47 protein-coding genes and 1 pseudogene are annotated in these 53,731 nt (G+C 73.1%); 19 read left to right on the forward strand and 29 right to left on the reverse strand.

Annotated features, from left to right (window positions below):
• Positions 1-1,862: WXG100-like domain-containing protein (locus ACWEMJ_RS20445; RefSeq protein WP_452138534.1), on the reverse strand; the 1,862-nt coding region annotated here is incomplete at its 3' end.
• Between the two features lie 248 nt (positions 1,863-2,110).
• Between ACWEMJ_RS20445 and ACWEMJ_RS20450 the strand changes: the two genes are divergently transcribed.
• Positions 2,111-3,352, forward strand: a complete 1,242-nt coding sequence (locus ACWEMJ_RS20450) for an SUKH-4 family immunity protein (RefSeq protein WP_452138488.1) — start codon at positions 2,111-2,113, stop codon at positions 3,350-3,352.
• Positions 3,353-3,384: 32 nt separating this feature from the next.
• Here the strand turns inward: ACWEMJ_RS20450 and ACWEMJ_RS20455 are convergent, their stop codons facing one another.
• Complete coding sequence (locus tag ACWEMJ_RS20455; protein ID WP_452138489.1) at positions 3,385-4,776, reverse strand: helix-turn-helix domain-containing protein; 1,392 nt, start codon at positions 4,774-4,776, stop codon at positions 3,385-3,387.
• A 256-nt stretch (positions 4,777-5,032) separates the two neighbouring features.
• Here ACWEMJ_RS20455 and ACWEMJ_RS20460 point away from each other — a divergent pair, with 256 nt between their 5' ends.
• Positions 5,033-8,218: a M28 family peptidase gene (locus ACWEMJ_RS20460; protein WP_452138490.1), complete on the forward strand. Its 3,186-nt coding sequence runs from the start codon at positions 5,033-5,035 to the stop codon at positions 8,216-8,218.
• Between the two features lie 84 nt (positions 8,219-8,302).
• Here ACWEMJ_RS20460 and ACWEMJ_RS20465 read toward each other — a convergent pair whose 3' ends face one another.
• Positions 8,303-9,133 carry a hypothetical protein gene (locus ACWEMJ_RS20465; RefSeq protein WP_452138491.1) on the reverse strand — a complete coding sequence of 277 codons (831 nt, stop codon included), beginning with the start codon at positions 9,131-9,133 and terminating at the stop codon, positions 8,303-8,305.
• Between the two features lie 145 nt (positions 9,134-9,278).
• Between ACWEMJ_RS20465 and lepB the strand changes: the two genes are divergently transcribed.
• The 3 genes from lepB (at position 9,279) to ACWEMJ_RS20480 (ending at position 11,439) form a co-directional block, all read left to right on the forward strand.
• Positions 9,279-10,049, forward strand: coding sequence for a signal peptidase I (lepB, locus tag ACWEMJ_RS20470; protein WP_452138492.1), 771 nt, complete (start codon positions 9,279-9,281; stop codon positions 10,047-10,049).
• A 52-nt stretch (positions 10,050-10,101) separates the two neighbouring features.
• Entirely contained in the window at positions 10,102-10,431 is a 330-nt protein-coding gene (locus ACWEMJ_RS20475; RefSeq protein WP_452138493.1) for a cupin domain-containing protein, read from the forward strand.
• 84 nt (positions 10,432-10,515) lie between these two features.
• Complete coding sequence (locus ACWEMJ_RS20480; RefSeq protein ID WP_452138494.1) at positions 10,516-11,439, forward strand: DUF389 domain-containing protein; 924 nt, start codon at positions 10,516-10,518, stop codon at positions 11,437-11,439.
• An 18-nt stretch (positions 11,440-11,457) separates the two neighbouring features.
• On the opposite strand, the gene ACWEMJ_RS20485 is transcribed toward ACWEMJ_RS20480, so the two are convergent.
• From ACWEMJ_RS20485 to ACWEMJ_RS20515, 7 genes are all read right to left on the reverse strand, one after another.
• Entirely contained in the window at positions 11,458-13,068 is a 1,611-nt protein-coding gene (locus ACWEMJ_RS20485) for an MFS transporter (RefSeq protein WP_452138495.1), read from the reverse strand.
• A gap of 100 nt (positions 13,069-13,168) precedes the next feature.
• Positions 13,169-13,861 (reverse strand): hypothetical protein, encoded by a 693-nt coding sequence (locus ACWEMJ_RS20490; RefSeq protein WP_452138496.1) that lies wholly within the window; start codon positions 13,859-13,861, stop codon positions 13,169-13,171.
• Between the two features lie 93 nt (positions 13,862-13,954).
• Positions 13,955-14,449 (reverse strand): GNAT family N-acetyltransferase, encoded by a 495-nt coding sequence (locus tag ACWEMJ_RS20495; RefSeq protein WP_452138497.1) that lies wholly within the window; start codon positions 14,447-14,449, stop codon positions 13,955-13,957.
• Positions 14,450-14,458: 9 nt separating this feature from the next.
• Positions 14,459-14,863 carry a hypothetical protein gene (locus tag ACWEMJ_RS20500; protein ID WP_452138498.1) on the reverse strand — a complete coding sequence of 135 codons (405 nt, stop codon included), beginning with the start codon at positions 14,861-14,863 and terminating at the stop codon, positions 14,459-14,461.
• 23 nt (positions 14,864-14,886) lie between these two features.
• Complete coding sequence (locus tag ACWEMJ_RS20505) at positions 14,887-15,471, reverse strand: hypothetical protein (RefSeq protein ID WP_452138499.1); 585 nt, start codon at positions 15,469-15,471, stop codon at positions 14,887-14,889.
• Positions 15,472-15,572: 101 nt separating this feature from the next.
• The gene (locus ACWEMJ_RS20510; protein WP_452138500.1) at positions 15,573-15,806 is read right to left on the reverse strand and encodes a hypothetical protein; all 234 of its coding nucleotides are present in this window, start codon (positions 15,804-15,806) and stop codon (positions 15,573-15,575) included.
• 22 nt (positions 15,807-15,828) lie between these two features.
• Positions 15,829-16,305, reverse strand: coding sequence for a hypothetical protein (locus tag ACWEMJ_RS20515; protein ID WP_452138501.1), 477 nt, complete (start codon positions 16,303-16,305; stop codon positions 15,829-15,831).
• 129 nt (positions 16,306-16,434) lie between these two features.
• Here ACWEMJ_RS20515 and ACWEMJ_RS20520 point away from each other — a divergent pair, with 129 nt between their 5' ends.
• The 5 genes from ACWEMJ_RS20520 (at position 16,435) to ACWEMJ_RS20540 (ending at position 20,303) form a co-directional block, all read left to right on the forward strand.
• Positions 16,435-16,737 carry a hypothetical protein gene (locus ACWEMJ_RS20520; protein ID WP_452138502.1) on the forward strand — a complete coding sequence of 101 codons (303 nt, stop codon included), beginning with the start codon at positions 16,435-16,437 and terminating at the stop codon, positions 16,735-16,737.
• A 309-nt stretch (positions 16,738-17,046) separates the two neighbouring features.
• Positions 17,047-17,571, forward strand: coding sequence for a toxin-antitoxin system HicB family antitoxin (locus tag ACWEMJ_RS20525; protein ID WP_452138503.1), 525 nt, complete (start codon positions 17,047-17,049; stop codon positions 17,569-17,571).
• A gap of 50 nt (positions 17,572-17,621) precedes the next feature.
• Complete coding sequence (locus ACWEMJ_RS20530; protein WP_452138504.1) at positions 17,622-18,467, forward strand: DUF4097 family beta strand repeat-containing protein; 846 nt, start codon at positions 17,622-17,624, stop codon at positions 18,465-18,467.
• Between the two features lie 67 nt (positions 18,468-18,534).
• Complete coding sequence (locus tag ACWEMJ_RS20535) at positions 18,535-19,524, forward strand: ATP-binding cassette domain-containing protein (protein ID WP_452138505.1); 990 nt, start codon at positions 18,535-18,537, stop codon at positions 19,522-19,524.
• Positions 19,521-20,303, forward strand: coding sequence for an ABC transporter permease (locus ACWEMJ_RS20540; protein ID WP_452138506.1), 783 nt, complete (start codon positions 19,521-19,523; stop codon positions 20,301-20,303). The genes ACWEMJ_RS20535 and ACWEMJ_RS20540 overlap by 4 nt, the downstream gene beginning before the upstream one ends.
• Before the next feature lie 44 nt (positions 20,304-20,347).
• Here ACWEMJ_RS20540 and ACWEMJ_RS20545 read toward each other — a convergent pair whose 3' ends face one another.
• Positions 20,348-22,006, reverse strand: coding sequence for an alkaline phosphatase D family protein (locus ACWEMJ_RS20545; RefSeq protein WP_452138507.1), 1,659 nt, complete (start codon positions 22,004-22,006; stop codon positions 20,348-20,350).
• Between the two features lie 143 nt (positions 22,007-22,149).
• Here ACWEMJ_RS20545 and ACWEMJ_RS20550 point away from each other — a divergent pair, with 143 nt between their 5' ends.
• Together ACWEMJ_RS20550 and ACWEMJ_RS20555 are read left to right on the forward strand one after the other, a co-directional pair.
• Complete coding sequence (locus ACWEMJ_RS20550) at positions 22,150-22,521, forward strand: hypothetical protein (RefSeq protein ID WP_452138508.1); 372 nt, start codon at positions 22,150-22,152, stop codon at positions 22,519-22,521.
• 123 nt (positions 22,522-22,644) lie between these two features.
• Positions 22,645-22,992, forward strand: coding sequence for a DUF1330 domain-containing protein (locus tag ACWEMJ_RS20555; protein WP_452138509.1), 348 nt, complete (start codon positions 22,645-22,647; stop codon positions 22,990-22,992).
• A 143-nt stretch (positions 22,993-23,135) separates the two neighbouring features.
• Here the strand turns inward: ACWEMJ_RS20555 and ACWEMJ_RS20560 are convergent, their stop codons facing one another.
• The 5 genes from ACWEMJ_RS20560 to ACWEMJ_RS20580 all read right to left on the reverse strand — a co-directional run bounded on the left by ACWEMJ_RS20560 (position 23,136) and on the right by ACWEMJ_RS20580 (position 28,932).
• A complete protein-coding gene (locus tag ACWEMJ_RS20560) occupies positions 23,136-23,711 on the reverse strand; it encodes a hypothetical protein (protein WP_452138510.1) in 576 nt (191 codons plus the stop codon).
• A gap of 205 nt (positions 23,712-23,916) precedes the next feature.
• On the reverse strand, positions 23,917-25,344 hold the full coding sequence (locus tag ACWEMJ_RS20565) for a hypothetical protein (RefSeq protein ID WP_452138511.1): 1,428 nt from the start codon (positions 25,342-25,344) through the stop codon (positions 23,917-23,919).
• 144 nt (positions 25,345-25,488) lie between these two features.
• Positions 25,489-26,766 carry a transglycosylase family protein gene (locus tag ACWEMJ_RS20570; RefSeq protein WP_452138512.1) on the reverse strand — a complete coding sequence of 426 codons (1,278 nt, stop codon included), beginning with the start codon at positions 26,764-26,766 and terminating at the stop codon, positions 25,489-25,491.
• Positions 26,767-27,620: 854 nt separating this feature from the next.
• Positions 27,621-28,262, reverse strand: a complete 642-nt coding sequence (locus tag ACWEMJ_RS20575) for an HNH endonuclease family protein (RefSeq protein ID WP_452138513.1) — start codon at positions 28,260-28,262, stop codon at positions 27,621-27,623.
• Positions 28,263-28,437: 175 nt separating this feature from the next.
• On the reverse strand, positions 28,438-28,932 hold the full coding sequence (locus ACWEMJ_RS20580; protein ID WP_452138514.1) for an Lrp/AsnC family transcriptional regulator: 495 nt from the start codon (positions 28,930-28,932) through the stop codon (positions 28,438-28,440).
• A gap of 105 nt (positions 28,933-29,037) precedes the next feature.
• Here ACWEMJ_RS20580 and ACWEMJ_RS20585 point away from each other — a divergent pair, with 105 nt between their 5' ends.
• The 3 genes from ACWEMJ_RS20585 to ACWEMJ_RS20595 all read left to right on the forward strand — a co-directional run bounded on the left by ACWEMJ_RS20585 (position 29,038) and on the right by ACWEMJ_RS20595 (position 31,440).
• Entirely contained in the window at positions 29,038-30,384 is a 1,347-nt protein-coding gene (locus ACWEMJ_RS20585; RefSeq protein WP_452138515.1) for an APC family permease, read from the forward strand.
• 151 nt (positions 30,385-30,535) lie between these two features.
• Complete coding sequence (locus ACWEMJ_RS20590) at positions 30,536-31,057, forward strand: hypothetical protein (RefSeq protein WP_452138516.1); 522 nt, start codon at positions 30,536-30,538, stop codon at positions 31,055-31,057.
• Complete coding sequence (locus tag ACWEMJ_RS20595; protein WP_452138517.1) at positions 31,054-31,440, forward strand: hypothetical protein; 387 nt, start codon at positions 31,054-31,056, stop codon at positions 31,438-31,440. Before ACWEMJ_RS20590 ends, ACWEMJ_RS20595 begins: the two co-directional genes overlap by 4 nt.
• A 94-nt stretch (positions 31,441-31,534) precedes the next feature.
• Here ACWEMJ_RS20595 and ACWEMJ_RS20600 read toward each other — a convergent pair whose 3' ends face one another.
• The gene (locus ACWEMJ_RS20600) at positions 31,535-33,001 is read right to left on the reverse strand and encodes a glycoside hydrolase family 6 protein (protein WP_452138518.1); all 1,467 of its coding nucleotides are present in this window, start codon (positions 32,999-33,001) and stop codon (positions 31,535-31,537) included.
• Positions 33,002-33,309: 308 nt separating this feature from the next.
• Here ACWEMJ_RS20600 and ACWEMJ_RS20605 point away from each other — a divergent pair, with 308 nt between their 5' ends.
• Positions 33,310-33,966, forward strand: coding sequence for a hypothetical protein (locus ACWEMJ_RS20605; RefSeq protein ID WP_452138519.1), 657 nt, complete (start codon positions 33,310-33,312; stop codon positions 33,964-33,966).
• 1,011 nt (positions 33,967-34,977) lie between these two features.
• Here the strand turns inward: ACWEMJ_RS20605 and ACWEMJ_RS20610 are convergent.
• The 4 genes from ACWEMJ_RS20610 to ACWEMJ_RS20625 form a co-directional block, all read right to left on the reverse strand.
• The gene (locus tag ACWEMJ_RS20610; RefSeq protein ID WP_452138520.1) at positions 34,978-35,484 is read right to left on the reverse strand and encodes a hypothetical protein; all 507 of its coding nucleotides are present in this window, start codon (positions 35,482-35,484) and stop codon (positions 34,978-34,980) included.
• Positions 35,485-35,647: 163 nt separating this feature from the next.
• The gene (locus ACWEMJ_RS20615; RefSeq protein WP_452138521.1) at positions 35,648-35,974 is read right to left on the reverse strand and encodes a hypothetical protein; all 327 of its coding nucleotides are present in this window, start codon (positions 35,972-35,974) and stop codon (positions 35,648-35,650) included.
• A 116-nt stretch (positions 35,975-36,090) separates the two neighbouring features.
• On the reverse strand, positions 36,091-36,870 hold the full coding sequence (locus ACWEMJ_RS20620) for a hypothetical protein (RefSeq protein WP_452138522.1): 780 nt from the start codon (positions 36,868-36,870) through the stop codon (positions 36,091-36,093).
• A gap of 103 nt (positions 36,871-36,973) precedes the next feature.
• Entirely contained in the window at positions 36,974-37,420 is a 447-nt protein-coding gene (locus ACWEMJ_RS20625) for a hypothetical protein (protein WP_452138523.1), read from the reverse strand.
• A 473-nt stretch (positions 37,421-37,893) separates the two neighbouring features.
• Between ACWEMJ_RS20625 and ACWEMJ_RS20630 the strand changes: the two genes are divergently transcribed.
• The gene (locus ACWEMJ_RS20630) at positions 37,894-38,334 is read left to right on the forward strand and encodes a hypothetical protein (protein WP_452138524.1); all 441 of its coding nucleotides are present in this window, start codon (positions 37,894-37,896) and stop codon (positions 38,332-38,334) included.
• An 80-nt stretch (positions 38,335-38,414) separates the two neighbouring features.
• On the opposite strand, the gene ACWEMJ_RS20635 is transcribed toward ACWEMJ_RS20630, so the two are convergent.
• From ACWEMJ_RS20635 to ACWEMJ_RS20650, 4 genes and pseudogenes are all read right to left on the reverse strand, one after another.
• Positions 38,415-39,194: a type 1 glutamine amidotransferase gene (locus ACWEMJ_RS20635; protein WP_452138525.1), complete on the reverse strand. Its 780-nt coding sequence runs from the start codon at positions 39,192-39,194 to the stop codon at positions 38,415-38,417.
• A gap of 20 nt (positions 39,195-39,214) precedes the next feature.
• Positions 39,215-40,390 (reverse strand): hypothetical protein, encoded by a 1,176-nt coding sequence (locus ACWEMJ_RS20640; RefSeq protein WP_452138526.1) that lies wholly within the window; start codon positions 40,388-40,390, stop codon positions 39,215-39,217.
• A 389-nt stretch (positions 40,391-40,779) separates the two neighbouring features.
• Positions 40,780-41,444: pseudogene (locus tag ACWEMJ_RS20645) on the reverse strand (IS256 family transposase); the annotation flags it as partial.
• A 53-nt stretch (positions 41,445-41,497) separates the two neighbouring features.
• On the reverse strand, positions 41,498-42,001 hold the full coding sequence (locus ACWEMJ_RS20650; RefSeq protein WP_452138527.1) for a hypothetical protein: 504 nt from the start codon (positions 41,999-42,001) through the stop codon (positions 41,498-41,500).
• Between the two features lie 345 nt (positions 42,002-42,346).
• Between ACWEMJ_RS20650 and ACWEMJ_RS20655 the strand changes: the two genes are divergently transcribed.
• A complete protein-coding gene (locus ACWEMJ_RS20655; protein ID WP_452138528.1) occupies positions 42,347-43,048 on the forward strand; it encodes a DUF6193 family natural product biosynthesis protein in 702 nt (233 codons plus the stop codon).
• Positions 43,049-43,082: 34 nt separating this feature from the next.
• Here ACWEMJ_RS20655 and ACWEMJ_RS20660 read toward each other — a convergent pair whose 3' ends face one another.
• The 4 genes from ACWEMJ_RS20660 to ACWEMJ_RS20675 form a co-directional block, all read right to left on the reverse strand.
• A complete protein-coding gene (locus ACWEMJ_RS20660) occupies positions 43,083-44,408 on the reverse strand; it encodes an SUKH-4 family immunity protein (protein ID WP_452138529.1) in 1,326 nt (441 codons plus the stop codon).
• A 58-nt stretch (positions 44,409-44,466) separates the two neighbouring features.
• Positions 44,467-46,272 (reverse strand): ATP-binding protein, encoded by a 1,806-nt coding sequence (locus ACWEMJ_RS20665; RefSeq protein ID WP_452138530.1) that lies wholly within the window; start codon positions 46,270-46,272, stop codon positions 44,467-44,469.
• Between the two features lie 44 nt (positions 46,273-46,316).
• Positions 46,317-48,437: an SUKH-4 family immunity protein gene (locus tag ACWEMJ_RS20670; RefSeq protein WP_452138531.1), complete on the reverse strand. Its 2,121-nt coding sequence runs from the start codon at positions 48,435-48,437 to the stop codon at positions 46,317-46,319.
• A 68-nt stretch (positions 48,438-48,505) separates the two neighbouring features.
• On the reverse strand, positions 48,506-50,386 hold the full coding sequence (locus tag ACWEMJ_RS20675; RefSeq protein ID WP_452138532.1) for a toxin glutamine deamidase domain-containing protein: 1,881 nt from the start codon (positions 50,384-50,386) through the stop codon (positions 48,506-48,508).
• A gap of 3,111 nt (positions 50,387-53,497) precedes the next feature.
• Here ACWEMJ_RS20675 and ACWEMJ_RS20680 point away from each other — a divergent pair.
• A partial coding sequence (locus ACWEMJ_RS20680; RefSeq protein WP_452138533.1) for a hypothetical protein occupies positions 53,498-53,731 on the forward strand: 234 nt, incomplete at its 3' end.

Genomic DNA, 53,731 nt, shown 5'->3' on the forward strand with positions numbered 1-53,731 from the left:
GTCCTGGGCGTCCCGGGCGTCGACTCCTCGCCCGACGTGGGCGGCCCGTCCGGGGCCGGGCCTCGACCTGGCGTGGCGTCGGCGTCGGCTTCCACCGTCGTCCGGAGGGGGGCCGTGCCGGGGGTGGGCCCGGCGTCCGGGCGCTCGCCACCCGTCGGACCGTTCACCGGCGAACCGTCGGCACCGTGCTCGGGCGTGGCGTCGGGCCGCACGGCACCCGCGTCGGCGCGGTGGACGGGCCCCGCCGACGCCCCGCTCGCGGGCGGATCGCCGGCCTCCCGCGCGCCGGGCCGGCCGGGCCCGGTGTCAGCCTGCACGTCACCCGCACCGGCGTGGTGGCCGGGCGCTGCCGACGACCCGTCGGCGGCCGGAGCGCGCCCAGGAGTTGTCGGGCCGTCGGCGGCGGCGGGGGTCGGGTGCGCACCCGATTCGGGCCCGGCAGTGCCCGCCGGTCGCGCCGGAGCCTCCGCGCCGGACGCGGCGGCGTGCGACGTCCCGGGAGTTGCCCCGGCCCCCGCCTCAGCACCCGGTGCCCGTCCAGGCGCACCCTCCGCACCCTGCGAGCCGGCTGCGGCAGGCCCACTCGCAGGCGACCCGCCATGCGACTGACCCGCCTCGGCCGCACCCTCCGCACTGTGCGCCCCCGCGACCGCAGGCCCACCCGCAGCCGGGGCCGCCGGACCCTCGCCGCCCGGTGCTCGTCCCGACGCCGCCGAGCTGTCCGCGCCGCCGGCCGCCTCCGGGCGTGCGCCGGGGCCCGCGCTGTGCGGTTGGCCGGCGGGGGTGGCGGGGGCATCCGGGGTGAGCCGGGTGCCGAACGGGTCCAGGGTGGCGGTGCTGGGCGCGCCGGCCGGGGCGGTCCGACCCGTGGCTTCCGGGCCGGCAGTCCCAGGAGTGCCGCTCGCCGGCCCGCCGCCCTGCTCCGAACGTCCGGCCGACCGGCTGCCGTCGGCCCCCCTGTCCCCGCCGCCAGTGCTACCGGTACCGCCGGAGCCGCCGTCACCGCGCGACGCACCGTCACCACCCGAGCCGCCCGTTTCACTATCACCGCGCGACGCACCGTCACCACCGGAGGTGCCAGTACCGCCGTCGCCACCGGATCCGCCGGAGCCGCCGTGCCCCGCCGCCGAGTCGAGGCGGTTGCGGACACGGCCGCCCGCGCTGGAGCCGAGGCCGTCGCGGAAGGACTCGGTGAAGGTCTCGCCGGAGTTCTTGACGGCGTCCACGAAGTCCTCGGCGCCGCTCTTGACGGTGCGGCCGAGGTCGTAGCCGTTCTGCGCGCCGAAGCCCTGGTTGACGGTCTGCGCGATCAGGTCGCTGATCATGCCCTGGATCGCCGAGACGGCCGGCTCCTTCAGGGTCTCCAGGATGGCGTCCATCAGGGCCTGGCGGAGTTCCTTGAGCAGTCGCCGGACAATCACCCGGGTGGCGGCGGTGGCCCCGACCGCGCCGAGCTCCGAGAGGCCGAGGGTGAACGGCGCGGCGGCCTGCGCGGCGATCAACTCGACGGCGAGTGCGATCAGTTGGGCGATGACGGCGATCTTGCAGGTGATCACGACGACGGCTGCCGCGTCGAACGCGGTGGCGATCAGCCGGGCGACGGTCGCGGCGTCGGCGAGGTAGCCGTCCGAGCCGCCGCCGGAGAACTTCTCCCAACTCCTGCCGAAGGCGTCGATGCTGTTGCCGGAGTTGGCGGAGAGCACGTTGGTGGCGGCGCTCGCGCCCCGGTAGTGGAGTTCGTCGACCTGGTCGGCGAAGTCCCGCCAGACCTGGGCGCATTCGCGCAGCTTGTCCTCGTCGGCCTTGGGCCAGTCGAAGCCCAGCATCTCCAGGACCCATTCGAGGCCGCTCGGAAGCATCATCGACACGACGTCGTTCCCCCAGTGTGACGTTCTGCGTGGCGTTCCGTCCGGTGCGGGACGTGACGACTGCCCCGGCGCCGCGAGCGGCAGTCCGGTCCACCCCTGGCAATGATTCGTCAGCTCGTTCGCACCCGTGCCGAGTTGACCATGGGATCATAGTCTCTTTCCAAAGGGATCGTAATATCATCCCTTCGCCCCCACCCCCATCCCCGCCCGCGCTACCCGATTCCGCCCGCCGAGGAGCTTTCGTGATCACCGAGGAGCACGCCCTCCGTACCGCCGATGCCTGGCTGAACTCCGGGGGCGGGCCTCGACGGGAGGTCAGGCACCGCGAGTTCGAGCTCGGTTGGGTGGTGTGGGCGGCGCCGGCCGCGCCGGAGCGCGACCCGGTGACCGGGGAACGACGGCCGCCGGCGGACCTCGGTGACGGCTGCGGGGTGGTGGACCGGGCGACCGGGAAGCTGTCGATGTGGTCGTCCGTCCCGGTGGACGAGGTGATCGAGGCGTACCGCGAACGCGCCCGGCCGGTGGTCGGTCCCGGGAACCGGCTCGTCGCGACGTATCTGGACCAGGACGGGCAGCGCAGGAGCGTCGAGCTGGCGTCGGCCCCGGGCCTGGCGCCCGTCGAACTGCGGCTGCCGGGCGAGCTGGCGCGCCTCGGCGTCCCGGCAGCGGCGGTGAACGCCGTGCACACCGCGCTGCGTCCGGCGACCCTCCCGGGCGGCTACCCCGCGCCGCTGCTGGAGCGCGAGTTCCCGGACGCGGTGCACACCTACGACCACCCCTACGGCATCGCGGCGGCCGAACGCGCCGAAGGCGTCGCGGCATTGACGGCGGCGCTGCGCCCGCGACCGCGACCCAACCGGCTTCCGGCGCCGGGCCCCTCCTCCGTCGCTCCCGCCGAACCGGTCCGCGACGTGGCGTTGGGGCGCCGGCTGGCGGAGGAACTCGGCGAGGTGGTGCGCTTCGACGCGGACGCCCCGGTCTCGGCCGGGCTGCCGGCGCCGGCCTGCGCCACGCTGGCCTGGGCGGGGCTGCCCGCGCGGGTGCCGCTGCTGTTCGCGGCGGACCGCCCGGACGCGCCGCCCGCCGGCGGGCTGTTCGCGGATCTGCGGACCGACTTCGCGGCGTCCGGTTCGACGCTGGACGCGCAGGTGCTGGAAGTTCTCGCGGGCTGGAACCGGATCGGCTCGGACGGGCTGTGCGTGATCGCGCTCCAGCGCGAGGGCCAGGAGCCGGGCTCGGTCTGGGCGGTGCATCCGCGCACCGGCAGCGGGCGCTTCGTCAACTCCTCGCTGTCCGCGTACCTGCGCTGCCTGCTGCTGGTGGCCGGGGCGCGGGCGGCGATGGTCGGCCTGGACCCGCAGGCGGCGGGGACGGCCCTGGCCGGGCTGCAGGAGGCGCTGGTGGCCGTGGACCCGGCGGTGTTCCGCGCCGAGTCCGCCTGGTGGGCGGTGCTGGTCGAGCAGATGTGGCACGGCCTGCTCTGACCCCCCGAGGGCCCGGCCCCGCGCCGGCCTGGTCAGACCAGCGCCCCCAGCCGGGCCGCCGTCTCGGTGGCGGTGGGGCCCCAGCGGGGGGCTCCGGTGGCGAGGCGGGTGCGCAGGCCGCGGAGCTCGTGGCGGACGAGGGCGGGGAGCGCGGCGGGCGGGGTGTCGAGGAGCGGCGCGAGGGTGGCGACGGCCGTGTGCGGGTCGTCCTGGCAGAGGTGGCAGTCGGCGAGGCGGACGGTCAGCATGGCGCGGGCGGCGGGGAGTTCGCCGGCGCCGAGCAGGCCGAGTGCGGTGTGGGCGGCGGCCAGGGCGGTGCGGGCGAGGGCGGGTTCGCCGAGGGCGACGGCGAGGTCGCGCAGGGCGGCGGAGGTACCGGCTTCGAGGCGCATGCGCAGCGCGGGCGGGGCGAGCCAGGAGACCAGCGCGGAGGCGTCCTCGGGCTGGTCGAGGTGGTCGCGGGCGCGGCCGAGGTGGCGGACGGTGGCGCGGACGTCGCCGGCCAGCGCGGTGGCGCGGGCTTCGCCGATGTGGGAGAGCGCGCCGGACCAGTGGTGTTCGGGTGCGGCGCGGCGGATCTCGCGGGCGTAGTCGCGGGCGGAGAACGGGTCGTCGTCGAGCAGGCCGAGGACGGCCATGTCGCTGAGCGCGGCGACCTGGGTGGCGGGGTCGCCGGCCAGCGCGGCCCAGCCGACGGCGCGGTCGAAGCAGGCCATGGCGGTGGCGGGGCGTCCGCCGTGCAGGCGCAGGCTGCCCGCGGCGTGGGCGTGTTCGGCGGCGAGCCGGGCGAGGACGCGGCGGTGCCGGGCGGGGGCGTCGGCGAGGCGGGCGACGACGGCGCGCAGCGTGGTCTCGATCACGGCGCCGGGCCCGCGTTCGCCCATGGCCCGTTCCGCGCTGTGGAGTTGGGCGCCGAGGACGGCGGCGAGGGCGTGCACGGTGTCGGTGTCCAGGGGTGCGGCGGGGTTGTCGCAGAACGCGGCGTGCAGGGCCAGGGCCTCGGCGGGGGGCGGGAGTTGGCAGCCGGCCGCGCCGTGCAGCGGGCACTGGAGGTCGTGGTGCGGGAGCCGGGTGGGGCAGTGGTCGGCGGTGGCGGCGGTGGCGGTGTCGCCGGGCGGCAGCGGGGGGCGCAGCAGGTGGGCGGGGAGGGCGGGGCGGTCGGCTTCGGCGGTTTCGGCGCGGCCGTAGCAGCGGGTGAGTTCGCCGCTGGTGGAGAGGAGTTCGTCGAGGCGGTGGACGAGTCGGGGGGTGGCGCGGCGGGCGCCGTGTTCGAGGCGGCTGACGGCGGTGTGGTCGTAGCCGACGGCGGCGCCGAGTTGGGCCTGGGTCCAGCCGGCGCGGCGGCGCCAGTGGCGCAGGAGTGCGCCGAATTCCTGCCAGCTTCCGCTGTCCGGTGCGCTGACCCGCTCGGTTGCGTCCAGCATGCGCCGCCACCTCCCCGAGGGCTTCGCTGCGTCCGCCCGGCGTGGGGGCGGTAGCGAGACGGTACCGAACGGACCGGGGCCGCGTACATGGCGTGGTCTGTACCAGTTGTCCGTCAACTCGGTTCGGGGTCGGGGTGTTTGACGGAACTTGCCAGCTCTTGGCGGGCCCTGTCCGCGCCGTTGACCGTGGCATGGCGAGGTGTGAGGGTTCCGGGCACCCCCACACCTGTGGCACCCCCACACATAGGAGCTCTGAATGAAACGCAGATTGCTGACCGCCGGCACCACCCTGGCCGTGCTGGGCGGCATGCTGGGCGGTTTCGTCGGGCAGGCTGTCGCCTCCCCGTCGCCCGCCCCGCTCGCGCCGACCCCGCTGGCCGCGGCGGTCTCGGCGGCGGATCTGGCCGCGTCGGCCGGGTTGGACGCTCTGGCCAAGGGGCCTGACGAGGCGTACGAGCGGGCCTCGGTCACGCCGTTCCTCGGCGGCCTGTACTCGGTGTCGTACGAGCGCACCTACAAGGGCCTGCCGGTGGTCGGCGGTGACGCGGTGGTGCTCGCCGACGGCCAGGGCAAGGTCCGTTCGGTGCAGAGCGCGGCGTCGGGCCCGGTCGGGGTGCCGACGCAGGCGAAGGTGAGCGCGGCGGCGGCGGAGAAGACCGCGCGCGCGAAGCTGGCGAAGGTGGACTCCGCCGAGGCGCCGCGCCTGGTGGTGCGGGTCAAGGACGGCACCTCGCGGCTGGCCTGGGAGTCGGTGCTGTCGGGTTCGACCGACAACCGGCCCAGCCGCCTGCACGTGTACGTCGACGCGATCACCGGCGAGGTCGCCGACAGCTACGACGACGTCAAGGCCGGCACCATCAACAGCAAGTGGAACGGCCCGGCGGGCCTGACCATCTCGACCACCGGTTCGGGCAGTTCGTACTCGCTGCGCGACCCGAGCCGTCCGGGCCTGCAGTGTTCGGACTACTCGACCGGGCAGGTGTTCAGCAAGTCCTCCGACTCCTGGGGCACGGGCGCCGCGACCTCGAAGGAGACCGGCTGCGCCGACGCGATGTTCGCGGCGCAGAAGGAATGGGACATGCTCCGCGACTGGCTGGGTCGCAACGGCCACAACGGCAACGGCGGAAGCTGGCCGGTGAAGGTCGGCCTGAACGACGTCAACGCCTACTGGGACGGCTCGACCGTCTCGATCGGCCACAGCCAGGGCAACGAGTGGATCGCCGCGATCGACGTGGTGGGCCACGAGTTCGGCCACGGCCTGGACCAGTTCACGCCGGGCGGCGCGAACAACGAGGCGGGCCTGGGCGAGGCGACCGGCGACATCATGGGCGCGCTGACCGAGGCGTACGCCAACGAGCCGTCGCCGTACGACTCCCCGGACTACACGGTCGGCGAGATGATCAACCTGGTCGGGCAGGGCCCGATCCGGGTGATGTACAACCCGTCGCAGATATCCGGCAACCCGAACTGCTACTCCTCGTCCATCCCGAACACCGAGGAGCACGCGGCGGCGGGCCCGCTGAACCACTGGTTCTACCTGCTGGCGGAGGGTTCGAGCCCGGGCGGCGGCAAGCCGTCCAGCCCGACCTGCAACTCGTCCTCGGTGACGGGCGTCGGCATCCAGACCGCGGGCAAGATCTTCTACGGCGGCATGCTGCTGAAGACCAGCGGCATGACGTACAAGAAGTACCGCACCGCGACCCTGACGGCCGCCAAGAACCTCGACTCCACCTGCAACCTGTTCAACCGCACCAAGGCCGCCTGGGACGCCGTCAGCGTGCCGGCGCAGGCCGGCGATCCGACCTGTGCGGGCAACCCGGCCGACTACTCGCTGGCGCTGAGCCCGTCCTCGGGCACCGTGCAGCCGGGCTCCTCGACCACGGCGACGATCTCCACCGCGCTCGTCACCGGCTCGGCCTCGACGGTCTCGCTGGCCGTCACCGGCGCGCCCTCCGGCACCACGGCGACGGTCTCCCCGTCGAGCGTGCAGACCGGCGGCTCGGCGACGCTGAACATCAGCGTCGGCGCGAACACCCCGGCGGGCACCTACCCGCTGACGGTGACCGGCTCCGGCCCGGCCACCCACACCGCGCAGTACCAGCTGACGGTGAGCGGCGGCGGCAACCCGGGCGGCTCGGCCCCGGACATCAACGTCGCCAACGTGCAGGCGCACCTGAGCCAGCTGTACACGATCGCGCAGCAGAACGGCGGCAACCGCCGGGCGGGCAGCGCGGGTTACACGCAGTCGCTGGCGTACATCAAGGGCAAGCTGCAGGCGGCGGGCTACACCGTCACCGAGCAGACCTGCTCCTCCTGCTCGTACACCTCCAACAACCTGATCGCGGACTGGCCGGGCGGCCCGTCGGACCAGGTCACCATGTTCGGCGCGCACCTGGACTCGGTCTCGGCCGGCCCGGGCATCAACGACAACGGCTCCGGTTCGGCGGTGCTGCTGGAGAACGCGCTCGTCCTGGCGCAGCAGAACCCGACCCTGAGCCGGCACGTCCGGTTCGCCTGGTGGGCCGGTGAGGAGCAGGGCATGCAGGGCTCGGCGTACTACGTCGGCCAGCTGTCCTCCGCCCAGCGCTCGGCGATCAAGGGCTACTACAACTTCGACATGGTCGGCTCCACCAACGCCGGCTACTTCATCAACAACGTCAACTCGGCCACCGCGGCGCCGCTGAAGGCGTACTGGGACTCGCTGAACCTCCAGCCGGAGGAGAACATCGAGGGCCAGGGCCGCTCCGACGACTACTCCTTCCAGCAGGGCGGCATCCCGACCTCGGGCTACGCGGCCGGCGCGGACGCCGTCAAGACGTCGGCGCAGGCCAACAAGTGGGGCGGCACGGCGGGCCGTTCCTACGACTCCTGCTACCACTCGTCCTGCGACACCACCTCCAACGTCGACGCGACGGTGCTGAACCGCAACGCCGACGGCGTGGCGTACGCGATCTGGAAGACCTCGGTCGGCGGCAGCACGCCGCAGAACGACTTCAACGTCTCGGTGAACCCGGCCACCGGCACCGTCCAGGCCGGCTCCGCCGCGACCGCCACGCTGTCCACGGCGACCACCTCCGGCTCGGCGCAGACCGTGTCGCTGTCCGCGAGCGGCGCGCCGTCCGGCACCACCGTCTCGTTCAGCCCGTCCTCCGTCTCCAGCGGCGGCAGCTCGTCCGTGACGGTCTCCACCTCGGCCTCCACCCCGGCCGGGACCTACACCATCACGCTGACCGGCACCGGTGCCTCGGCCACCCACGCCACCACCTTCACCCTGGTGGTCAACGGCGGCGGCAACGGCGGCGGCACCTGGGCCGCCGGCGTCAACTACAACACCGGTGACGTGGTCACCTACAACGGCGTCAGCTACCGGTGCCTGCAGGCGCACCTGTCGCAGAGCACCTGGACGCCGGACGTGGTCCCCGCCCTCTGGCAGCGGATCTAGCCGCAGGGCACAGCAGTAGCGCGGGCGGTGCCGCGGCCGGTTGGGGGACGGGCCGCGGCACCGCTCGCGTCTTTCCGCGCCCGCTCAGTGCGGCAGGCGCACCACGGCGACGCCCGCCTGGGACTCGCCGAAGCCCCAGCTCGCGACCGGCGCGGCGCCGGTGGTGTCCAGCACGTCGCTCCACGGCCAGTCGCCGGCGCCGTAGTAGCAGCCGCCCTCGCTGCGCGCGTCGGCCTCGGTGCGGCAGAGCAGGCGCAGGTGGTCGCGGAGCGCGGGGTGTCGCAGCGCGCCGAGCCGTTCCTGCCAGGGTGCGGCGGCGGGGCGGGCGGTGTCCGCGTCGTGCGCGGTGACCAGGTGCTCGGGGCCGCGGTCGGTGAAGGTGGCGGCGCGCATCGCGCCGGTCAGGGTGCCGTCGGTGGCGACCCGCAGGACGACGGTCAGCCAGTGGTTGAGCTTCGTGGCGGCCGCCGCGGTCAGGTCGACGCCGTGGCGGCGCAGCAGCGGCGCGAGCTGTGCGCCGCTCACGACGGCGGCGTCGGACTCGTCGAGGGCGGCGACGGCGAGCAGGTCGGCGGCGAAGGCGTCGTCGAACGGCCGGGGCCCCTTGTGGCCGTCCGCGCCCCAGGCCCCGGTCGCGGCGAGCAGGTCGGGGTCGAAGCGGAACAGCGACCCGGCGAGGTCGAAGCGCCAGTTCCACGGGGAGAACGGGTGCGGGCCGTCCGGGTCGGGCAGCCGGGCCGGGGCGTCGTCGGCGAGGGCGTCGGGGGTGGCCCAGGGGGCGGGGAACAGGAACTCGTCGAGGGTGTCGGAGGCGTAGTAGACGCCGTGGCGGCCGTGGTCGGCGTCCGCCGGTGTTCCCAGCAGTGTCGCGAAGGCGTCGGCCAGCGCGCTGTCCCAGTCCGTACCGGTGGTCACGGGTGAGTCTCTCTTTCCTGTCGTAGCACGGGAGTTGACGCACCGTACCGGCTCGCGACGACAGCCGCTTTACGTCCGCCCGACGGGCCGCGTCCCTACGATGGCGACGGTCGGGCCGGTCCGGCCTCCGGGGGAAGGGTCGTCCGTGTCGCACCGTGCCGCGCCGTTCGCTGCCGTCTTCGCCAGGTGCCGGGCCTGGGGCCGCACCTGGGGCCGCCGTTCGGCGGGTCGCCCGGCGGGTCGCCCGGCGGGCCGCCGCCGTTCGGCACTGCGCGGGCTGGTGCTGCCGGCGGTGGCGGCGCTGGTGCTGGCGTTCCTGCTGAAGACCTTCGTGTTCCAGGTGTTCGTCATCCCGTCGGGTTCGATGATGGGCACCCTGCAGAAGGGCGACCGGGTGGCGGTCGACCGGTTCAGCCCGTGGCTGGGGGCGACGCCGCAGCGCGGCGAGGTGGTGGTCTTCCGCGACCCGGGCGGCTGGATCCCCTCCCCGCCGGACCGCGCGGGCGGTGTGCTCGGCGCGGTCCAGGGCGCGCTGAGCTGGGTCGGGCTGGCGCCGTCGGCGGACGAGAAGGACCTGATCAAGCGGGTGGTCGCGGTCGGCGGCGACACGGTGGACTGCCGCGCCGGGCACCCCCTGACGGTGAACGGCGCCGCGCTGGACGAGCCGTACCTGTACCCGGGGGCGACGCCCTGCGACGACTACCCGGTGGGCACCGTCACCGTCCCGCCCGGGCACCTGTGGGTGATGGGCGACCACCGCAACGACTCCGCCGACTCCCGCTACCAGCAGCTGTACAACCCCGGCGGCGGCTTCGTCCCCGCCTCGGCCGTGATCGGCCGCGCCCGCGTCCTGCTGTGGCCGCTCCCCCGCTGGGCCTCGCTGCCCGTCCCGGCGACCTTCCGGCAGCTCGACTGAGCCCCGACTGCCGCTTGGCCTGCGGCCCTTGGCCGTGCCAGGATCTCCCCCCGTGGAGATCATCGACGGCGGACGGTTCCGTCCGGGGCCGGACGGCGCGGCCGACTACGCGGAGCACCTGCGCGTCCCCGCGCTGAGTTTCGGCACCTACTCGCTGCCGGCGGGCTCGGTGGACGGGCAGTCGCCGCACCGCGAGGACGAGGTGTACGTGGTGACGCGCGGCCGGGGCCGCTTCACCTCCGGCGGCCGGACGGTGGACGTCGGGCCGGGCACGGCGCTGTTCGTCCCGGCGCTGGAGGCGCACCGCTTCCACGACATCACCGAGGACCTGGTGGCGCTGGTGTTCTTCGCCCCGGCCTACAGCGGCGTGCCGCAGGGGTGACGCCCGGCCACCGGGCGGGGGCGGGGGTTCGGGGGCGGGCCCTGGCTAGGGTGTGGCGGACAGTGCGACGACCCGGAGGACTTCTTGCTTCAGCTGCGACTCATCGTTCCCGCCGACCTGCGCGAGCGGGTGCTGGACCGGCTGGACGCCTGTGTCGGTGTCGCCCACGTCGCGGTGCTGCCCGGCGGGGCGGTCCGGCCCGCGGGCGATCTGGTGCTGTGCGACGTGGCCCGTGAGGCGGTCGACGAACTGCTCGGCGAGCTGCGCGGGTTGGGCCTGGCCGAGCGCGGGGCCATCACCGTGGACGAGGCGGGCCTGACCATCTCGCGGGCCGCCGACGAGGCGGAGGAGCGGGCCCCGGGCGAGGGCGCGGACGCGCTGGTGTGGGAGGAGGTCTCCGGGATCGTCCACGAGGAGTCCACGCTCAGCTGGGTCTTCCTCGCGCTGCTGACGGTCGCCACCATGCTGGCCGCCTGCGGCGCCGTCCTGGACAGCGCGATCCTGGTGGTCGGCGCGATGGCCGTGGGCCCGGAGTTCGGCCCGCTGGCCGGGCTGTGCGTGGCGGTGGCGCAGCGCCGGGCCCGCCCCGCCGTCCGCTCGCTGCTGGCCCTGGTGGTCGGCTTCACCGTGGCGATGGCCCTGACCGTGGGGTTCGCGCTGCTGATGGACGGGCTCGGCCTGTTCAGCGACGCCCGGTTCGCGGCGGCCCGCCCCAACACCTCGTTCATCTGGCAGCCCGACGCGATGTCCTTCGTGGTCGCCTTCCTGGCCGGTGTGGCGGGCCTGCTGTCGCTGACCTCGGCGAAGGCGTCGGCGCTGGTCGGCGTGGCGATCTCGGTCACCACGGTGCCGGCGGCCGCCAACGCGGCGGTGGCGGTCGCCTACGGCGAGTACGCGCAGGGCTGGGGCTCGGCCGTGCAGCTCGCCCTCAACCTGTCGGGGATCGTGCTGGCCGGGGTGCTCACCCTGCTCGCCCAGCAGGCCGCCTGGCGCTTCGTACGCCGCTGAGGCCGCGCCCTGCGGGGCTCACCGCTCGGCCGGGCGCTCGCCGCGCCGCCGCCGCGCCTCGCGCTCGGCGGGCAGGTGGCGGGTGAACAGCAGCGCCCCGCCCGTGATGACGGCGCAGGCCAGGACGGCCGACTTGAGGCCCTGGATCTGCGCGTCCCGGTAGTGGCCGACCAGGGCCTCGGCCTCCTGCGGCGGCACGTCGGAGCGGGCGGCCAGCGCGTCGGCGACCTGGTCGGCGGGCACGAACGACACGCCCGCCGTGACGTGCGTGGCGGCTTCCTGCGCGACGGCCGCGCTCACCCGCGGGTCGCTCTCGATCCGCGTGGTGACGGAGGCGGCGAGGGCCCCGATCAGCAGCGCGCCGATCAGCGCCGTGCCCAGCGAGGAGCCGAGGTTCTGCGCGGTGTACTGCAGGCCGCCCGCCTCGCTGCGTTCCGCCGTCCGGACGCTGGACTGCACGGTGTTGCCCAGTTGGGAGGCCAGCATGCCCAGGCCGATGCCGAGCAGGGCCATCGCGCCGGCGAACGAGCCGCCCTTCAGCTCCGGCTCGATGGCCGCGATCAGCCACAGCGTGGCGGCGAGCAGCACCAGCAGGCCGGTCCGGACGATGGTGCGGGAGGAGGCGAGGCGCAGCAGCAGCGAGCCGCACATCGAGGTGGCGAGCATCGTGACGGAGACCGGCAGCAGCCGCAGCCCGGTCTCGAAGGCGTCCAGGCCCTGCACCACCTGCAGGTAGAGCGGGATGACGAAGAACAGGCCCAGCAGGACGGTGTTCTGGTTGAACAGCGTCACCAGGCCCGCCCGCAGCGGCCGGTTGCGGAACAGGTCGAGCGAGACCAGCGGGGTGCCGCCGCGCCGCTCCCAGTGGCGTTCGTGCACGCAGAACAGGTACAGCAGGGCGGCGCCGAGGCCGATGGCGAACACGGTCGGCGCGAAGCCGAGGACGGTGAACGGCGGGTTGCGCGGCTGGACCCAGCCCCAGCTGCCGCTCTGCAGGACGGCCAGCACGGCCAGCGCCAGGCCCGCGGCGGACAGCGCGGCGCCGAGCACGTCGAGCCGGCTGCGCCCGGTCGGCGCGGGCTGCGCCGGGATCCAGCGCATCACCAGCAGGATCGCGGCGACCAGGACCACCTCGCCGGCGAACACCAGCCGCCAGGTCAGGTACGTGGTGACCCATCCGCCGAGCAGCGGTCCGACGGCGATGCCCGCGCCGGCCAGCCCGCCGACCACGCCGTAGGCGATCGCCCGCTCGCGCCCCTGGTAGGACCCGGCCACCAGGGCGGCCAGCGCGGGCAGCACCAGCGCCGCGCCGAGGCCCTCGATCACCGACCAGCCGAGTGCGAGCACGCCCACGGTCGGGGCCAGCGCGGTCAGTCCCGAGCCGACGCCGTACACCACCAGGCCGATCACGAAGACCTTGCGGCGGCCGACCATGTCGCCGATCTTGCCGCCGGTCAGCATGAAGGCCGCCATCACCAGGGTGTAGAGGGTGATGACGGCCTGGATGGTGGTCACGTCGGTGTCGAAGTCCTCGACCAGGCGGCTGATCGACACGTTCATCACCGAGGCGTCCAGCACCATCAGGAACTGCGCCGTCCCGAGGACGATCAGCGGCTTCCACCTGTTCACCGTGCCTCCCGGTTCTCAGCCGCTCCCCGCTGCGCCCGGCCTCGCCTTCGGGCCTGCCGCTCGGTGGAGGCGTCCACGGCGGACCGGCCCGCTGTCCACGCTAGACCGCCGCGTGGTCCGCCGCCCCTCCCGCTGCTCCGGCGGCCGTCCGCCGCACCGGGGCGGGGCGCAGCAGCACTTCGCTGCCGATCGGGGTGAACCCGCAGGCGAGGAACGCCCGCAGGGAGCGCGCGTTGCCGGGCGAGACGGCGGCGAACACCGGCTCGCCGGCCGGGACGAGGGTGAGTGCGTCGCCGATCAGCGCGCGGCCCCGGCCGGGGCCGCGCGCCTCCTCGGGCCGGTGCAGCTCGACGCTCAGCTCCGTTCGGCCGGCCAGGCCTCGGGCGAGGGTGACCAGCCCGCGGGCGTCGCCGTACACGCCGACGTCCGTGCGCAGCTCCCGGGCGTGCCGGACCCGGTCGTGGTCGTCCTGGTCGTCCAGCGGCCCCAGCCGGGCGGGGCCTCCGGTGCCGCGGGCGACCAGGGTCGCGTCCAGGCAGCCGATCCACCCGTCGGGGCCGGCCAGGTGGCGCAGGAAGGCGGGCGCCATCGACTCCCCGAACCCGTCCGGCCGCTGCGCCCGCACCTCCCCCGCCGGCCGCGCGGTGGCCACCACCGCGTGCCCGGTGAACGCCACTGAGGCCTCCAGCCCGCCCGACAGTGCCGGCAGCACCGTCACCCCGCCGTCCACCGGCGGGAACACGCCCTGCGCCGCGTCCAGGAAGTACCCCAGCAGCGGATGCGCCTCGCCCATCCCCCGACCACCGCCCCTCAGTTGTGGATCACCACCCCCGAACCTACGCCCGATCCGCGCCTGCGGTCAGCCCGTTCCCCGGTCGGGGTGCGGTCACGGGCGCAGGTCGCACCGGAACCAGCTGCCCGACCCGCCGCCGAGGTCGGCCGGACCGGCCGGACCGGTGGCGACGAATCCGGCTTTCAGCAGCACCCGTTGGGACGCGGCGTTGTCGTGGGCGGCCGCCGCCACCAGGGTGTGCAGCCCGAGCTCCGCCGCCGCGATCCGGCACAGCTCCCGGACGGCCGCCGTCGCCGCACCCCGTCCGGCGGCCCGCTCGGCGACCCGGTAGCCGAGTCGGGCGACGCCGTCCGCCAGGTCGTACAGGTTGAACCGGCCGAGGACCGAGCCGTCCTCGGCCACGACCGCGTAGAACACGCAACTGCCGTCCTGCTGCTCGGCCAGCACGGCCCGGAAGCCGTCGGCGAACCGCTCGAAGTACTCGTCGCCCCGGTCGGAGACCCAGGCGGCGAAGTACCCGCGGTTCGCCGACTCGAAGGCCAGCACCGCCGGGGCATGGTCGGCACGCAGCCGCTGGAGTTCGGGCACCGGCCGAGCCTACCCGCGCCGCCCGCCGGGGTGGCGGGCCAACAGGTCGTGGATCAGCCGGCGGTCGAACCAGATGCTGCTGTACCACCGGGGTGGGACGGGGTCGTCGCGGTCGAGTTCGGCGCGCAACGGGCCGGGTATGTGGACGAAGGGGGTGCGGGGGAAGGCGAGGTGGCTCCAGATGGCGAGGTCGAGCGGGACGCCGATGGTGCCGGGCGGGGTCGGCCAGGCGAGGCCGCTCCGGGGGTGGTGCGGAACCAGCGCGAGCTCGGGGTGGGGGGAGGTCAGCGGACGGCCGGGGCCGTGCAGGGAGCAGCGCTTGGCCGGGCCGCCGACGCCGATGCCGACGCCGCGCAGATGATGTCGCACGGCGTGGTCGAAGAGGGCGGCGAGGGCGGCGTCGTCGAAGGCCACGGGCGAGTGGTCGGCGGCGATGATCAGGGCGGCCAGGGCGACGGAGGCTTCTTGCTCCTGCCGGTAGGCCCAACGGGCCCCTTTCGTCGAACGGTGCTACGGCGAAGCGGTCGTGGACCAGTTCCACCCAGTCGGCGACCGGCCGGGCCGGCGGGGACGGCGCGTACCGCGTCCGGCTCCAGCCAGACGGCCTGCCAGAGGGAGCAGTCGTCCACGCGCGCGCCGACCGGGTGCCCGCAGTGGTCGCAGGCGAGGTTCGGGCCGCCCTGCTCGGTGATGCCGCAGCAGTAGCCGTGGTCCTGGCCGGGTATCAGGGCGGTGCCGATGTCGTCGCCGGGGGCGAGCAGGATCCGCCCGGGCGCACCGTCGGACAGGTGGTGCACCCGCGCGTAGTAGCCGCGCGCCTGCGCCTCCCCTTCGGCGAGCTCCTCCCAGCTCCGCCAGGGCGGGCCGGACGGCTCCGAGTCGATGGCGTAGCTCCCGCCGCTCATCAGGGCCGGCAGCGGCACACCGTTGCCCACCTGGTGGTGTGCGTACGGTGGGAACGGCACCCGGCTGACCGGGCGGGTGAGTACGGCCGCGCAGCGCGCGCACGCGAAAAGCTCCAATCGGCGCCCTCCTTCGACGACCCGGACAAGGTCGCACACCGACCGTCGCGGCCGCAAAGGGTTTTCGGCGCTCTGTCAAGACCCGGTTCCGGCCCGGTGGTTCAGGCCTGCTCGCGCAGCGCCTCGTCGACCTGGCCGCGGTCGTAGCCGATCCGGACGATGTCGAACGCGGCGGGTCGCGGCCGCTGTTCGGGCGGCAGGGCGAGGTGGGCGTCGACCTGCTGCCGGTCGTAGCCGCGCCGGACCAGGTCGAACGCGCCGGTCGGCCCGTCAACGGGCTTGAGAGCGGCGGCAGTTCGGCGCTGCCACCAGCGGGTGCGGTGCTCCTCGGTCATGGCGCTTTCCTCCGGGGGGATGCTACGCGCCGGGCCCGCTGTCGGGCTCGTCGAGGCGTGCGTCGAGGCGTGCGTCGAGGTCTTCGGCGAAGCGCGTCCGATACACGCCGTGGGCGAGGTGTCGGGGCGACTGGTACCCCCGGTGCCCGGGGTCGGCGACCTCCGCGTCCCACTCCGTCACGGAGCCGGGGTGCGGCACGGCACGGCCCAGGTACAGCTGCGCGGCCTGTTCGAGCGGCAACTCGCCTGCGGCGACTGCGGTCCAGAGCTCGCGGCCCTGCCCGACCACCCAGTCGCACAGGTCTTCGGTGCTGTCCTCGGACCAGTCGTCCCCGTCCACGCGCACGCCCTCGACGGTGTCGGCCAGCGCACCCGCCGCAGTCTCGTAGGCGAGCGCGAACTCCTCGACGACCTCGCGCGGCTGGGCCACCAACCACCGCTCCAGGGCGGACAGTTGCGGCCGCGCCGCTGCCAGGGCCGCCCAGAACCGGTCGGGCACGCCGTCCGGCTCCACTGTCGACCCCCTCGTTCGTCGATGGCTGCGCGGCTGCACCGACCGTACCGCAGGGCGCTGCTCGGCGGTGCCCCCCCGGGCGGTCCGCCGGATCGGCTGCCCTATCCTGCCGCCGTGGCGAACTGGCGGCAGTCTCTGGCGGACGGGTTCCGGGCTCGGGATCGGGCCCTCGGCGGGCAGCGGCCCCCGACGCGGATCCAGAAATGGGTGGCGCGGCACCCGCTCGGCACCGGCCTCTGCGCCGCCGTGCCCTTCACCGTGTTCCTCCTGCTGCTGTCGCGCGAGGAGGAACCGGACGACCCCTTCTTCGCCGTGGTGTTCGGGCTGGCCATGGGGCTGGTCTTCGGCCTCACGGCCGTCTCGGAACGGCTCCGGCAGCGTCGGCTCAAGCGCCTGGGGCTCTGGGACGGATCGTGAGGGGCGACGGCCGGCCGGGCCGCCGAAAGCACTGGCGACGCCGCTCGCGAGCGGAGCCCGCCCCGAGCACCGATGGCCGCAGCGTCTTCGCCACCCACCGGGCTGCGCGGGCAGTGATGTTCGGCATCACCGCCGACTTCACCGTCGGCCGGCCGTCGAACACAACCGCCCGGCACCCGATGGCACCACCTGGCACCGAACTGCCCCCGAGACCGTCCCCGCAGGTCAGCAGGGATAGCGCCGAGTGAAGCAACCACCTTGCAGCACAAGGGACTTGTCGTGGCATCAAAGTGGTGCCACGATGGCACCATGGACCTCACCCCCTATGTCGACAACCTCCGGCGCGAGTTGGCCGTGGCCGCCGAGGCCGGCGGGCCGGAGGCGCGCGTGCTGGCCGAGCGGCTGACGGCCCCGTTGGAGTCGGCGACGCGGCTGGCCATGCTGCACGTGCTCTCCGCCGCGATGGCCGAGGTGACGCGCGAGCTGGCCCCGGGCTCGGTGGACGTCCGGCTGCGCGGCCTGGACCCGGACTTCGTGGTCACCCGGCCGCCCGCCGAGCCCGAGGCCGCCGGGGTCACCGACGCCGCCGGCCCCGGGCCCGCCGTCGCGGAGCCGCCCGCGGCCGAGGACGACGGCGGCACCGCCCGGATCAACCTGCGGCTGCCGGCCCAGTTGAAGGCCCGCGCCGAGGAGGCGGCGGCCCGCGAGGGGCTGTCGGCGAATGCCTGGCTGGTGCGGGCGGTGGCGTCCGCCGTCGAGGGCGGCGGGCGTCCGCGCGTCCCGGTCGAGCCCTCGCGGGCCCTCGGCCAGAGCTTCACCGGCTGGGTCCGCTGAGCCCTCGGCGCCATTCGCCGTCCGACGTCCCACCAGAACGGGGTACTGCCATGCCTTCTTTCGACACGCCCGAGCCGATCTCGCTCAACGCCCAGGTGGCCGCGGGCTCGGTGCACGTCATCGCGACCGACCGTGCCGACACCGTGGTCGTGGCCCGGCCGCGCGACCCGGAGCGGGAGGTGGACGTGCGCGCCGCCGAGCAGACCGAGATCGACTTCGCCGGCGGCGTGCTGACCGTCCGCACCCCCCGGCAGCGCCACCTGCTGGGCCGCACCGGCACGGTGGACGTGTCGGTCGAACTGCCCGCCGGCTCGCACCTGGAGGCCGGCGGTGCCTGGACGCAGGTGCTCGGCGAGGGGCGGCTCGGCGAGGTGCGGGTGAAGACCGCGTCCGGCGACATCCGGCTGGACCGCACCGGGCCGGTGCGGCTGACGGCCGCGCACGGGTCGATCGCCGTGGACGAGGTGCGCGGGCGGGCGGAGATCACCACCAGTTCGGGCAGCGTCCGGGTGGGGCTGCTGGACGGCCCGGCGGTGGTGAGGAACTCGCACGGCAGCACCACCGTCGCGGTGGCCGGCGACGACCTGCGGGTGAGCGGCGCCAGCGGCGACATCACCGTGGAGCGGGCCGCCACCTCGCTGCGCGCCAGCACCGCCCGCGGCACCCTGCTGGTGGGTGAAGTCTGCTCCGGCAGTGTGCAGTTGGAGACCGGCTTCGGCGCGATCGAGGTCGGCGTCCGGCCCGGCACGGCGGCCTGGCTGGACGTCGGCGCGCAGCGCGGCCAGGTCCGCAACTCGCTGGCCGGCGCGGACGCCCCGGGCCGGGACGAGGAGACCGTCGAGGTACGCGCCCGCACCCGCTTCGGCAACATCGACATCCGCCGCGCCCGCGTCTGACCTCGCCCCTCTCGACCGCCTTTCCACGTCCACCGATTGACGACCGATCCGTTCGGAGAGCACCCACATGCGCTTAGCTGTCATGCCCGCGCCCAGAAGCGCGGCGCCCCCCGCCGTCACCGCCCTCGGCCTGCGCAAGTCCTACGGCAGCCGGACCGTCCTCGACGGCATCGACCTGACCGTGCCCGCCGGAACCGTGTTCGCCCTGCTCGGGCCGAACGGCGCGGGCAAGACCACCACCGTGGAGATCCTCGCCACCCTGGTCGCCGCCGACGGCGGGCACGCGCAGATCGCGGGCCACGACCTGGCCGCCGACCCGGCCGGCGTGCGGTCGGCGATCGGGGTCACCGGCCAGTTCGCCGTCCTGGACGATCTGCTCACCGCCGAGGAGAACCTCCTGCTGATGGCCGACCTCCATCGCATCCCCCGAGCCCAGGGCCGTTCGCGCACACGGGAGTTGCTGCACCGCTTCTACATCGCGGAGGCGTCCGGCCGACGCGCCGCGACCTTCTCCGGCGGGATGCGCCGCCGGCTCGACCTGGCGATGACGCTGGTCGGCGACCCGCAGGTGATCTTCCTGGACGAGCCCACCACCGGCCTCGACCCGCGCAGCCGCCGCACCATGTGGGAGACCGTGCGCGGCCTGGTCGCGGGCGGCACCACGGTCTTCCTGACCACCCAGTACCTGGACGAGGCCGACCGACTCGCCGACCGGATCGCCGTGCTGGACGGCGGCCGGATCGTCGCCGAGGGCACCCCCGACGAGCTCAAGGCCCGCATCCCCGGCAGCCACGTCCGCCTGCGCTTCGCCGACGCTTCCGGGTACGAGCGGGCCGGGGCCGCCTTCCCGGGCGCCGCCCGCGACGACGCGAACCTCGCCCTGCGGCTGGCCGGCGACGCCGGACTGGACACGCTGCGCGCCGTCGTCCAGCGGCTGGACGCGGCCGGGGTCGCCGCCGCCGACTTCTCCGTGCACACCCCGGACCTCGACGACGTCTTCTTCGCCCTGACCGGGACCGCCGCGTCCCGCCGACCGGCCGAGGAGGCCGCCCGATGAGCAGCACCCTCGCCCTGGCCGCCCACGACTCGCTGACCATGCTGCGTCGCAACCTCAAGCACGCCGCCCGCTACCCGGCGCTCACCGTCGGCCAGTCGATGATGCCGATCATGATGCTGCTGCTGTTCGTCTACGCCTTCGGCGATTCGATCGGCGCGAGCCTCGGCGGCGGACGCGACGCCTACCTGTCCTACCTGGTGCCCGGCATCGTGGTGATGGGCGTGGCGGGCGGCTCGATGTCCACCTCGGTCGCGATCTGCTCCGACCTGACGGGCGGCATCGTCAACCGCTTCCGCACCATGGACATCACCCGCTCCGCGTTCCTGACCGGCCATGTGATCGGCAGCGTCGCGCAGACGATGATCGGCGTGCTGCTGGTCCTCGCGGCGGCGCTGGCGGTCGGGTTCCGCACGGACGCGGGCCCGCTGGAGTGGCTGGCGGCGCTGGGGCTGCTGACGGCGGTCGCGCTCGCGGTGACCTGGCTGTCGGTGGCGCTCGGGCTGATCTCGAAGACCGTGGAGTCGGCGAGCAACAAGCCGCTGATGATCCAGTTCCTGCCGTTCCTGGGCTCGGCGTTCGTGCCGGCCGACTCGATGGCCCCGGGGCTGCGCCAGTTCGCCGAGTACCAGCCGTTCACCCCCGTGACGGAGACGCTGCGCGGCCTGCTGTCGGGCTCGGCGGTCAGCTCCGACGGCTGGGTGTCGCTGGCCTGGTGCGCGGGCGTCGGGGTGCTCGGCTACGCCTGGTCGCGCAGGCTGTTCGGCCGTCCCGGCCGGTGAGCGCCGCGGGGGCCCGGCGGTGCGTCGCCGGGCCCCGCGCCGGGTCAGTTCACGGGGGCGTAGACCCGTTCGATCTGCTGGGTACCGCTCAGGGTGCGGTAGGAGCGGGTCCACTTGGTGGTGGCGTCGGGCCGGGTGCGGTCGGACAGCGCGTAGTAGTCCATCTGGGCGCGCTCGGCGGTGATGTCGAGGACGCCGTAGCCGTGCGAGTCCAGGTCGGTCCACTTGACGTGCCGGTTGGCGCCCTGGATCGCGGCGGAGGCCACCAGCGACAGCGTGTGCGGGGCGACCTTGAGGATGTCGTCGATGTTGTCGGAGCTGACCGACGTCACCACGAACTCGGTGGCCGCGCTGCCGGACGCCGGGTAGGTGGCGGCCTCGAACGGCACGTCGCAGGCCCAGGCGGAGTGGATGTCGCCGGTCAGGAACACCGTGTTGGTGATGTGGCGGTCCTTCAGGTGGCCGAGCAGTTCGCGCCGGTCGTGGGTGTAGCCGTCCCACTGGTCGGTGTTGAGGGCCAGTCCCTCGCCGGGCAGGCCGAGCAGCTGGGCGAGCGGGCGCAGCAGGTAGTCCGGCAGCGACAGGAACGCGACGGGCGAGATCATCACCTCGTTGCCGACCAGCCGCCAGGTGGTGTCGGAGGACGCCAAACCGGCCTTCAGCCAGTCGAGTTGGGCGCGGCCGGTGAGGGTGCGGTCGGCGGCGTCCACGTCGCCGTTGCCGATGCCGACCTGCTGCGAGCGGAACGAGCGCAGGTCGAGCAGGTGCAGGTCGGCGAGCTTGCCGTAGCGCAGCCGCCGGTAGGTGGTGCCGGCCACGGACGGGCGGACCGGCATCCACTCGAAGTAGGCCTGCTTCGCGGCGGCGACCCGGGCGCTCCAGTCGCCCTCGGCGCCGGGGGTGTGGTTCTCGGCGCCGCCGGACCAGGCGTCGTTGGCGAACTCGTGGTCGTCCCAGATCGCGACGGTGGGGACGGCGGCGTGCAGCGCCTGCAGGTCCTGGTCGGTCTTGTAACGGCCGTGCCGGGTGCGGTAGTCGGCGAGCGTGGTGATCTCGTTCGCGGGGGCGTGCGGGCGCACCACGGTGCCCCGGGTGCCGTAGGCGCCGGAGGCGTACTCGTAGATGTAGTCGCCGAGGAACAGGAACACGTCGAGGTCGCCGCGGGCCGCCAGGTGGCGGTAGGCGGAGAAGTAGCCGGCCTCCCAGTTGGCGCAGGACGCGACGCCCAGGCGCAGCCGGTCGACGGCGGCGTCGGCGGCGGGCGCGGTGCGGGTGCGGCCGACGGGCGAGACGGCGTCGCCGGCCAGGAAGCGGTACCAGTAGGCGGTGTCGGGGCGCAGGCCGCGTACGTCGGCCTTGACGGTGTGGTCGGTGGCGGCGGTGGTGGTGACGGTGCCGCTGGCGGCGACGGCGGTGAAGTTCCGGTCGGTGGCGAGCTGCCACTGGACGGCGGTGTCGGGCCCGAGTCCGGAGCCGGGCACGGCGTCGGCCCCGGGGGTGACCCGGGTCCACAGCAGGATGCCGTCGGGCAGCGGGTCGCCGGAGGCGACGCCGTGCAGGAAGCGGGCGGGCTCGGCGGCGGCCGCGCTGCCGGCGGTGGCGGCGAGCGGCAGGGCGAGGGCGCCTGCGGTGAGGGCGGCCGCCTGGATGACCTGGCGGCGCGCGGGGCGGGCGGTGGGCGCGGGAGCGGTGGGTTCGGTCACAGCACAGGAGATTTACCCACGGGTAACGGGCTTGTCCAGAGCCCGGGTTGACTATTCGTCAACGCTTCACCACGATATCGCCAAGACATTCGGATCGCCTGCGAACCATTGGTTCCCGGGTGCACAGCCATGGGGGTCGGCCGGTGGCCGGGAACGACGGGGGATCAGCCGGGGCGGAACACGGGGCGGGCCGGGGCCCCACCCGCCTGGGCCTGTGGTGGACGCTGGCCTGCCTGCCGGTGGCCTGGCAGGGCGGCGAGGAGGTGCTCCGGGCGGCCTTCGGCTACCCGGCCCCGTGCCTCGACCTGCCGGGCAGCGACTTCGGCAACGCCTTCTTCGTCCTGCTCCAGCTGCCGACCGCCTTCCTCCTCCTGGTGCTGGCGGCCGGCGTCGGGCTGCTGGTGGCCGACAGCGGCAGGAGCCGCTGGCGCTTCCTGCTCGCGCTGCTGGCCGTGGTGCTGATCCACATGATCGTCCGGATCCAACTCCTTCAGGGCCCGCCCGAGTTCTGCTGACCCCGGACCGCCCGCGCCCGGTTCCGGCCGGGGCCACGACCGATACGTGACCGATTCGCGCCGGAGCGCGGCTGCGTAGCGTCGGAGGCGTCAGCCCGACTCCGACTCCCCGGGAGCAGCACCATGACCGCGTACGTCCTGGCCCAGATCCACTCCTCCGAGCTCGCCCCCGGCATCGTCGAGTACCTGCAGCGCATCGACGACACCCTCGACCCGTTCGGCGGCCACTACCTGATCCACGGCGGCAGGTTCGAGACGCTGGAGGGGAGTTGGGGCCGGGAGGGCGTGATCGTGATCGCGTTCCCCGACTACGAGCGGGCCCGCGCCTGGTACGACTCCCCCGCCTACCGCGACATCCTGGGGCTGCGCACGCCCCACATGGTGGCCGACATCGTCCTCGCCGAAGGCGTCCGGGCCGGCCACCGCGCCGCGAAGCGGCTCGCCCCGCCCGGCGAGGACCGGTCCGGGTGACGTCGGCGGCGGCGGCCCGGCGCCGGGCGGCCGACCGCCGGTGCCGCGACGCGCCGCTACCGAAGTACCGGATGCCCGAGCTGCACAGCTCGCCGCAGGCGGTCGGGGCCTCCCGTCTGCCGGGCGGGCGCCCGTTCGGCTCATCAGGTGATGTTGAAGTCGCCCGTGAAGTCGGCGTTCTTCACGCCGCCGGCGGGGGCGCCGACGGTGCAGTCGACCCCGCCGCCGATCAGGCTGGTCGTCAGGGTGGCAGTGAAGGTGTGCCCCTGGAACAGGCCGCCGCTGACGGCGCCGGACAGGTGACCGGTGTTGAGGGCGGAGCCGTCGATCTGCAGGTCGACGGTGCTGGTGTAGCTGCCGCCGAACGCGTCGGTCCAGTCGATCCGGCCGGTGCCCTTCCCGGTGCCCGAGCTGCCGCTGGCCAAGCACGACAGCGTCACGCCGGCGAAGTTGGCGGTGAGCGCCGCACTGGTGAGGCCGAGACCGCTGTAGTCGTTGCAGGAGCCGTCCTCGCCCTGGTAGGTGACGTCCTGGGCGCGCGGGAACAGCTGCACGCCCGGATCGAAGTGGACCTGCCCCGAGGCCGAGCACGAAGCGGTCACGGCGGCGGCGGCGTCGGCCGCCGTCGGCGCGACGACGAGAGCGCCGGCGGACAGCGCGAGCGAGGCGACAGCGGCCAGAGCGGCGTAGGACGCGCGGTTGCGGAAAGCGCGAGGCATAGGTGTTCCTCTCCGAGGGGAAGGCGCGGCGGCGCCCTGCCGACCGCGACGCACCCACACTACGCAGAGCAACTGGCTCGACACCCAACGCAGTTGAGCTGTTCGTAGTCCACACCGGGCCCTTCCCTGTATCGCGGGAAGGGCCCGAAACGAGCGGGTGGCATCGCGGTGTCGCGACCCCTTCCCGATCGTGCTGTCAATAGCGTCAGACGCTGGCCACGGCGGTGAGCTGCTTCCAGCCGGCAGTGCCGTCCACCAGACCGAAGCCGTTCCACTTGTGGGCGTTGTAGTCGCCGGTGTTGTCGTAGGTACGGTCGTCGGAGCCGATCGCATAGAGATGCACGGTGTTGTCGCCGGTCTTCACGGCGGTGATCTGCTTGAAACCGGCCGTACCGTCCACCAGACCGAACCCGCTCCAGGCACCCTTCGTGTAGTCGCCGTCGTTCTCGTAGACGCGGTCGTCGGAACCGAGCGCGTACAGGCGGACGGTGTTGGCGGTCACCGCGGCGGTGATCTGCTTGAAACCGGCCGTACCGTCGACAAGACTGAAGTTGGTCCACTTGCCGGCGCTGTAGTCGCCGTCCTTCTCGTAGACCCGGTTGTCCGAGCCCAGGGCGTACAGCCGCACGGTGTTGCCGGTCACGGCGGCGGTGATCTGCTTGAAACCGGCGGTACCGTCCACCAGACCGAACCCGGTCCAAGTGCCCTTCGTGTAGTCACCGTCGTTCTCGTAGACCCGGTTGTCCGAGCCCAGCGCGTACAGCCGCACGGTGTTGCCGGTCGACACCGCAGTGACCTGCTTGAAACCGGCCGTACCGTCCACCAGACCGAACCCGGTCCAGGTGCCGTCGGCGTAGTTGCCGTCGTTCTCGTAGACGCGGTCGTCCGAACCCAGAGCGTAAACGTGCGTTGTGCTGTCCGTGGTGGTCGTGCTGGTGATCTGCTTGAAGCCGGCGGTACCGTCCACCAGGCCAAAGCCGTTCCACTTGTGGTTGTCGTAGTTACCGAAGTTGTCGTAGACGCGGTTGTCGGACCCGAGGCCGTACAGGTGGACGTTGTTGGCGGCGATCGGGGTCGGAGCCGGAGCCGGGTCGGACGCGACGTTGTTGTAGCGGAACGGCACGTAGGCCCCGGCGGTCATGGCGGACCTGGACATCGTGGTCGCGTGGGCGACGGTGCCCCAGGTCGATTCGGTGTAGATGTTCGCCGTGGTGTGGCTGCTGTCGGTCCAACCCGCGAAGAGCACGGCGTGAATGTTGTAACTGCCGTTGTCGTACCGGTCCAGCATGTCGCCGGGCTGCAGGTCGTCGTAGCTGTTGAGCTCGGTGGACACGCTCCGCAGGGTTACGGTGGTCAGCGCGCTGCTGAGGTGCCAGGCCATCGACACGTAGCCGGAGCAGTCCGAACGGTAGCTGCCGTTGCTGTCGCTCCACGAACTGCTCTGGCTGTAGGGGACCTGCTCGTCGACCCAGGACTGGGCGCGGGCCAGGATCTCGGCCCGGGTGATCGGGCCGCCCACGGTGGAGGTGCCCACAGCGTGGGCGGCGGTCGTGGTCGTCAGCGGGCCGATCAGGCCCGACGTGATGACGACGGCTGCGAGGGCGCGGCGGAGGGTGTTCTGCTTGCTCGGCATGGTCGTAAGGCTCCTGAGGTGGTGGAGGGTGTTCGAAAGCCGTCGGCTGTGCGACGAGGACCGGGCGCGGCGGTGATGCCGGTCGCCGTGAGATGTGTGCCGCGAACTGTGCTCGTGCGGCTGCTGTCGACGGACGGGACGGGGTCAGCTGGTGGCGACGGAGGTGATCTGCTTGAAACCGGCAGTCCCGTCCACCAAGCCGAAGTTGGTCCAGCTGCCGGCGCTGTAGTCGGCGTCCTTCTCGTAGACGCGGTCGTCCGAGCCGAGGGTGAACAGGTGAACCTGCGAGCTGCCTGTCACCGCGGTGGTCATCTGCTTGAAACCGGCCGTGCCGTCCACCAGACCGAACCCGGTCCACCTGCCGGCGCTGTAGTCGGCGGTGTCCTCGTAGACCCGGTTGTCCGAACCGAGTGCGTACAGGTGGACAGCGTTTCCGACCACTGCGGTGGTGATCTGCTTGAAGCCGGCCGTACCGTCCACCAGAGCGAAGTTCGTCCACTTGCCGGCGCTGTAGTCGCCGTCCTTCTCGTAGACGCGGTCGTCCGAACCGAGTGCGTAGAGGCGCACGGTGTTGCCGGTCACTGCGGTGGTGATCTGCTTGAAGCCGGCCGTGCCGTCCACCAGACCGAACCCGGTCCAGCTGCCCTTCGTGTAGTCACCGTAGTTCTCGTAGATCCGGTCGTCCGAACCGAGTGCGTACAGGTGGACAGCGTTTCCGACCACTGCGGTGGTGATCTGCTTGAAGCCGGCCGTGCCGTCCACCAGACCGAACCCGGTCCACCTGCCGGCGCTGTAGTCGGCGGTGTCCTCGTAGACCCGGTTGTCCGAGCCAAGGGTGTACAGGTGAACGGCGTTGCCGACCACCGCGCTGGTCACCTGCTTGAAGCCGGCCGTGCCGTCCACCAGGGCGAAGTTCGTCCAGGTGCGGGCACTGTAGTCGCCGTCCTTCTCGTAGATGCGGTTGTCCGCACCCAAGGCAAATACCCTGGCCACGTGCGGAGTCTCTGCGGACGGGCCGGAGGGGGTGGGGTTGTCGCCGGGGTAGGGGTTCGCGGTGTCCGCCCCAAGTCCCGCCGCAGGCCCGCACGTCGGCCAGGCCGACTGGCCCTGCTTCGCCAGCACCTTCTCCGCGACGAGGATCTGCTGCTGTTTGGTTGCCAGGTTGGCGGTCGGGGCGTAGAAGCTCCCCCCGTATGCCTGCCAGGTGGCCTTGTTGAACTGCAGGCCGCCGTAGTAGCCGTTGTTGGTGTCTATGCTCCAGTTCCCGCCGCTCTCGCACTGGGCGACCTTGTCCCAAGTGGCTACCGAGGCGGCCGAAGCCTGGCCCGCAGCCAGCAGAGGGGCAGCAAGGCACAGGATCGCGGCGGCTGCCGTGAGTGTGCGTGTGGAGTTCGTACGGGTGTTGGTGGTGGTGAGGGTCATAACGAATACTCTCTGAAGTGATAGTCAGTGCGTCGTCGGCACTGGTTGCGCAGCCTGAACAGTGACGGTCTGCCAGATCGCCGGCGTCGGCACGGTGACCGTCCGAGGTGGGAGGCTTTGCTCGCCAGGTGCTTCGGCCTGCACCACGGAAGCTCAAAGTCCGATGGCCGCACGACGCGGCCCGGATCGGGTTTTGACCAGTGAATGACGGATGGTCAGCAGTTTTCCGGTGCCGGCGGGCGACAAAGGCACTTCGGCAGAGGTGAGCGCACGGTAGCCCCGAGCGTGCACAGCAGCCCCGCGCCACGGAAAGTCGTCAGCACTCGAACCTCCAGAAGAAATCTGATGACCGGCAGTCATATATATCCGGCAGACAAGCCAGTTCGCCAATTCGCCTGTGGCTCGCAAACCGCCGATGACGGGCGATCAGCCAGCAGAGATGAGCAAACGCGACCAAGAGCTTCTATCACCTGATTTCTAGACATACGTTCTCGCCAAATAGGAACAACTCCACCTCTTCGACCCCAAGGAAACAGAAGCTGACTGGCACTCAAGTATCAATATTTGCCACGACATTGGGCACCCGAATCCACGCCAAGGCCTTGGCGGGGCGCATCGATCATCCGTTACCGAACCGTTGTCCGGTGGAACGGGCTGACACCACCGGCACAGCAGCCTGAAGGCGCCTTCAATGCGCGAGGCCCGCATCGCCCCGTTCCACCTTCAGCGCCTCACTGGCGCCCCCCACCAACCCCTGTCTCGGCCGGACGTATCGCTGACACCGTGTCAGGGTGACCCACAACGCTGGTCCGCCAGGGCCGGGTTCTGGTGGCCCGGCCCGGCGGGAGGGGGGGTCAGCAGCCGGCCAGGATGGTGCCGAGGGCCGTCTTCTCGGCGCTGTCGACGGACAGGTTGTAGTAGTACTTCACCTGCACCCAGGCGCGGACGTAGGTGCAGCGGTAGGAAGTGACGGCCGGCAGCCACTCGGCCGGATCCTTGTCGCCCTTGGAGCGGTTGCTGCTCGCGCTGACGGCGAGGAGCTGGGGCCGGGTGACGTCGTTGGCGAAGGCCTGGCGCTGGGCGGTGGTCCAGGCGGAGGCGCCGGAGTCCCAGGCCTCGGCGAGCGGGACTATGTGGTCGATGTCCAGGCCGGAGGCGGCGGTGATCGTGACGCCGTCGTACGCGGAGACCCAAGTGCCGGAGGTGGCGGCGCAGTTGGCGTCGGTGACCACGTTGGAGCCGTCGCGCTTGAGGACGGTCTCCCGGGTGTTGCAGGTGCCGGAGATGGTGATCCAGGTGGGGAAGAGGTCGCGGTTGTAGCCGGTGCGGTCCTCGGCCTTGACGGCGAGCTGGGCCAGGTAGCCGCGGGCGGTGGCGGCGGAGACGGGGGTGGGCAGGGCGGCCTCGGCGGTGCCGGTGCTCGCCGTGACGGCTCCGGCGGCGACGACGGCGGTGGCGGCGAGGGTGGCGAAACGGCGGAGGAAACGGTTCGTCACGACGGGGGGCTCCTGGACTCGGTGCGGGGCAAGGGAGTTGCGGTGCCGAGCCAGCGTGGCAGGCCGGGATCTATGCGGGTAGATCCCGGCCGTGAAGATTGGATTACCGTCCGGTGGCCGTCCCGGCCGGAATGTGAAGGTTCATCATCAAGCCCGTGAGGCGCAGGACACCGGCTCAGCGTCCGCGCGCGGCGGGCCAGCGGTCGAGCGGCAGCGGCCCCCGGGAGCGGATGGTGCGGATCGCGAACGTGGACCGGGCGTCGCGGACCGGACCGATCGCCAGGATCTCGTCCAGCAGCACCAGTTCGTAGGTGGCCAGGTCCGGCACCGCGATCTCGACCAGGAAGTCCGCCTCGCCGGAAACCACGTGGCAGGCCACCACCGACGGGATCTCGGTCAGTGCCCGTTCGATCTGCCGCGAGGTCTCCCGCGAGTGCTGCTCGACCCGCAACGAGACGAACACCGTCAGGCCCAACCCGACGCGCTCCCGGTCGAGTTCGGCCCGGTACCCGGCGATCACCCCGTCCGCCTCCAGCGCCTTGGTGCGGCGCAGCGCGGAGGACGGGGAGAGCCGGACGGCCTCGGCGAGATCGACGTTGGCGGTGCGGCCGTGGCGCTGGAGGTGGTCCAGGATGGCACGGTCGATGCGGTCGTACTGCTGGCTCGGCATGCCGTGCACCCTAGCGGCCGTGGCGCGGTGGATTCTGCCGTTCCGGGCAGCCGGGACGGCGAAATTCGCCATCGCGTGCCGCGCGGTCGGGGCCACAATCGCCGCATGTCCGAGAAGAGCGCCGAGAGCCTTTCCCACCTGTCCACCGCCGGGGCGTCCGCCCTGTACATCGGGGCCCTGCTGGGCCCCAGCCTGCTGCTGCTCCCGGGGCTGGCGGCCCGCGCCGCCGGCCCGGCCTCCCTGTTGGCGTGGCTGGCGCTGCTGGTGCTGTCGGGTCTGATCGCCGCGGTGTTCTGCGCGCTGGGCACCCGGGTCGGCTCGACCGGCGGCGTCGCCGGGTACACCGCCGCCGGCCTGGGCGAGCGGGCCGGGCGGGCCGCCGCCTGGTGCTTCCTGGCGGGCGTGGTGGCGGGCGCGCCGGTGGTCTCGCTGATCGGCGGCAGCTACGCGGCGGCGGCGCTGGGCGCAGGCGAGTCGACGGCCGTCCGGGCGGGCCTGGTGGTGCTGGGGCTGGTGCTGGCGGTCCGGCTGTTCGGGGTGCGCACCGGCGCGGGGCTCCAACTGGCGCTGGTGTCCGTGCTGGTGGCGCTGGTGCTGTTCGCGGTGCTCGGTTCCGCCCCGCACGCCCGGGCCGCCCACTGGACGCCGTTCCTGCCGTACGGCTGGGCGGGCGTGGCGCGCGCCGCGCCGCCGCTGATGTTCGCCTTCGTCGGCTGGGAGGCCGCGGCCTCGCTGACCACCCGGCTGCGAGACCCGCGCCGCCAGCTGCGCCGCGTGGTGCTGATCGCCTTCGTGGTGACGTCGCTGCTCTGCCTCGGCCTGGGCGCGGCCACCGTCGCGGTGCTCGGCCCGGGCGCGGGCGGCGCCGTCCCGCTGGCCGACCTGCTGCGCGCCGCGATCGGCGACCAGGGCCGAATTCTGGCCGCCGGCGCGGCACTTGTGCTCACCCTCGCCGCCACCAACACCTACCTGGCGGGCGCCGCCGAGCTCCTTGAGGCACTGCTGCTGCCCACCCCCGCCCCCGGCCGTCGCGGCTCGTACGCGGTGCTGGCGACCACGGCGCTGACCGGCGGCCCGCTGATCGCCCTGGTCGGCTCGGGCGTCCTGACGACCTCGCAGCTGGTGGCCGTGCCGACGGCGCTCTTCCTGACCGTCTACCTGGCCTGCACGGCCGCCGCGATCCGGATCCTGGACGGCCTGCCCCGGCTGGCCGCCCTGATCTGCTGCCCCGCCGTACTGGCCCTGACCCTCGGCACCGGCTGGCCGGTCCTCGCCGCCGCGGCGGTGGCCCTGGCGGGGGCATTCCTCGGACGGCGTGCGGAGGGGCGGCGTACGGACGGGCGGCGTACGGACGGGCGGCGTACGGACGGGCGGGGCGCGGCGGACGGCGGCGGGGCCGGTGCCGACAGCGGGGCCGGTGCCGGCGTCGGGGTGGAGGCGGGGACGCGCTGACCGGTCCGGGCGGCGCCTGCCTGGCCGGGGTCGAACTGACGGCCCGTCCTCGCGCGGGCATTCCGGCCCGGGCGGCGGGTGGTTCACCGCCTGGTGGGGTTTGGGCGGGGACGGGTGTCGGGCCGGGTGGCGGCGGCCCGAGGATCGGGCAATGGACCCCGCCCCAGGCGCCTTCCCGCCGCCCTTCCCGTCGTTCCCGTCGTTCCCGACCTTCCCGTCGTTCCCACCGCTGCCCCGTCCGCCGTGGCCGCCGCCCGACCCGCACCCCTCCTGGCACTGCCCGAGCGCCTCGCCCAGCCCGTCCCCCACCCCCACCCCCACCCCCAGCCCGTCGCCGACGCCGTCCGCCGCACCGACTCCCGCGGTGGCGACGCCCGCCGCGCTGCCGTCGACGCCGCGTCAGTCCTCCTCCCCCTCCCCCGCGACCGGGGCGGTCTCCCGTCCGCCCTCCGCCGCTCCCGCCCCACCGGCCGTCGTCGAGTCGCGCCCCGCCGCCACCCCGACCGCCTCGACGGCCGTCGCCGCCCCGCCGCCACCTGCCGCACCGGCGGCCCCCGCCGCGGCGATCGAGCCGTCGGTGTGGGCGACCGTGCTGGTGCTCACCGTTCTGCTCCCGGCGGCGCTCGCCGCGCTGGCCGGGCAGCATCTCGCGTTCTCCAGGAGGAGCCGATGAATCCCTCTCCGCTGCTCGGCGCACTGTCCGCGATGACCCTCGCCGTCGGCGCGCTCGCCATGGCCCACCGGCTCCGCCCGCGGACGCCCGAGGGCGAGCCGCCGCCGGACCCGCATCCCGCCCTGGGCGCGATCGGCTCCGGCCTGCTGTCCGGCTTCACCCTCCTCACCGGCTTCCTGATCGCCACCGGCTGGGCCGCCCACAGCACCGGCATCGTGCCCCCGGACGGCCTCTACCTAGCAGACCTGGCGGCCGGCGGCGCGGTCCTGCTGTATCCGTCGCTCGCGGGGCTGCCGTTCACGCCGCGCTACGTGACAGCGGTGTGCCTGTTCGGGCTGCTGGTCGGCTATGTGATGGTGACGGCCGTCCAACTCCGGCCCTGAGAACGGGAATTGCTCCGCCGAAGACGCCTACGGCCGCGCGCAGCGCCGTGGCCCCGCCGACCCGAGGGGGTGGGCGGGGCCGGGGGCCGTGGCGTCAGGAGGTGGTGCAGGCGGAGCCGTTCAGGGTGAAGGCGCTCGGGGCGGTGTTGTTGCTGCCATAGGTGGCCTGGATGCCGAACGCGGTGGACGCGCCGGCCGCCAGGGTGCCGTTGAAGCCCTGGTCGGCGGCGGTGACGGCGGCCCCGCTCTGGGTGACAGTGGCGTTCCAGGCGCTGGTGATCCGCTGGTCGCCGGGGAACGTCCAGGCGAGCTTCCAGCCGGAGATGGTGGCGCTGCCGGTGTTCTTCACGGTGATGTCGGCGGTGAAGCCCCCGCTCCAGGAGTTCGCCCGGTACGCGACCGAGCACGACGCGCCCCCGCTCGGCGGCTGGCTCGTCGGCGGCTGCGACGTGGGCGGCTGACTCGTCGGCGGCTGCGAGGTGGGCGGCTGCGTGGCCGGCGGGCTGCTCGGGTCGGGTGCGTTGAGCGCCAGTTGGTAGGCGATGTCGGGCACGAACGTCCCGGCGGCGGCCGCGCAGCCGTCCGCCTCGCCCGGCGGCTTGATCCACAGGAAGGCGTCGACGGCGCTGTCGCCGGTACTGGCCGTCGGGTAGTTGCCGATCGCACGCCCGGACGGGTCGCACCAGGTGCTGCCCGCCGGGCCGTTGCCGTTGCGGCTGGTGTCGATGACGGCGTGCAGGTTGCCGGGGTTGCCGAGCGCGGAGAGCACGTTGCGGGCGAACGCGGTCTCCCCCGCCGTGGTGTTGAAGTTCGACACGTTGGTGAAGAACCCGTCGGCGTTCAGCACCCCGGCGGCGCGCAGCCGGTTGGCCTGCTCGGTGGCGGAGTTCCAGGTGGAGTGCCCGCCGTCGAGGTACACCTTGGTGGCCGGGCTGGCCGTGTGGATGGCGGTGACGGCGCGCGCCAGCGAGGCGAAGCGGTCGCTCTGCTGCTGGGCGCTGAGGCAGGTGGTGAGCGCGATCGAGTCCGGTTCGAGCACCACGATCGAGCGTGAACTGCCCAGCCCGGCAGCGAACTTGGCGGCCCAGGCGTCGTACGAGGCGAGGTCGGGCGCGCCGCCGGCGGACGCGCCGCCGCAGTCCCGGTTGGGGATGGCGTAGGCGACCAGCACGGGCGTCCGCCCGGCCTGCTCGGCGGCGGACGTCACCGCGCGGACGTCCGAAGTGACCGTCGCCGGGCGGTAGTTGCTGAACCAGATGCCCTGCGGCTGGCTGGCGATCCGCTTGGAGATCACCGGCGTCCGGGAGTCGCCGGGGTTGGCGGCCACCCACTTGACGACCTGCGACGCCGGGTCCCGGTAGAACTGGGTGCCGGCCGGCAGGCTGCCCTGCACGGCGGCGTCGGCACCGCCCTGCAGGCCGGCCACCAGGCCGAACGCGGTCGCCGTGGCGGCGAGCGCGAGCGCGGCGGCCCGACGGGAGGGCTGCGGGGCGGGTCGGGCGGCCGGGTCGGCGGGGAGCGGCGGGACGGTGCTGCGCCGGTGGCGGTCGGGGGTGTGCACGGTGTCCTCCGGGGCTCTCGGGTGGGGCGGGCTGACCGGGGCCGATGCGGAGACCGTCGTCGTGGGAGCGCTCCCGCAGCGGGCTCGGCCGATGGTAGCGGCCGGACCTCCCCCGACGGCAGCCTCCGCGCACCGTGAACTCCCCTACCGCCCGGCCGGGTTGACGCCCTCCCCCGCGCCACGACCTGCACGTTTTCTCCCCCGCCGCAGGCCTTCACGCCTCGGCCGCCCGCCTGTAACTTTCCGGTGGTGACGGGCCGGACGCGTACGGTGGACCCGTCTCGCGGGGCGGAGCGGGGAGGCGGACGATGCGCACGGCGGGGCGGGCGGTCGGGTACGCGGTGCTGGCGGCGCTGCTCTGGGCGGCCGTGTTCTTCGGCGTCCGCGAACTGGCGGGCCTCTCCTACCGGTTCGGCCTCCAGATCGTCGTTCCCGCCGTGCTGATCTCCGCCCTGTTCATCGCGCTCGCCGCCTGGCCGGCCGCCCGGCGCGACCCGACGGGCTGGACGGTCGCGCTCGCCGTGCTCGCCGTCGTCATGCTCTTCGCCCACAGCCACCTGCTGGACGTACGGGCACTGCGCGACCACGGCCTCGAACAGCACGCCCGGGTCACCCGCGTCACCACGGAATGGGACGCCGACAACAACAGCTACCCGCGCCTGACCCTGGAGGCCCTCGACGGCCCACCGATCACCGACCTCGTCGACGGCCGCCTCGGCTCCTCCTACCGCGTCGGCCAGACCGTCACCGTCACCACCGACCCGACCGGCCACGTCCACACCGAACTCGGCGCCCTCCCCAGCACCGCCCACCAGCGCTGGACGGCCCGCGTCGACACCGCGACGGGCCTCCTGATGGCCGTCCCCCTCACCGGCTGGGCCCTCAGCCGCACCCGTACGCGCCGCACCACCGGCCCCCACCCGGAACGGCGGACGGCCCGGAACGGTCAACAGCCAGGTACGTGATCGGCAGGCCCCTCGGCCGCCAACCACGGGCGAGAGTTCGTACGTCCCAGGACGTCCCCCATCGTGCACTGCTGCCACCACACCGACCACCGGCGCGCAGAAGAGCGCAAAAAGCACCGGCCCGTAGCCGTCGTGGAAGGCGACTGCCACCACGACGATCTCGCCGAGGCACACCGTGCCCGCCCCCCAGGCCCCTGCCTGCCTGCCTGTCTCAGGGCCCGGTCGCGGCCTCGACTGCCTTCGCTCTGCAAGCCGAGCATTTTCCGGACGTCTTCGTTGCGACGAACAAATGCCGGTAGACCGTCACCTGGCTCCGGGGTATGCCACAGAACGTCACCACGTCAGCCAAGGCGTGCTCCAGAGCCGGACTGTCTGTCTCCCGGCATGCGGAGTGGCCCGTGGGGGCGAGCCCGAACATCAACCCGACGGAACGGAGGTGGCGACGAAGCTGCAGCATGGCCACCATCCTTGCAGCCGACTCGATCAACCTGAAGTCGGAGACAGGCACCGCTCGGCGGCCCTCCGTCCTCCAGTCGACGGGCCGTCACCGCCGCTGACGTTCTTTCTCGGGTTCTGGCTCAACTTCCGTAATCTGCATACGGTGAGTGACGACATAGCGGTGCTGTCGGTCGACGTGGGCTTCGAGTCGGTGGACGTGAGGATCAAGTCCCTTGCAGCGGGGTGCAGTTGTCCGGGCTGTGGGGGATGGTCGACCCGGGTTCACAGCTCCTACCTGCGGTTTCCCGTCGACGGGCTGGCTTTGTTCACGGCTTGCCTCACCGATGCCCACCAGGACGCCGGTGGCGCCGCGCTCCCGGCCGGGACGGTCGCCCACCTCGGCCCCGCGGCGTCCGGGTCGTCGAGGGGTTCCGCGACCACCACACTCCCGGCGCGGTCGTCTTCGAACCGGGAACCGACCCGGAACAGGGCCGCTGACTCCCGGCCGGCGGCGTGCCGACGACGGCGCCTGCCGGGCAGCCGCGGTGCAGAACAGGTGGGCGGGCTGCTGCGCTATCCCTTGCCCGGTAGTGGCGTTCCATTCTGCGGGTACGGGCCCACCGAGGTACCCGGCGCGCAGACCGCAAAGGCAGCCAGGGCTTCAGGCTGACCGCCCCAGTTCTTCGCCCGGACAATCCACTCCCGGCCGACTGCATACATGTAGGAGAGATTGACGTTTCCTGTCAGGGTCGACCCCATGCCTCCGCCTGTGGGTACCTGACCTTCTGGGCAGGAGACGTCAGCGCCGCCTTCCTGCCCGGCCGGAAGCGTGACGGCATTGCCCATCACGTACTGGTAGGTGACGGCGGCCTGGGCGGCCTTCCCCGCAGTGGCGGATTCGTGCCCGTCCTGGGCGAAGGCGAGAGTGGAGCCGAGTGCGAGAACGCCCAGTGCCAGTGCGGGAGTGCGGAGTCGTTTCATCATGACCTCTCGATCGGTCGATGTGTCGGACATCCGATTACCCTCGGCGAGTTCAGGTACCCCGTGAATCACGCCAACGCCGCAAACAGAAACGTTCATTTGTAGCCTGTCCGAATGAACGGCCTGCCGCTCGTCCGCCGTCTGGCCTACGTCGGGTTCCGGGCGACCCCGGTGCGACGGCTCCCGTGCTCCAGAGACGGTTTCGGGGACGGCGGTCAGGGCTCGGTGAGGTTTTCACCATGATTTGAGCCGTCGGCCTTCGTCAGGTCCGGCGGAAGCGGATCAGTGGCGGGTGTTCCACCGCGTCCGGGTCAGCCCTGGGGTCGTAGGCGGCCAGACGGGCTGCGCGGACCCGCTCGACGATCCGCAGCCATTCCCGGTGGTCCGCCTCGGCGGTGAGGACCGACCGATCGAAGGCCGGGTCCTCCAGCGCCGGGCCCCGGACATGGTGGAGCTGCTCCAGCGCCTTGGCCGCCGCCTGGTCGATCTCGGCCGGCGTCATGCCGTCCGCGTCCCGGCACACCAGCGCGCGGTGGAAGTGGCCGGTGTCGGGGTGGAGTTCCAGGCGCTCGTCCTGGGGCGCAGCCATCGGGCCGGGATGGTGTGGGCGACTGGCTTCGTTCATGTGAAGTGGTGCTGGCTCAATTTATGTGGTGCTGCCACGCTGAGTGACAGCCAACAAGTCGGGCGCTGCGAGTTCCCACGTCAGAACGGCGGATCTTCGGTGCCACCTCCTGTCCGCTGGTTTGCCAACCAGTAGTCATCATCGGCCAGGCGGGCTCGCAGTTCACGGGATGCGATGTCGTTCGCGTTTTCCAGGTCACTGGTGTCGTGACCCCAGGCGTTGAGCGCGTCCAGGGCGCGATCACGGTGGTAGCGGTCGGTGCTGGTGGTCAGCAGGTAGCGGGCGTGTTCGACCAGCTCGGCCCGGTGTGTCATGAGCCTGGGGTCCTCTGTGAGGGGGATGGCTGCCACGAGGGCCTCGTCGCGTACTTTCGCATTGTCATGGCCGAGGAACGGCCGAACTGCGAAGTAGATAGCCGGGCGCAAGTTCCTGAAGACGCGCGTGTCCGGGCATTCTTGGAGGAAACCTTCGCCATAGAGGTACTCGGCGTCGTAGGCGGTGGCGCCGATCCTGTTCAGTAGCGTCGCGCGGGTGGGATGGCGTGATGGCACGTCAGCGTCGTGGTCGAGGTCGCCCACTTCGGTGGCCGGATGGTTGAGGATGGCTGCGAAGTACAAAGCCACCGGCACGGTGACTTCGTAGATGGTGTTCTGGTGATCCACCTCATCGCTCACGTCCTTGATGGCGGCTGCCCTGACGGCCGGGTCGGGGTCGAGGAGACGCGCCAGGGCGACCGGCAGGGATTCGCCCTTCCCGTAGGGGGTGGCGAGCGATGCCCAGTCCGTGCCCTTGAGAAGCTCTTGACAGTGGGGCAGCCTGTCGGAATGGATGCACTCTGTCCAGCTGCCGCGGTTGGTCACAGGCCGAGGCTGTAGCGTCGCCACGAGGGCGTTGTGCGTGGTGTCCTCCACTGAGCAGACACGCTTTCGAGCAATGGTCAAGAGTTGTGGGTGAGCTGATCTTTCAGCTCTCGCTGCGGTGGCTGAGGGTGGCCCTCGCGGTGCTGCGGATCCGCCTGGTGCGACCGGCTTCGGCGAGGAGTTCGACGGCCTCGGTGTTCGTCCCGGCGGCGGCCTTGAGCTGGAGCCAGCTGGATGACGCGAGCAGGTCATCCGGCTGCCACGGCAGCTTGAGCATGACGGCGCGGAAGAGGGACCACTCCCACAGGCGCTGAGCCAGGAAAGGGTGGTCGATCGTCGCCCGGGTCATCGCCTGCACCCACCCCTCGTAGGTGAGACCGGGGTAGAGGTCGGCGGCTCGACGGTCCAGGTGCCGCAGCACGGCGGACTGGGCCATCGTCCGGTCCGGATCGGTGAGCACGCGGCTGACCAGGTCGACCTCGTCCAGGTCGGCAACGCGCCTCAGCTCGGCAACGTAGGCCGCGAAGCGGACGTGCTCGTCCGGGTTCACAACTTCCCTATTGGATGCGCTTGTTGAAGGCGATCCGAAGGGGTGCTTCGTTGGCAGGCTGGAAGGTGTTCTGGGTGCCTGGAGGCGGCACGGCGACCGGTGTCCGGCCGGGCCTGCTGCGCGGTTGGGAGTGCCTCGGGGAGCGCGAGGCGTCGAGCGGTATCCGTCCTGGAGATCCGATCTTCCTGTCGCCGGCCACCAGGTCGGCCCACTGCTGAGCCGCTACGTGCAGTCGAGGGTGTTTCGCTTCTACGAGGTGGAGACCAGGAGGAACTACGCGACAGACATTGCACTGCTGCTGACCTTTCTCTGGGACGTGGCAAGTCGTGGGTCCAGGCGACGGGCCAGGACCTGGACGACTACGAGTTCTGGCGTCAGGAGACGCCGGAGAACCCCGGTCAGATCGGCGGGTCCAAGTGGAACCGCGAGCCGGCGGCGTTCACGGCGCTCTACCGGTGGGCGAAGCGAGCGGGGTGGATCGCCTCCAACCCGACGGCTCCGTCCAGGGGCGGCCCTGGGGCATCGTCATCGACCAGAAGTACTGCCACAGCTACCGGGCACAGCCGCACTGGCACGTCGTGCACGAGTACAACGGGGAGCTGTTCGTCTGGAACGTGGCCAAGCGCATCGAGGACGCTGAATGCCGATTCCGAGACGGGGTGTTCGAACCGCAATCCGGCATCGGGACGGCCTTCCTGGACGCCTGCATGCTGAAGACCCACCCCGGGTGTCCCGACTTCTTCCAGGGCAAGGTCTTCGACCTGGTCCGGGACGAAGAAGTCCGCACGACCATCGAGGACATCAAGGTGAGCCTGGACCTCTCCCGCCACGGCCGGCAGCTCCTCGCCGCCAAGCAGGGGTGGTCGTACAACGTCGGCTTGGAGAAGGCCGAGAAGGAGTTGAAGGACAAGTAGGAACAACGCGGAGAAGACGCTCCCGAGCTGTACCGGCAGTTGGTCGCCGACGTGCAGATGGGCAAGCAGGTTCCGGGCAACTACGCCTCGGTGCTGGGGATGATCAGTCGGCTCCCTCGGCTGTTCCTCGGGGCCTGACAGCGGGTGATTCGGTCGATCACCAGGCGCTCGAAGAGGTCCTCGGGCAGCTCGTCCTGGTACTGCTCGACCGAACGATGCGCGGCGACTGCGTCGCCGTGCCAGCGGCTGATGACGTCCTCGTTGAAGTCGATCAGCCGACGCACGTCGTGCGGGGTCAGCTCGGGGTGGAACTGGCACCCGAAGACCCGCTCGCCGTAGCTCAGCGCCTGGACGGAGGTGTGCTCGTTGCGGAACTCGATACGTACGCCGTCCACTTCCTCGATCTGCGGACTGATCGCCTGGTAGTGGAACGACGGCACGACGCCGACGCCTTGGCGGTCGCCGACCCGGCGCACCTCGGTCAGGCCGACCTCGATGCCCGAGGTGTCGATGATCGAGCCCGGACGCAACGCCTCCGCGATCAGCTGCGAGCCCAGGCACACGCCGACCACCGCGGGGCCGGTGTCGCCGTCGCGCCCGTTTGCGTCGGCGATGAGTTCCCCCATCAGCTTGATGGTCGCGCGCATCCACGCGGCGTCAGAGCGCACCGAGGTCTGGCCTCCGGTGAACACGTACGCCAAGGCCGGCTGTCGCCGTCGAGCGGTGAGATCGGCTGCCTCGGTCACCAAGTTCAGGCGCCCGCAGCTCAGACCGGCCCGGGTCAGCCGCTGCTCAATCCGGTCGGCGTAGTCGAGACCGTCGTAGATCAGCCCGTCCGCGACGCAGATCTGCACGTCCACCGGCACAATCCCCACCCCTCTTACTCGAAGAACCTCGACCACAGGTTGAGGGCCGAGTCGACGCACTGGACGAAGCTCAGGATAGCCACGATCGTCACTGCGAGGTTGACCTTCGTCACCCGGCGCATCTGGTCGTGCTCCAGTTTGCGTTCCACCGCGCGCCGCGCCATCTCAAGCAGGGTGTCGGTGCGCTCGCGCACCTTTTCGGTCTCCCACGCCTCCAGGACGCTGTCGCGCAGCTTCAGGACGTGGAAGTCGTAACTGAACGTGGGTCGCACCAGCGCCTGGTAGTCGGCGCGCAGCCGTCGTTCCAGCGCGATGAGCAGTTCGGGGTCCTCGTCCAGTGCCATTTCACGGACGATCCGTTCTGCGGCACCGGCGGAGCGTTCAAGCCGGGCGTAGTGCACATTCAACTGGCCGAGAAGGTGTTCGAGTTGGCCGAGCGTGTCACTGGGGTCGTCTCGGGAGGCCAGCAGGAAGAAGGCGTATCCGGGGTAGAAGAACTCCTGCGGCCACGTTGACTCGGAGGGGATCGGCGCGACGGAGCGGGGGTAGATCAGGTGCCGCAGCGCATCGGAGAGGGTCGCCCGGCCGGGTGCCGGGTGGGTGGTTCCGCCCGCGTAGGTGAGATTGAAGTAGGGCAGGACTGTGGGGCACGGCGGCCCCTGTCGGCACCGGTCGGACATCGCTGTCAGGGCTGGCAGCAGTTCGTCCCTGATGCGCGCGGTGAGGTCGTCGCGGCCCTTCGGCCCGAAGCCGTCGATGAGTTCTTCCCGCCGCCCCCCGGCCCACCCCTCCACGACGCGCATGTGCACGGCCACCGACCCGTAGCCGTCCGGGAACAGGATGCCGGTGACATGCAGCTCCACCGGTAGCGCCGTCGTCCCGCGCACGATCGCAGTCAGCCGCGCGTCGAACTCCTCCGACCCTGCGAAGTGGGTGAGCAGGTCGACCGGCGGATTGCCGAACGTGAGCGAGCCGCGCAGGAACTGGTCCAGGGATCGGTGCACCAGCGTCAGGCGCCCGTCCGGATCGAGCCCGCCCTCCGCCGGAACGGCGAAGCTCGGAGAGTCCGCGAGCGAGACCGGCCCGGGGAAGTAGGGCCCGGTCAGCAGGAGCAGGGCGTCGCCGCAGAAGTCGACGCTTGATTCTGCAGGCGGCGGCACAGCAGCCTCGCGCGGATGCGGTATGAGCACTCCACCCGGTAGTCCTGCCTTGTCCCGGACGGGTCCAGCGCCGTCCATGCGATCGCCCCCCAGCGAATCTGGCATCTCCAGTCTTTGCCGACTTACGAGATCCCATGACAGGCGCCCGGCGCGCCGCCCTGATCGCAGCTCCGCTACCGGTTCACCCTGGCAGGTTGTCCCTGTCGGCGAACACGCAAATCAGTCTGCGTGAGGAGTTGTGACAGCGCATCCGGCTCGACGTAAGCAGGGGCCGAGATTCCGGTTCGCGAGATGTCTCAGCCGCGGAAGAAGTTCGGCTGAGCGGTCCTACGCCGACGAAGGCAGCAACGGGTTGTCAGAGCCCGGCTTCGCTTCTCAACACGCTGACTTGACAGGGAACTACAGGGTGTCGTTGACGTTCATGCGGCCTGCTCCTCGCGCTCGACCAGGACACCGTTCTCGAACGTGGCCCCGGAGCGGACCAGGGCGACGAGGGAGGCTCCGGTGATCGCGCGCCAGCGGGCCCGGGCGGACTCGACTTCGGGAACTTGGCGCCGTAGGTCTTCGCGAACGCCTCGATCGCCTTCGTCGCAGCGGGCTGCGCGGACTTGGGCAGGCAGTTGGTGACGTTGCGGGATTTGTGAACCCAGCACCTTTGCGGCCTGGCCTCCGGGAACACCTCGGCGAGCGCCCACCAGAGGCCCATGGCGCCGTCGTCGATGACCAGCTCGGGGTCGCGCATGCCGCGCCGGCGGCAGTCGCGAAGCAGGTCGGCCCACGACTCGGTGGACTCGCGCAGGCCCTCGGCCAGGGCGATCAGCTCCTTCGTGCCGTCCAGCCGGACACCGAGCAGGACCAGGACGCACGAGTGGACCTGGCCGAACCGGACCTTGGGGTGCACGCCGTCGGCCCAGACGTAGACGAAGTCGCGGTCGGACAGGTCCCGGTCCTGGAAGGCGACGTGGTCGTCGCTCCACTGCTTCGTCAGCCGGGTCACGGTCGTCGGCGAAAGGCCGGCCGTGCCGCCGAGGAACTGCTCCAGCGCGGGCACGAAGTCGCCGGAGGACAGTCCGTGAAGGACGAGGAACCGGCGAAGGCCGGCTGACCGGCTGCGGCCGCCCAGCCTGGTCCGGCGATCTAACTCCACATGTCCACACCTTCGCGTCCACTCGGATCCAGCGTCAAGAGGTCTTCGTGAAGGCCCGAGAGGGGGCGGCCGGTGGGACGGCCGTCCTCACCGGACTCCATGACCGACCAGCCGACATCGACCCCGGACACGTTCACGTCCCCGCCGCAGTCGAGCTCGTCCACCACGGCGAATACCGCTTCATAGGCGATGGCCCGAGCCAGCAGCACCAAGTCCTCCCGGTCTGCCCCCGCATCCAACAAGCGCCGAGCTGCCGCCACCTGCTCCAAAGCCCCCGGGTCGGCCCAGCCGTCGATCGCACCCCGCCACAAGGAGCGGAGCAGCAGGAACCGCGCCAGTTGCGGCCGGTTCTCATCAATCTCGGACCGTGCCCAAGCGGACGCGTCAGCCGCACCAAGGGCCTCGAACTGCGTCCGAAGCGACTCCGCCGCGGCTCGCTTTGACGGTGCGAGTCCGGACAACCACGACTGCCACGTCGCCTCGACATCATTCATCGCACCAGGATGCCCACTCGATGCCAGCACCGGCAAGATCAACAATTCCTGCGGATCCCGATCCTCATCGCCACCTGGTGACGTCATTTCTGGTGAACATCCGCAACGCGCAAGATCGCCAACTGCTGCCCAAACCACTGATCAACCGCTGCTACTTCACATGAACGAAGCCAGCAGACCGTCACAGAGCGGGAAGGAGGCTCGGAGCACCGTCATGACCCTCTCCATCGCGCGCTGCGCGAGTGGATCTCCGGTGCCGCCGCCGCCTGGGTGCTGGAACAGGCCGTGCACAACGTCAGCACCGCCTGCGGACCCGTCGCGGCGGCCGCCCCTACACTGCACGCCATGAGTGAGATACCCCTCGATGCCGAGGCCGCCGAGCGCCGGGCCGCCGCTGCTGCCTTTCTGGCCGAACTGGAAAGGGCGGCTGCCGGGTTCGGGCTTTCGCTGCCCGTGCCCGAGAGTGTCCACCGGGCCGGGGCGGAATTCGTCGGGCCGGGCAGCGGCGACCGTGCCTGGATCCGTGCCTGGGTGACGGACGCGGGGCCGGTCGTCTCGCTGCACCGGGCGGGGGCGACGCTCGCCCAGGGGGTCGCCGCGGACCTCCCGGGGGCGGTCCGTGCGGTGGTGGCCTGGCTGGCGGGGGCCGATCTTGCGGCCGTCCGGCGGGTCGCGCCGTTCCTGGTCGTCCACGAGTGGGCGTTCGCGCACGAGCGTGCGCCGCTCGACGAGTTCGAACTGGCCTGGCGGCAGCGGCTCGGCAGGTTCGACGTGCCGCTGACGGGGAACTACCCGCCGGGCTACCGCGCGATGTTCGAGGCCGCGTTCGCCGAGCCCCGGCTGCGCCGGCTGGCGCCGGTGACCAGCCACTTCCGGCTGTGGTTCTCCAGCACGCCGCAGCATCCGTACCAGCCGGTCGGCGCCCACATCGACCCGCTGCACGACGGCACCTTCGAGGTGCGCCACCGGGACGGTGCCGTCTTCGCGGCCGCGACCGCCGAGGAGGCCGTCGCGCTGGCGGTGCAGGGGCTGCCGGCGGACTGCTGACCTCCCCCGGGCCGCCGCGCGCGACGGGCGCCGGTCAGAGCAGGCCGTCCCAGAGCTGTTCGACGATGACGGCCCACCAGTTCTCGGGGTCGGAGAAGACGGTGGGGTCGAGGGCGGCCAGCTCGCGCTGGAAGGCGTCGACGGCGAGGCCGGCGGCCTGCGGGTCGAGGCCGCGCAGCGCGGGGTGGCGGGCGGCCAGCAGGGAGAGGCAGCGCAGGTAGGCGGCGAGCGAGGTGTTGAGGTAGCGGCCGGTGCCGGTGTCGGGGTCGACGGCCCAGATCCGGCCGAGGCCCGCGCCGGTGCCGGTGCCGCCGTCGCCGCACTGGACGGCGATCAGCGCGTGGCCGTCGTCGCCGAGGACGAGGTACTCGGCGAGCAGCGCACGGGTGCGCTCGGGGACCCGGGCGCCCCGGCCGGTGGACGCCAAGTGGTGTGCGACGGTGGGCAGTTCGGGCAGGTGGTGGAAGAATCCGGGGACGTCGGCGGGCAGTCCGGCCCCGGCCAGGGTGGCGGCGGTGGCGGCGGGCAGCACGGCGGGTGCTCCGGTGACGCGCCGGATGCCGGCGGTGCCGAACTGGGCGTCCAGCCGGGCCCCGAGCTGCTGGTCGCTCTCCGCGGCGGCGGCGGGCACGGCGCGCGGGAACGGGATCCGGTTGGGGCGGGGCGGCGCGGGGCGGCCGGCCCGGCGGAAGGTGTCCTCGGTGGCGTCGGTGAGGGCCCGGACGGCGGCGGCGCGCCGGTCGTAGCGCGGGCCGTAGGCGTGGCCGAAGTCGAAGGTGGCGGTGGGGAGTTCGGCGAGCAGCACGGGGGCGCAGTAGCCGCCGGGCAGTTCGCAGGGGCGCAGGTCGGTGTAGACGGACAGCACGTCCTCGGGGCGGACGCCCTGCTGCTGGAGGGTGCGCCAGGCGCGGACCTCGGGGTGGCCCTCGCCGGGGGCGGAGAGCTGGAACAGGCTCTGCTGTTCGCCGGCGGCGTCCCGGTAGGTGAGGACGACGGAGGTGCCGGGGCCGACCACGGGCGGGCGGGACGGGTCGTGGCTGCCGGCGCCGAGCTTGTCGCGGTAGAGCTGGACGACTTCCTCGACGGGGATCGAGGGCCAGTGGGTGAGTTCGCCGGTCTCGCGGTCGACGACGGCGCAGGCGGTGCCGATCTCGGCGGGGGCGCGGCGCTCAGCGCCGGAGCCGCCTGAGCCGCTGGCGCTGCTGGAACCGCCGGAGCGGTCGGGTTCGGCGTCGGGGATCGGCCACAGCACCCAGCCGAGGTCGAACTCGTGCACGCCGATCCGGTGCCACTGCTCCTCGGGCCGGGCGCCGTTGATCCACTGGTGGGCCGCCTCGATGGCCTGCTCGCGGGTCGTCACGCGGTCGTTCTCCTTCGGAGCCGGTTGGTCGGTGTTCACAGTAGTGGACGGGCCCTGGTCACTGTCCGGCCGGTCGCAGCGCGGCGATGCCGCGGGCGTCGGCGACCAGCAGCAGGCCGTCGGGGGTGAGGTCGGCGCCGGCCAGCGGCCCGTCGGAGAGGAACGCGGCGATCGGGCCGGTGGTGGTGCCGTCGGGGTTGCGCCGCCAGAGCCGGACGTAGTCGCTGCCGGTGCTGAGCGCGAGGGCGCCGGCGGCGCGGGTGTCGCCGTCGGGGCGGGCGAGTTGCTCGGGGTCGGTGCGGTCGCTCTCGCCGGTGTGGGCGTCGTAGGCGGCCAACTCCGGTTCCTGGCCGGGCCGGTGGGCGATCAGCAGGTGGCGGCCGTCGGGGCGGGTGGCGGCGGTGACGGCGCCGACCCCGGTGAGCGGCCGGGCCCACAGGGTGTGCCAGGGCAGGTCGAGGCCGGCGGTGTCGAGGCCGGGCAGGCCGTCCTGGCGGGCGGCGTGGTCGAGCAGCGCGGCGCGCAGTTCGACGTCGAGTTCCTGCCGGGTGAACAGCGGGGCGAGGCGCAGCCAGGTGCGGCCGAGGGGCGGCAGGTCGGTGCCTTCGGCGGCGAGCTGTTCGGCGGCGGCGCGCAGGCGGTGCTGTTCGGCGTGCAGCAGGAAGCCGGGGTCGGCGAGGAGTTCGTCGAGCAGGCCGCCGTGCAGGGCGTGTCCGGCGAGTTGTTCGCGGACGTAGGGGACGGCGGTGGCCCAGCCCGCGGGGCGGGGGACGGTGGCGAGCAGGGCGGTGGCGATGCGGCGGTGGACTTCGCGGGCGGTGCGGCCGAGGCGTTCGCGGATCTCGTCGGCGACGGCGGGGTGGACGATGCGGGCGCCGGGGGCGCCGTCCTCGGTGGTGGCGAGGTCGAAGAACGGCAGCAGCAGGTCGCGTCCGGCGGCGAGGGCGGGGCCGAGGTCCTTGCCGGCGACGGCGGAGGCGACGGGCGCCCACAGGTCGAACGGCAGGGGTTGGCCGGGGCCGGCCAGGGCGAGCGGGGCGAGCAGGCGGCGCAGGGTCAGTTCGTCGCTGCCGCAGCGTTCGGCGTGCAGGTCGAGGGCGTCGCCGGCGCTGCGGGGCAGCGGCAGCGGGCCGGTGGGGCGGGCCTGGACGGACCAGGCGGCGAGGCGGACGGCCAGCGGGGTGCCGGCGACGGCGGCGAGCTGGCGGGCCACGGTGGGTTCGGCGACGGCGAGTTCGGCCTGCCGGAGCAGGGCGTCGGGGTCGCGCCAGGGGTCCTGGTCGAGGTCGATGATCCGCAACTGGCCGGCGGGGACGTCGCCGGCGAGGCGTTCGGCCTCGGTGCGGGGCAGGTCGGCGAGCAGGCGGACGCCGGGGTTGAGGGCGAGCGGCAGCAGGACCTCGGTGGTGACCCTGGCGGGTTCGTCGGTGCCGCTGAGCAGGCCGGACCGGTCGATGTCGGCGACGACGACGGTCTGCGGCTGCTCGGGGGTGCCGATCGCGGCGAGCACGGCGGGCAGCCGGTCGGCGCGGTCGGTGCCGGGGGCGAAGGTGTCGGCGAGCAGCCAGCGCAGTTGGACGGCGCTCAGGCCGGTGGCGTCGAGGACCGGCGGCGCGGGCAGGTCGGCGGGCGGGACGGTGGCGGGGTCGAGGGCGTCGGTGTCGAGGCGGGCGCGGTGGGCGGGGTCGCTGAGCATCAGGAAGGCGGTCAGCAGCCGGGTGCGGCCGCTGCCGCTGTCGCCGGTGATCAGCACCGTGCGCGGCACGTCGGCCGTGCCGGCCCGCCAGGCCGCCAGGGTGCGCAGCGCTGCCGCCCGGCCGCCGAGGTAGGGGTGGGGCTGGTGGGCGGCGGTGGTGTCGGTCACGTCGGGTCTCTCCGGTCGGGGGGCTGGGGAGGCGGAGGGGTGGCTCAGGCCCAGGTGTCGGGTTCGAGGACGTACTGCCAGCTGTCGGTGGCGGCGGCGTCGGGGTCGATCTCGGCGACGCGGGTGCGCAGTTCGGTGAGCAGGTCGTGGCTGTCGGCCTCGTAGGGCCAGTAGACCGTCAGGTACTGGGCCTGGAGGGCGATCATGGTGAGGAACTGCTCCAGGGTGGTGCCGATCAGCGGCTCGTTGGGGGTGGTCTCGGCGGGCCAGTGGCCCGGCATCATCCGCAGCACCCGGCCGTCGCTGCCGTCGAGCACCAGGTCGGCGGCGATCCAGCCGCCGAGCAGGTGGTAGGGGCCGGTGCCGGGCTGCTCGGTGTGCTCGGGCCAGCTGCGGGCGGGCAGCCCGTCGGCGGGGGTGAGCCAGTAGCCGGTGCGGCTGTCGACGGCGGGCAGGCCGACGGTGGCGAGCAGGTCGCGGGTCGGGCCGTGGGTGATGGTGTCGGGGAGGGTCTCGAACCGGTGCAACTGCCCTGCGCCGAAAGCCTGTTCGAGCAGCTGTCGCAGGTCGGGCAGGTCGGCGCGGCGGTAGGGGCGGGGCCGCTGGCTGCCGAACGCGCCGAGCAGCGGGACGAGTCGGTGCTCGGGTGCGTCGCGCAGCAGCTTGACGTCGGGGCGCACGGCGTAGGCGCCGCGCTCGCCGGCCAGCACCAGCAGGTCGCCGACCGCGCCGGCGGTCTCCGCGTCGGGGTGGTGGAACAGTCCGAGCGGCGCGCCGTCCGGGCCGTCCAGCACGGTGGCGTAGCCGATGGCGGTGCGCACGCCCAACTCGGCGTCGACGGGGGCGAGTTCGTCGTCGGCGGGGCCGAGCAGCTCGCCGGTGGCGGCGTCCTGGACGAAGGCGTTCTCCTCCTCGTCCTCCGTGACGGCCACCGGCGTGCCGCGGAGTTCGGCGGCGTAGACCCGGTCGATCTCCTCGGTGTGCCAGGGCGCGGTGCGGGGGGCGAACTCGCCGAGCGGGCTCCAGCGGGACCAGACGGTGCGGAAGGTCAGCGGTTCGGGGCAGGCCGCGGCGAGCGCCTCGGCGCGCTCGACCTGGCCGCGGGTGTGGGCGTCGTGCGCCAGCCGGGCCACCCATTCGCCGTGCGGCGCGCCCGCCAGGCCGTAACCGCCCAGGTAGCGCAGCGCGTTGGCGTGCGTGCCGTGCTCGAACTCCCCGTCGGCGTACGCGGCCCAGAGGGCTTCGATCAGCGCGTCCTGCGGGACGTGCGCCAGCGCGCGCGGGTCGTCGAGCAGGTCGTCGAAGCGCCCGGCCGCGGCGGCGTGGCCGGGCAGCGAACGGGCCGCCCACGGCGCGGTCAGGTCGCCGGCCAGCAGGTGCTCGGTCATCCGGGTGTGGAACGCGGCGGCCTCGGCCGGCGGGTAGCGCAACTCCTCGACCAGGGCGGGCCGTTCGAGCCCGACGGTGCCGTCCGCCGCCCGCACCGGCGGCTCGGCGGCGAGCTCCGCCAGGTCGGCCTCGGTCACGGGGACGTCGGCGGCCCGGCACAGCTGCGCCCAGGCGTCCGTCGGCACCCGGCTCAGCTGGGCGTTGGCGAGCGCCCGCACGGCGGCCAGGGCCTGCGGCGTCAGGGCCGCCGTCAGCGCCGCCAGCTCCTGCGGGCCTTCGCCGTTCTCCAGCCGGAGCACCTCCAGCCAGTACCCGGTGGGCTCGGCGGACAGCGGCGCGGGGGGCTGCGCCTGCTCGACGACCAGTTGCAGCCGGCCTTCCTGCGCGGCGTGGGTGAGCGCGTGGATGACGGCCTCCATCCGCACGGCTCCGCCGCCGCAGGCCAGGGAGCCGCCCCGCTGGGTGTTGGCGAGCAGCACGGTGCGGGCCGTCCGGGAGCGGCGCAGCTCCCGTCCCAGGTCGGACAGGGTGCCGTAGGTGCGCCGCCGCAACGCGCCGGTGCGGTCGATGAGTTCCTGCGCGACGGACTCGGCGCTGCGCCCGGCGGCGTCGATCAGCAGCGCCTCCGGGAACGCCTCGGCGAGCGCGGCGAGCACCGCGCTCTTCCCGCTGCCGGCCGGGCCGGTCACGTGGAGCCGGCCCCGGCTGCCGTCCTGAAGTCGTGCGGTGGCGGCGGCGATCGCCGCCGTCACCGCCGTCCCGTCGCGCCCGGTCATCCGGCCACTCCCTTGCTCACTGGCTCATGTTCGTTCGTCGCTGCGGGTCCGGACCGGACCCGCTGAGGTCACAGGCCCTGGCGCTTCTTCTCCATCTCCATCCAGGCCCTGCCCACCTCGGCCACGTGGTCGCCGAAGTCCCGGTCCATCTTCTGCTTGGGCGTCAGCTCGCCGTCGGCGACGTCCACGTCGGAGCCCGCGCCCTTGCGGTACCCGGTCGCATAGTAGACCGGCACGCCGGTCTGCTCCCGCGACAGGTAGCCGGAGCAGTCCGCGTGACCTGGGCCGATGCCGCAGGGCTCGCGTTCGGTGTAGAGGCTCAGCACCTCCGGCTGGTCCTTCTGGTCGCGGGTGGCCTTGAGGTGGTCCATCCAGCCGCCGAGGTGCGTCTCGGAGTGCAGCGGCGTGATCCCGGCCCGCGGGTTGCTGGGCGGCACCGAGCTGTCCACCACGAAGCTGACCTGCTTGGTGGTGGGGTCGTAGACCTCGATCACCGCGTAGTTGCGGCCGGTGAGGTCCGGCCGGTGCCCGGCGTCCTTGACCGCGCCCTGGATGCTGCGCTTGCCGAACGCCTCCTTGATCTCGTCGCGGACGTCCTTGTACTCGGAGGACTGCTTGAGTCCCGCGTCGCCCTTGGAGGTGGAGTGGTCGACGGCGCCGCGACTCTCCCGGTCGCCCTCGCCCGGGGCGGTGCCGGCCACCCTGGGGTCCGAGTTGTAGGGGTACGACATCGCCTCGGGGCTGGCGCCGACGCCGTGGTTCTTGTGGAACTCGTCGCTCATCCGGCCCATCGCGGCGACCGCCGCGCCCTGCTCGCCCGGGTCCAGGTCCTTGAAGCCCGGCAGCGCGTCCTCAAGGGCCTTGCGGTTGAACGTCCGCGGGTTGCCGGCCTTGCTCTTGTCGAGGACGTCGCCGAGCTCGCCGTTCTCCGCCCACTGGTTCAGGTGGTTGTAGACGTTGTCCATGTCGAGCTGGCGGACGTCGTTGGTCTGGCGCAGCTTCTGCTGGTTGGCGTCCGGCTCGACGCCGTAGAGCGTGTCCTTCGGGCCTTCCTTCGGGTCGAGGTGCTCCTCGCCGCGCTTCGGGTCGTGGATCGGGTGGTCGGGGTCGTTCTCGCGGCGCTCGTCGATGACCTGCTTGTCGGTCTTCGGCGTGTCCACGTCCATCGGGCTGCCCGACGGGCCCGCCTCGGCGTTGTCGTCGTCCTGCTTCTTCGGCTTCTTCTTGGCGGCGCCGTCGTCGAGTTCGTCCTCGGCCTTGTGCTTGCCCGCCGGGTCCTCGGGACGCCGGTCGGTCCCGCCGGGCTCGCCGGTGGGCTGCTGGCCGGGCGGGCGGTGGTCGGCGCTCGGGCGGCGGTCCGGGTCCAGGGTGATGGCGAAGACGCCGTTGTCGCCGTTGTGCAGCGGCCTGTCGCTGCGCTGGCCGGTCTGGTTGTCCAGGTAGGTGATCCGGCCGTCGTGGTTGACGACGTTCCACGCGTGGGCCCGGCCGTTGCCGTCCTGCGTGATGATCACCGCCTGCGAGCCGTGCCCGTCGTTGCGCAGCTGCTCCTCGACCCGGCGGAACGCCGGATCGCCGTCGCCCATGTCCCGGAACGGCGCCCCGAGCTGACTCTCCGCCCGGTCCCGGCCGCCCCGCTCGCCGTCCGGCCCGGAGTCGTTGCGCGGCGCGGCCGCCGTCGGCCGACCGCTGTAGGTGTCCGCGGTCGACAGCGCCACGTCGAGGCAGTTGTTGTCCCGCCCCGGCGCCCGGTGCCCGTCCCCGTTGACCGCCCCCGGCCAGTCCCCGTTCGGATCCGGGTGCCGCTGCGGCGTCCCGTCCGGATTCCGCGGCACCCGGCTCTCCAGGTCCGCCTGGTGCTGCGGATCCGGCCGGTCCAGCCCACCGGGCGTGTCGTACGGCCGACTGTCCGCGAGGCTGTCCGGCCGCGGGGCGAGGCCGTCCGGCACCGCGTCGTGCTGCGCCGGCGCGTCGGGGGCGGGGGTGTCGGAGTGGGAGGGGTCGGTGTTGTTGTCGGGGTCGGGGCGGTGGTCGGTGTCGGTGTCCGCGTCGGGGCGGTGGTCGGTGTTGTTGTCGGGGTCGGGGCGGTGGTCGGTGTCCGGGCGGTCGGCGTCGGGACGCGAGCCGTCGGGACGTTCGGCGTCGGGACGGTGGTCGCCGGTCGGCCGCTCACCGTCGGGGCGCGAGCCGTCGGGACGCGCCGCGTCGGGACGGCTGCCATCCGGGCGCGCCGAGTCGGGACGCGAACCATCGGGACGGGCAACGTCGGGACGACCCGTGTCAGGCCGGGCAGCGTCAGGACGGCTGCCATCCGGACGACCGGTGTCGGGACGACCCGCGTCGGGCCGAGCACCATCGGGACGCGCAGCGTCAGGACGCCCACCGTCCGGACGGCCCGTGTCGGGACGCGAGCCATCGGGACGACCCGTGTCAGGCCGGGCAGCGTCAGGACGGCTGCCGTCCGGGCGACCGGTGTCGGGACGACCAGCGTCGGGCCGAGCACCATCGGGACGCGCAGCGTCAGGACGCCCACCGTCCGGACGGCCCGTGTCGGGACGCGAGCCATCGGGACGACTCGTGTCAGGCCGGGCAGCGTCAGGACGGCTGCCGTCGGGGCGACCGGTGTCGGGACGACCAGCGTCGGGCCGAGCACCGTCGGGACGACCCGCGTCAGGACGACCCGCGTCAGGCCGAGCACCATCGGGACGCGCAGCGTCAGGGCGACCCGTGTCGGGACGCGAGCCATCGGGGCGTGCCGAGTCGGAGCGCCCGCCCGGCCGGCCCCCGTCCGGCCGACCCGTTTCGGGGCGGCTGGTCTCGGGACGATCCGCGGCCGGGCGCGACGTGAACGTCGAGTTGCCACTGGGCTGTTGACCCTGGTGGCCGGGGCCGTGGCCCTGGCCCGGCACGGTCGGGGTGGTGCCCGGTCCGGCCGGCGGACGGCCCGCAGCCGAACCGGACGGAGCACCGCCGGTCGGAGTCGCGCCGCCACCCGTCGCCATGCCGCCACCACCGGGCATGCCCGCCCCGCCCACGGGGCCGGTGCCGCCGACGGGGCCGGTGCCGTCCGGGCCGGTCGTCGGCATGCCGCCGGTGCCCGGCCGCTGCTCCGTGGTGCCCGCGTGCGGCGGCGGCGCGGTGGCGGTGCCGCCGAGTCCGGCGACGTCGAGGCGCGGGGGCACCTGGCTGTGCGTCCCGGTGTCGGAGTCGCCCCGCGGGTCGCCGCCACGGAACGAGGGCGCACCCCCGGCCGCGACGCCGGCTCCGACCGGCGGACGCATGCCGCCGCCCGACCCCTCCTGCTGTGCCCCGTCCGAACCCTGCTCACGATGCGGACCCGGCGCGCCGCCCGACGGCGCGGGCTCGCCCGGCGCGAACCCGCGATCGTGCTGCGGCCCGTCACCGGGCCTCGGCGCGGGAGCGTCGTGCGGACGGCCGCCGTCGCCGCCGTGCGACTGGCCCGACGACGAGTCACCGGCACCGAAGCTGTCGCCGCCGCCCGCGTGCGGGCGGTCGATGGTGAAGTCCTGCTTCTCGATGTGGTCGACGTAGTCGACCGTGGCACCGCTCAGGTAGGGGGCGCTCATTCGGTCGGTGACCACCTTGACGCCGCCGAAGTCCTTGACGACGTCACCGTCCAGCGAATGCTCGTCGAAGAACAGCTGGTAGCGCTTGTCCGGCCCGTCTCCGTGCTGCGGGCCGGTGTGCTGCGGCCCGTTCTCGTGCCCCTCCTGCGAGGGAACGTGGTGCTCGGGCCTGTTCCCCGCACCGTCGTGCCCCGCCGGACGCCCACTGTCCGCGCCGGACCCGTGCGGCTCACCGCCGTGCCCACCGGGCCGACCACTGTCAGCCCCGGCCTGCCCCGCACCATCACCCTCCGGCCGGTGCGGCACACCATCCGTACCAGTCCGCGACGGACCCTCCTGCGAGGGAACGTGATGCTCAGGCCCACGCGACGCACCGTCATGCCCCGCCGGACGACCGCCGTCAGCCCCAGCCTGCCCCGCACCATCACCCTCCGGCCGGTGCGGCACACCATCCGTACCAGTCCGCGACGGACCCTCCTGCGAGGGAACGTGATGCTCAGGCCCACGCGACGCACCATCGTGCCCCGCCGGACGACCGGCATCAGCCCCAGCCTGCCCCGCACCGTCATGCCCAGCAGGCCGACCCGCATCAGCACCACGCGACGCACCGTCATGCCCCGCCGGACGACCGCCGTCAGCCCCAGCCTGCCCCGCACCGTCATGCCCAGCAGGCCGACCCGTATCGGCACCACGCGACGCACCATCGTGCCCAGCAGGCCGACCACCGTCAGCCCCAGCCTGCCCCGCACCATCGTGCCCAGCAGGCCGACCTGCGTCACCACCGTGCGACGCACCGTCCACACCCGCCCGCGACGAACCGTCGTGCGACGGCGTCGGCGTCGGCGTCGGCGTCGGCGAGGATGCCCCCGAGCCCGAACGACCGTCCTGCCCGGCCGAGTTCGCGCCGTCCCCGCCCGCCCGCGACGAACCGTCGTGCGACGGGCCGGAGGAGCCGGCGGAGGTGTCGTGGTCGGTGCCGAGCCGGGTCCCGAACGGGTCGAGCGCCGGGCCGCTGTCGGCGCGCGGCGGGCGGGCCGGGGCGCTCTGCTGGTTGCCGCCGTTCGCCGTGTGGTCCGATCCACCGCCGGTCGAGTCGCCCGAGCCGGACGATCCCGACGCGCTGATCGTCGGCCCGCCGCTGCCGTTCGAGCTGTGCTGCGAGGGCCCCCCGGAGGACGGCGAGTTCACGTGCCCGCCCGACCCCGAGCCTGCCCCTGCACCGGCCCCCGACCCATCGCCGTGCCCGCCAGCCGACCCAGCCCCGGACCCCGAGCCCGCACCAGACCCCGAACCGGACCCCGAGCCCGCCCCAGCCCCAGAACCCGAGCCCGAACCCGCCCCAGAGCCAACCCCAGAGCCAACCCCAGAACCAGCACCGGCACCCGAACCCGAGCCGGCCCCCGCCCCGTCCCCGTTCCTCGTCGAGTCGCCGCTCCCCGCCCCGTCGTGCCCGCCCGAGGACGACGAGTCCCCGTGCCCGGCCGCGTTGTCGATCCCGCTGCGCGCGTGGCCGCCCGCGCGCGAGCCGAGGCCGTCGCGGAGGGACTCGGTGAAGGTCTGGCCGGAGTTCTTGACGCTCTCGGTGAAGTCCTCGGCACCGCGCTTGACCGTCCGGCCGAGGTCGTAGCCGTTCTGCGCGCCGAAGCCCTGGTTGACGGTCTGCGCGATCAGGTCGCTGATCATGCCCTGGATCGCCGAGACGGCCGG

Source organism: Kitasatospora sp. NPDC004531, assembly GCF_053602195.1.

Bases quoted from the DNA above. Each gene is read 5' to 3' on its own strand.
- ACWEMJ_RS20455 (WP_452138489.1), bottom strand. From the start codon at position 4,776: ATGCTGGACGCAACCGAGCGGGTCAGCGCACCGGACAGCGGAAGCTGG.
- ACWEMJ_RS20460 (WP_452138490.1), top strand. From the start codon at position 5,033: ATGAAACGCAGATTGCTGACCGCCGGCACCACCCTGGCCGTGCTGGGC.
- ACWEMJ_RS20490 (WP_452138496.1), bottom strand. From the start codon at position 13,861: ATGGGCGAGGCGCATCCGCTGCTGGGGTACTTCCTGGACGCGGCGCAG.
- ACWEMJ_RS20510 (WP_452138500.1), bottom strand. From the start codon at position 15,806: ATGACCGAGGAGCACCGCACCCGCTGGTGGCAGCGCCGAACTGCCGCC.
- ACWEMJ_RS20525 (WP_452138503.1), top strand. From the start codon at position 17,047: ATGGACCTCACCCCCTATGTCGACAACCTCCGGCGCGAGTTGGCCGTG.
- ACWEMJ_RS20530 (WP_452138504.1), top strand. From the start codon at position 17,622: ATGCCTTCTTTCGACACGCCCGAGCCGATCTCGCTCAACGCCCAGGTG.
- ACWEMJ_RS20535 (WP_452138505.1), top strand. From the start codon at position 18,535: ATGCGCTTAGCTGTCATGCCCGCGCCCAGAAGCGCGGCGCCCCCCGCC.
- ACWEMJ_RS20540 (WP_452138506.1), top strand. From the start codon at position 19,521: ATGAGCAGCACCCTCGCCCTGGCCGCCCACGACTCGCTGACCATGCTG.
- ACWEMJ_RS20555 (WP_452138509.1), top strand. From the start codon at position 22,645: ATGACCGCGTACGTCCTGGCCCAGATCCACTCCTCCGAGCTCGCCCCC.
- ACWEMJ_RS20560 (WP_452138510.1), bottom strand. From the start codon at position 23,711: ATGCCTCGCGCTTTCCGCAACCGCGCGTCCTACGCCGCTCTGGCCGCT.
- ACWEMJ_RS20565 (WP_452138511.1), bottom strand. From the start codon at position 25,344: ATGCCGAGCAAGCAGAACACCCTCCGCCGCGCCCTCGCAGCCGTCGTC.
- ACWEMJ_RS20570 (WP_452138512.1), bottom strand. From the start codon at position 26,766: ATGACCCTCACCACCACCAACACCCGTACGAACTCCACACGCACACTC.
- ACWEMJ_RS20580 (WP_452138514.1), bottom strand. From the start codon at position 28,932: ATGCCGAGCCAGCAGTACGACCGCATCGACCGTGCCATCCTGGACCAC.
- ACWEMJ_RS20585 (WP_452138515.1), top strand. From the start codon at position 29,038: ATGTCCGAGAAGAGCGCCGAGAGCCTTTCCCACCTGTCCACCGCCGGG.
- ACWEMJ_RS20590 (WP_452138516.1), top strand. From the start codon at position 30,536: ATGGACCCCGCCCCAGGCGCCTTCCCGCCGCCCTTCCCGTCGTTCCCG.
- ACWEMJ_RS20595 (WP_452138517.1), top strand. From the start codon at position 31,054: ATGAATCCCTCTCCGCTGCTCGGCGCACTGTCCGCGATGACCCTCGCC.
- ACWEMJ_RS20605 (WP_452138519.1), top strand. From the start codon at position 33,310: ATGCGCACGGCGGGGCGGGCGGTCGGGTACGCGGTGCTGGCGGCGCTG.
- ACWEMJ_RS20610 (WP_452138520.1), bottom strand. From the start codon at position 35,484: ATGAACGTTTCTGTTTGCGGCGTTGGCGTGATTCACGGGGTACCTGAA.
- ACWEMJ_RS20615 (WP_452138521.1), bottom strand. From the start codon at position 35,974: ATGGCTGCGCCCCAGGACGAGCGCCTGGAACTCCACCCCGACACCGGC.
- ACWEMJ_RS20650 (WP_452138527.1), bottom strand. From the start codon at position 42,001: ATGAATGATGTCGAGGCGACGTGGCAGTCGTGGTTGTCCGGACTCGCA.
- ACWEMJ_RS20655 (WP_452138528.1), top strand. From the start codon at position 42,347: ATGAGTGAGATACCCCTCGATGCCGAGGCCGCCGAGCGCCGGGCCGCC.
- ACWEMJ_RS20670 (WP_452138531.1), bottom strand. From the start codon at position 48,437: ATGACCGGGCGCGACGGGACGGCGGTGACGGCGGCGATCGCCGCCGCC.